This is a genomic window from Devosia sp. YIM 151766, from assembly GCF_030285925.1.
Lineage (GTDB): Bacteria > Pseudomonadota > Alphaproteobacteria > Rhizobiales > Devosiaceae > Devosia.
The window spans coordinates 1,250,368-1,303,009 of sequence record NZ_CP127251.1 but is presented as its reverse complement, the minus strand read 5'-3'; the positions used below and the strand labels follow the sequence as shown (position 1 = coordinate 1,303,009).

Annotated in this window: 69 protein-coding genes and 5 tRNA genes (2 of these 74 running past the window's edge); 46 read left to right on the top strand and 28 right to left on the bottom strand. The window is 61.6% G+C overall.

Annotated features, from left to right (window positions below):
* From O9Z70_RS06330 to O9Z70_RS06300, 8 genes are all read right to left on the bottom strand, one after another.
* On the bottom strand, positions 1-21 hold the start of the coding sequence (locus tag O9Z70_RS06330) for a hypothetical protein (RefSeq protein WP_286021623.1). 153 nt of this gene lie to the left of the window's left edge; the window shows 21 of its 174 coding nt (coding positions 1-21); the start codon lies at positions 19-21; its stop codon lies beyond the left edge, outside the window.
* Positions 18-905: a helix-turn-helix domain-containing protein gene (locus O9Z70_RS06325; protein ID WP_286021622.1), complete on the bottom strand. Its 888-nt coding sequence runs from the start codon at positions 903-905 to the stop codon at positions 18-20. Before O9Z70_RS06325 ends, O9Z70_RS06330 begins: the two co-directional genes overlap by 4 nt.
* Entirely contained in the window at positions 902-1,219 is a 318-nt protein-coding gene (locus O9Z70_RS16270) for an HNH endonuclease (protein ID WP_353057818.1), read from the bottom strand. Before O9Z70_RS16270 ends, O9Z70_RS06325 begins: the two co-directional genes overlap by 4 nt.
* A gap of 148 nt (positions 1,220-1,367) precedes the next feature.
* Positions 1,368-1,910, bottom strand: coding sequence for a helix-turn-helix domain-containing protein (locus O9Z70_RS06320; RefSeq protein WP_286021621.1), 543 nt, complete (start codon positions 1,908-1,910; stop codon positions 1,368-1,370).
* Between the two features lie 41 nt (positions 1,911-1,951).
* Entirely contained in the window at positions 1,952-2,512 is a 561-nt protein-coding gene (locus tag O9Z70_RS06315; protein WP_286021620.1) for a hypothetical protein, read from the bottom strand.
* Positions 2,512-2,676, bottom strand: coding sequence for a hypothetical protein (locus tag O9Z70_RS06310; RefSeq protein ID WP_286021619.1), 165 nt, complete (start codon positions 2,674-2,676; stop codon positions 2,512-2,514). The genes O9Z70_RS06315 and O9Z70_RS06310 overlap by 1 nt, the downstream gene beginning before the upstream one ends.
* A complete protein-coding gene (locus O9Z70_RS06305) occupies positions 2,676-2,966 on the bottom strand; it encodes a hypothetical protein (RefSeq protein WP_286021618.1) in 291 nt (96 codons plus the stop codon). Before O9Z70_RS06305 ends, O9Z70_RS06310 begins: the two co-directional genes overlap by 1 nt.
* 16 nt (positions 2,967-2,982) lie before the next feature.
* Positions 2,983-3,417, bottom strand: coding sequence for a hypothetical protein (locus tag O9Z70_RS06300; protein ID WP_286021617.1), 435 nt, complete (start codon positions 3,415-3,417; stop codon positions 2,983-2,985).
* Positions 3,418-3,455: 38 nt separating this feature from the next.
* On the opposite strand from O9Z70_RS06300, the gene O9Z70_RS06295 reads away from it, so the two are divergent.
* Complete coding sequence (locus O9Z70_RS06295) at positions 3,456-3,698, top strand: hypothetical protein (RefSeq protein ID WP_286021616.1); 243 nt, start codon at positions 3,456-3,458, stop codon at positions 3,696-3,698.
* 244 nt (positions 3,699-3,942) lie between these two features.
* Here the strand turns inward: O9Z70_RS06295 and O9Z70_RS06290 are convergent, their stop codons facing one another.
* From O9Z70_RS06290 to O9Z70_RS16265, 4 genes are read right to left on the bottom strand one after another with little or no spacing between them, the layout of a single operon-like run.
* Positions 3,943-4,779, bottom strand: a complete 837-nt coding sequence (locus tag O9Z70_RS06290; RefSeq protein ID WP_286021615.1) for a DUF2303 family protein — start codon at positions 4,777-4,779, stop codon at positions 3,943-3,945.
* Positions 4,780-4,791: 12 nt separating this feature from the next.
* A complete protein-coding gene (locus tag O9Z70_RS06285) occupies positions 4,792-5,127 on the bottom strand; it encodes a YfdP family phage-associated protein (RefSeq protein ID WP_286021614.1) in 336 nt (111 codons plus the stop codon).
* 33 nt (positions 5,128-5,160) lie between these two features.
* Positions 5,161-5,367 carry a hypothetical protein gene (locus tag O9Z70_RS06280; protein ID WP_286021613.1) on the bottom strand — a complete coding sequence of 69 codons (207 nt, stop codon included), beginning with the start codon at positions 5,365-5,367 and terminating at the stop codon, positions 5,161-5,163.
* Positions 5,364-5,537 (bottom strand): YdaS family helix-turn-helix protein, encoded by a 174-nt coding sequence (locus O9Z70_RS16265; protein ID WP_353057817.1) that lies wholly within the window; start codon positions 5,535-5,537, stop codon positions 5,364-5,366. The genes O9Z70_RS06280 and O9Z70_RS16265 overlap by 4 nt, the downstream gene beginning before the upstream one ends.
* 155 nt (positions 5,538-5,692) lie before the next feature.
* Between O9Z70_RS16265 and O9Z70_RS06270 the strand changes: the two genes are divergently transcribed.
* The 19 genes from O9Z70_RS06270 to O9Z70_RS06180 all read left to right on the top strand — a co-directional run bounded on the left by O9Z70_RS06270 (position 5,693) and on the right by O9Z70_RS06180 (position 16,483).
* Complete coding sequence (locus O9Z70_RS06270; RefSeq protein ID WP_286021611.1) at positions 5,693-6,283, top strand: XRE family transcriptional regulator; 591 nt, start codon at positions 5,693-5,695, stop codon at positions 6,281-6,283.
* A 28-nt stretch (positions 6,284-6,311) separates the two neighbouring features.
* The gene (locus O9Z70_RS06265) at positions 6,312-6,578 is read left to right on the top strand and encodes a hypothetical protein (RefSeq protein ID WP_286021610.1); all 267 of its coding nucleotides are present in this window, start codon (positions 6,312-6,314) and stop codon (positions 6,576-6,578) included.
* 144 nt (positions 6,579-6,722) lie between these two features.
* A complete protein-coding gene (locus O9Z70_RS06260; protein WP_286021609.1) occupies positions 6,723-7,526 on the top strand; it encodes a TIGR04255 family protein in 804 nt (267 codons plus the stop codon).
* Between the two features lie 98 nt (positions 7,527-7,624).
* On the top strand, positions 7,625-7,990 hold the full coding sequence (locus O9Z70_RS06255) for a hypothetical protein (RefSeq protein WP_286021608.1): 366 nt from the start codon (positions 7,625-7,627) through the stop codon (positions 7,988-7,990).
* On the top strand, positions 7,965-8,402 hold the full coding sequence (locus O9Z70_RS06250; protein WP_286021607.1) for a hypothetical protein: 438 nt from the start codon (positions 7,965-7,967) through the stop codon (positions 8,400-8,402). Before O9Z70_RS06255 ends, O9Z70_RS06250 begins: the two co-directional genes overlap by 26 nt.
* 304 nt (positions 8,403-8,706) lie before the next feature.
* Positions 8,707-9,282, top strand: a complete 576-nt coding sequence (locus O9Z70_RS06245; RefSeq protein ID WP_286021606.1) for a hypothetical protein — start codon at positions 8,707-8,709, stop codon at positions 9,280-9,282.
* Positions 9,283-9,543: 261 nt separating this feature from the next.
* Positions 9,544-9,990, top strand: coding sequence for a hypothetical protein (locus tag O9Z70_RS06240; RefSeq protein ID WP_286021605.1), 447 nt, complete (start codon positions 9,544-9,546; stop codon positions 9,988-9,990).
* A gap of 144 nt (positions 9,991-10,134) precedes the next feature.
* On the top strand, positions 10,135-10,422 hold the full coding sequence (locus tag O9Z70_RS06235) for a hypothetical protein (protein WP_286021604.1): 288 nt from the start codon (positions 10,135-10,137) through the stop codon (positions 10,420-10,422).
* Positions 10,419-10,568 carry a hypothetical protein gene (locus tag O9Z70_RS06230; RefSeq protein ID WP_286021603.1) on the top strand — a complete coding sequence of 50 codons (150 nt, stop codon included), beginning with the start codon at positions 10,419-10,421 and terminating at the stop codon, positions 10,566-10,568. The genes O9Z70_RS06235 and O9Z70_RS06230 overlap by 4 nt, the downstream gene beginning before the upstream one ends.
* An 8-nt stretch (positions 10,569-10,576) precedes the next feature.
* Entirely contained in the window at positions 10,577-11,560 is a 984-nt protein-coding gene (locus O9Z70_RS06225; protein WP_286021602.1) for a hypothetical protein, read from the top strand.
* Positions 11,557-12,567, top strand: coding sequence for a recombinase family protein (locus O9Z70_RS06220; RefSeq protein ID WP_286021601.1), 1,011 nt, complete (start codon positions 11,557-11,559; stop codon positions 12,565-12,567). The genes O9Z70_RS06225 and O9Z70_RS06220 overlap by 4 nt, the downstream gene beginning before the upstream one ends.
* A gap of 72 nt (positions 12,568-12,639) precedes the next feature.
* A complete protein-coding gene (locus O9Z70_RS06215) occupies positions 12,640-12,846 on the top strand; it encodes a hypothetical protein (RefSeq protein ID WP_286021600.1) in 207 nt (68 codons plus the stop codon).
* Positions 12,846-13,265 (top strand): recombination protein NinB, encoded by a 420-nt coding sequence (locus tag O9Z70_RS06210; RefSeq protein WP_286021599.1) that lies wholly within the window; start codon positions 12,846-12,848, stop codon positions 13,263-13,265. The genes O9Z70_RS06215 and O9Z70_RS06210 overlap by 1 nt, the downstream gene beginning before the upstream one ends.
* Positions 13,262-13,615: a DUF2493 domain-containing protein gene (locus tag O9Z70_RS06205; protein WP_286021598.1), complete on the top strand. Its 354-nt coding sequence runs from the start codon at positions 13,262-13,264 to the stop codon at positions 13,613-13,615. Before O9Z70_RS06210 ends, O9Z70_RS06205 begins: the two co-directional genes overlap by 4 nt.
* Positions 13,608-13,799 (top strand): hypothetical protein, encoded by a 192-nt coding sequence (locus O9Z70_RS06200; RefSeq protein ID WP_286021597.1) that lies wholly within the window; start codon positions 13,608-13,610, stop codon positions 13,797-13,799. Before O9Z70_RS06205 ends, O9Z70_RS06200 begins: the two co-directional genes overlap by 8 nt.
* Positions 13,753-14,166 carry an HNH endonuclease gene (locus O9Z70_RS06195; RefSeq protein ID WP_286021596.1) on the top strand — a complete coding sequence of 138 codons (414 nt, stop codon included), beginning with the start codon at positions 13,753-13,755 and terminating at the stop codon, positions 14,164-14,166. The genes O9Z70_RS06200 and O9Z70_RS06195 overlap by 47 nt, the downstream gene beginning before the upstream one ends.
* A complete protein-coding gene (locus O9Z70_RS06190) occupies positions 14,159-15,058 on the top strand; it encodes a Lar family restriction alleviation protein (protein ID WP_286021595.1) in 900 nt (299 codons plus the stop codon). The genes O9Z70_RS06195 and O9Z70_RS06190 overlap by 8 nt, the downstream gene beginning before the upstream one ends.
* Positions 15,051-15,869: a hypothetical protein gene (locus tag O9Z70_RS06185; protein WP_286021594.1), complete on the top strand. Its 819-nt coding sequence runs from the start codon at positions 15,051-15,053 to the stop codon at positions 15,867-15,869. The genes O9Z70_RS06190 and O9Z70_RS06185 overlap by 8 nt, the downstream gene beginning before the upstream one ends.
* Complete coding sequence (locus O9Z70_RS06180; protein ID WP_286021593.1) at positions 15,866-16,483, top strand: HNH endonuclease; 618 nt, start codon at positions 15,866-15,868, stop codon at positions 16,481-16,483. The genes O9Z70_RS06185 and O9Z70_RS06180 overlap by 4 nt, the downstream gene beginning before the upstream one ends.
* A gap of 2 nt (positions 16,484-16,485) precedes the next feature.
* Here the strand turns inward: O9Z70_RS06180 and O9Z70_RS06175 are convergent, their stop codons facing one another.
* A complete protein-coding gene (locus tag O9Z70_RS06175; protein ID WP_286021592.1) occupies positions 16,486-16,719 on the bottom strand; it encodes a hypothetical protein in 234 nt (77 codons plus the stop codon).
* Between the two features lie 315 nt (positions 16,720-17,034).
* Here O9Z70_RS06175 and O9Z70_RS06170 point away from each other — a divergent pair, with 315 nt between their 5' ends.
* The 10 genes from O9Z70_RS06170 to O9Z70_RS06125 all read left to right on the top strand — a co-directional run bounded on the left by O9Z70_RS06170 (position 17,035) and on the right by O9Z70_RS06125 (position 25,793).
* Complete coding sequence (locus O9Z70_RS06170; protein WP_286021591.1) at positions 17,035-18,069, top strand: tyrosine-type recombinase/integrase; 1,035 nt, start codon at positions 17,035-17,037, stop codon at positions 18,067-18,069.
* A 207-nt stretch (positions 18,070-18,276) separates the two neighbouring features.
* On the top strand, positions 18,277-18,489 hold the full coding sequence (locus O9Z70_RS06165; protein ID WP_286021590.1) for a hypothetical protein: 213 nt from the start codon (positions 18,277-18,279) through the stop codon (positions 18,487-18,489).
* Positions 18,490-18,640: 151 nt separating this feature from the next.
* Entirely contained in the window at positions 18,641-19,819 is a 1,179-nt protein-coding gene (locus O9Z70_RS06160) for a benzoate/H(+) symporter BenE family transporter (protein ID WP_286021589.1), read from the top strand.
* The gene (gene mobA, locus O9Z70_RS06155; protein WP_286021588.1) at positions 19,816-20,409 is read left to right on the top strand and encodes a molybdenum cofactor guanylyltransferase; all 594 of its coding nucleotides are present in this window, start codon (positions 19,816-19,818) and stop codon (positions 20,407-20,409) included. Before O9Z70_RS06160 ends, mobA begins: the two co-directional genes overlap by 4 nt.
* Before the next feature lie 94 nt (positions 20,410-20,503).
* Positions 20,504-20,579, top strand: a tRNA-Asn gene (locus O9Z70_RS06150).
* A gap of 98 nt (positions 20,580-20,677) precedes the next feature.
* Positions 20,678-21,898 carry an MFS transporter gene (locus tag O9Z70_RS06145; RefSeq protein ID WP_286021587.1) on the top strand — a complete coding sequence of 407 codons (1,221 nt, stop codon included), beginning with the start codon at positions 20,678-20,680 and terminating at the stop codon, positions 21,896-21,898.
* Positions 21,895-22,341, top strand: a complete 447-nt coding sequence (locus O9Z70_RS06140; protein ID WP_286021586.1) for an SRPBCC family protein — start codon at positions 21,895-21,897, stop codon at positions 22,339-22,341. The genes O9Z70_RS06145 and O9Z70_RS06140 overlap by 4 nt, the downstream gene beginning before the upstream one ends.
* 166 nt (positions 22,342-22,507) lie before the next feature.
* Positions 22,508-23,557 carry a cysteine synthase A gene (locus O9Z70_RS06135; RefSeq protein WP_286021585.1) on the top strand — a complete coding sequence of 350 codons (1,050 nt, stop codon included), beginning with the start codon at positions 22,508-22,510 and terminating at the stop codon, positions 23,555-23,557.
* A gap of 62 nt (positions 23,558-23,619) precedes the next feature.
* Positions 23,620-25,071, top strand: a complete 1,452-nt coding sequence (gene cls / locus O9Z70_RS06130; RefSeq protein WP_286021584.1) for a cardiolipin synthase — start codon at positions 23,620-23,622, stop codon at positions 25,069-25,071.
* 8 nt (positions 25,072-25,079) lie between these two features.
* A complete protein-coding gene (locus O9Z70_RS06125) occupies positions 25,080-25,793 on the top strand; it encodes an alanyl-tRNA editing protein (protein ID WP_286021583.1) in 714 nt (237 codons plus the stop codon).
* A gap of 39 nt (positions 25,794-25,832) precedes the next feature.
* On the opposite strand, the gene O9Z70_RS06120 is transcribed toward O9Z70_RS06125, so the two are convergent.
* From O9Z70_RS06120 to O9Z70_RS06110, 3 genes are all read right to left on the bottom strand, one after another.
* On the bottom strand, positions 25,833-26,855 hold the full coding sequence (locus O9Z70_RS06120) for an amino acid ABC transporter substrate-binding protein (protein WP_286021582.1): 1,023 nt from the start codon (positions 26,853-26,855) through the stop codon (positions 25,833-25,835).
* A 128-nt stretch (positions 26,856-26,983) separates the two neighbouring features.
* Positions 26,984-27,763, bottom strand: coding sequence for an amino acid ABC transporter ATP-binding protein (locus tag O9Z70_RS06115; RefSeq protein ID WP_286021968.1), 780 nt, complete (start codon positions 27,761-27,763; stop codon positions 26,984-26,986).
* A gap of 87 nt (positions 27,764-27,850) precedes the next feature.
* On the bottom strand, positions 27,851-28,867 hold the full coding sequence (locus tag O9Z70_RS06110) for an amino acid ABC transporter substrate-binding protein (protein ID WP_286021581.1): 1,017 nt from the start codon (positions 28,865-28,867) through the stop codon (positions 27,851-27,853).
* 216 nt (positions 28,868-29,083) lie between these two features.
* Between O9Z70_RS06110 and metC the strand changes: the two genes are divergently transcribed.
* Positions 29,084-30,271 carry a cystathionine beta-lyase gene (gene metC, locus O9Z70_RS06105; protein WP_286021580.1) on the top strand — a complete coding sequence of 396 codons (1,188 nt, stop codon included), beginning with the start codon at positions 29,084-29,086 and terminating at the stop codon, positions 30,269-30,271.
* Here the strand turns inward: metC and O9Z70_RS06100 are convergent.
* Complete coding sequence (locus tag O9Z70_RS06100) at positions 30,253-30,996, bottom strand: phosphatase PAP2 family protein (protein ID WP_286021579.1); 744 nt, start codon at positions 30,994-30,996, stop codon at positions 30,253-30,255. The two genes, metC and O9Z70_RS06100, sit on opposite strands and share 19 nt — an antisense overlap.
* A 97-nt stretch (positions 30,997-31,093) precedes the next feature.
* On the opposite strand from O9Z70_RS06100, the gene O9Z70_RS06095 reads away from it, so the two are divergent.
* The 3 genes from O9Z70_RS06095 to O9Z70_RS06085 all read left to right on the top strand — a co-directional run bounded on the left by O9Z70_RS06095 (position 31,094) and on the right by O9Z70_RS06085 (position 32,472).
* A tRNA-Pro gene (locus O9Z70_RS06095) sits at positions 31,094-31,170 on the top strand.
* Between the two features lie 24 nt (positions 31,171-31,194).
* Positions 31,195-31,500, top strand: a complete 306-nt coding sequence (locus tag O9Z70_RS06090; RefSeq protein ID WP_286021578.1) for an ETC complex I subunit — start codon at positions 31,195-31,197, stop codon at positions 31,498-31,500.
* Positions 31,501-31,608: 108 nt separating this feature from the next.
* Positions 31,609-32,472 (top strand): TraB/GumN family protein, encoded by an 864-nt coding sequence (locus tag O9Z70_RS06085; protein ID WP_286021577.1) that lies wholly within the window; start codon positions 31,609-31,611, stop codon positions 32,470-32,472.
* 269 nt (positions 32,473-32,741) lie between these two features.
* Here the strand turns inward: O9Z70_RS06085 and O9Z70_RS06080 are convergent, their stop codons facing one another.
* The 8 genes from O9Z70_RS06080 to O9Z70_RS06045 all read right to left on the bottom strand — a co-directional run bounded on the left by O9Z70_RS06080 (position 32,742) and on the right by O9Z70_RS06045 (position 41,604).
* Positions 32,742-33,899 carry a Gfo/Idh/MocA family protein gene (locus tag O9Z70_RS06080; RefSeq protein WP_286021576.1) on the bottom strand — a complete coding sequence of 386 codons (1,158 nt, stop codon included), beginning with the start codon at positions 33,897-33,899 and terminating at the stop codon, positions 32,742-32,744.
* 121 nt (positions 33,900-34,020) lie between these two features.
* Positions 34,021-35,079 (bottom strand): sugar phosphate isomerase/epimerase family protein, encoded by a 1,059-nt coding sequence (locus tag O9Z70_RS06075; protein WP_286021575.1) that lies wholly within the window; start codon positions 35,077-35,079, stop codon positions 34,021-34,023.
* A gap of 163 nt (positions 35,080-35,242) precedes the next feature.
* Positions 35,243-36,385 (bottom strand): Gfo/Idh/MocA family protein, encoded by a 1,143-nt coding sequence (locus tag O9Z70_RS06070; RefSeq protein WP_286021574.1) that lies wholly within the window; start codon positions 36,383-36,385, stop codon positions 35,243-35,245.
* Between the two features lie 5 nt (positions 36,386-36,390).
* Positions 36,391-37,140 carry a sugar phosphate isomerase/epimerase family protein gene (locus O9Z70_RS06065; protein ID WP_286021573.1) on the bottom strand — a complete coding sequence of 250 codons (750 nt, stop codon included), beginning with the start codon at positions 37,138-37,140 and terminating at the stop codon, positions 36,391-36,393.
* A 166-nt stretch (positions 37,141-37,306) separates the two neighbouring features.
* The gene (locus O9Z70_RS06060) at positions 37,307-38,389 is read right to left on the bottom strand and encodes an ABC transporter ATP-binding protein (RefSeq protein WP_286021572.1); all 1,083 of its coding nucleotides are present in this window, start codon (positions 38,387-38,389) and stop codon (positions 37,307-37,309) included.
* A gap of 6 nt (positions 38,390-38,395) precedes the next feature.
* A complete protein-coding gene (locus O9Z70_RS06055; protein WP_286021967.1) occupies positions 38,396-39,313 on the bottom strand; it encodes a carbohydrate ABC transporter permease in 918 nt (305 codons plus the stop codon).
* 14 nt (positions 39,314-39,327) lie between these two features.
* Positions 39,328-40,269, bottom strand: coding sequence for a carbohydrate ABC transporter permease (locus O9Z70_RS06050; protein WP_502870166.1), 942 nt, complete (start codon positions 40,267-40,269; stop codon positions 39,328-39,330).
* 96 nt (positions 40,270-40,365) lie between these two features.
* Positions 40,366-41,604 (bottom strand): ABC transporter substrate-binding protein, encoded by a 1,239-nt coding sequence (locus O9Z70_RS06045; protein ID WP_286021571.1) that lies wholly within the window; start codon positions 41,602-41,604, stop codon positions 40,366-40,368.
* Between the two features lie 224 nt (positions 41,605-41,828).
* On the opposite strand from O9Z70_RS06045, the gene O9Z70_RS06040 reads away from it, so the two are divergent.
* The 3 genes from O9Z70_RS06040 (at position 41,829) to O9Z70_RS06030 (ending at position 43,923) form a co-directional block, all read left to right on the top strand.
* Positions 41,829-42,866 carry a LacI family DNA-binding transcriptional regulator gene (locus tag O9Z70_RS06040; protein WP_286021570.1) on the top strand — a complete coding sequence of 346 codons (1,038 nt, stop codon included), beginning with the start codon at positions 41,829-41,831 and terminating at the stop codon, positions 42,864-42,866.
* 64 nt (positions 42,867-42,930) lie between these two features.
* Positions 42,931-43,007: transfer RNA gene (locus O9Z70_RS06035), tRNA-Arg, on the top strand.
* A 217-nt stretch (positions 43,008-43,224) separates the two neighbouring features.
* The gene (locus O9Z70_RS06030; RefSeq protein WP_286021569.1) at positions 43,225-43,923 is read left to right on the top strand and encodes an HAD-IA family hydrolase; all 699 of its coding nucleotides are present in this window, start codon (positions 43,225-43,227) and stop codon (positions 43,921-43,923) included.
* 26 nt (positions 43,924-43,949) lie between these two features.
* Here O9Z70_RS06030 and O9Z70_RS06025 read toward each other — a convergent pair whose 3' ends face one another.
* Positions 43,950-44,363 (bottom strand): ArsR/SmtB family transcription factor, encoded by a 414-nt coding sequence (locus tag O9Z70_RS06025; RefSeq protein ID WP_286021568.1) that lies wholly within the window; start codon positions 44,361-44,363, stop codon positions 43,950-43,952.
* A gap of 165 nt (positions 44,364-44,528) precedes the next feature.
* Here O9Z70_RS06025 and trhA point away from each other — a divergent pair, with 165 nt between their 5' ends.
* Entirely contained in the window at positions 44,529-45,215 is a 687-nt protein-coding gene (gene trhA / locus O9Z70_RS06020) for a PAQR family membrane homeostasis protein TrhA (RefSeq protein WP_353057816.1), read from the top strand.
* A gap of 1 nt (position 45,216) precedes the next feature.
* On the opposite strand, the gene O9Z70_RS06015 is transcribed toward trhA, so the two are convergent.
* A complete protein-coding gene (locus O9Z70_RS06015) occupies positions 45,217-45,759 on the bottom strand; it encodes a DUF192 domain-containing protein (RefSeq protein ID WP_286021567.1) in 543 nt (180 codons plus the stop codon).
* On the bottom strand, positions 45,740-46,360 hold the full coding sequence (locus O9Z70_RS06010) for a cold-shock protein (protein WP_286021566.1): 621 nt from the start codon (positions 46,358-46,360) through the stop codon (positions 45,740-45,742). Before O9Z70_RS06010 ends, O9Z70_RS06015 begins: the two co-directional genes overlap by 20 nt.
* 184 nt (positions 46,361-46,544) lie before the next feature.
* Here O9Z70_RS06010 and O9Z70_RS06005 point away from each other — a divergent pair, with 184 nt between their 5' ends.
* The 8 genes from O9Z70_RS06005 to O9Z70_RS05965 all read left to right on the top strand — a co-directional run.
* Positions 46,545-46,961, top strand: coding sequence for a VOC family protein (locus tag O9Z70_RS06005; protein ID WP_286021565.1), 417 nt, complete (start codon positions 46,545-46,547; stop codon positions 46,959-46,961).
* Positions 46,962-47,432: 471 nt separating this feature from the next.
* A complete protein-coding gene (locus O9Z70_RS06000; RefSeq protein WP_286021564.1) occupies positions 47,433-47,909 on the top strand; it encodes a YcbK family protein in 477 nt (158 codons plus the stop codon).
* 160 nt (positions 47,910-48,069) lie between these two features.
* A tRNA-Glu gene (locus O9Z70_RS05995) sits at positions 48,070-48,144 on the top strand.
* A 52-nt stretch (positions 48,145-48,196) separates the two neighbouring features.
* A tRNA-Glu gene (locus tag O9Z70_RS05990) sits at positions 48,197-48,271 on the top strand.
* A 648-nt stretch (positions 48,272-48,919) separates the two neighbouring features.
* Positions 48,920-50,092 (top strand): MFS transporter, encoded by a 1,173-nt coding sequence (locus tag O9Z70_RS05980; protein ID WP_286021563.1) that lies wholly within the window; start codon positions 48,920-48,922, stop codon positions 50,090-50,092.
* Positions 50,077-51,237 carry a thiolase family protein gene (locus O9Z70_RS05975; protein WP_286021562.1) on the top strand — a complete coding sequence of 387 codons (1,161 nt, stop codon included), beginning with the start codon at positions 50,077-50,079 and terminating at the stop codon, positions 51,235-51,237. The genes O9Z70_RS05980 and O9Z70_RS05975 overlap by 16 nt, the downstream gene beginning before the upstream one ends.
* Positions 51,234-51,620, top strand: coding sequence for a Zn-ribbon domain-containing OB-fold protein (locus O9Z70_RS05970; RefSeq protein WP_286021561.1), 387 nt, complete (start codon positions 51,234-51,236; stop codon positions 51,618-51,620). Before O9Z70_RS05975 ends, O9Z70_RS05970 begins: the two co-directional genes overlap by 4 nt.
* Positions 51,621-52,642, top strand: the 5' portion of a protein-coding gene (locus tag O9Z70_RS05965; RefSeq protein ID WP_286021560.1) for an AMP-binding protein. 637 nt of this gene lie beyond the right edge of the window; only the first 1,022 of its 1,659 coding nucleotides appear in the window; its start codon is at positions 51,621-51,623; the stop codon falls past the right edge of the window.

Here is a 52,642-nt window from a genome sequence, read left to right as displayed (position 1 = left end):
GAGGCGCTGCTGGACGTTCATGCTGCTGCCCTCGCCTGCTCGATTTCCTCAATACGGAACGTTGCTCGGCCAGACTGGCCAAGCGGAACCTTGCGACCCCGAAGGCGCTCAATGGCGATGAAGTCCGGATGGTCTGGGGTCAGCACCACCAAGCCATCCGTCTGTGGCGGCGCCGGATCCGATTTGAGAGGAACCGTCAGCGCTTCAATCCACGCGCCAGAGCCGATCCACCGGCCCATGCCAGGGCGAAACTCAAGCTGCGCCTTCGGATCGACGCCACGCATCTCGCTGTCCTCGACGTGCCAGCGAGCAAACCGCTTGATCGCGGTCATGCAACGAATGGTTTCCTCATCGCTGAGAGCGGCCCAGGCTTTCTGCGCTGCTGTTCGGTTCGACATCGGACGGTGGGGGAACGCATTCCAAGCCAAATCAAAATCAACCCGCTCGCTCTCGGCGCGCAGCGCATTACCGGTTAGATTACTGGTTCCCTTACTGGTTAGTGTCTCACAGCTCTGAGACACGGAAACCGCCGATTTTGAGACACGGCTTTCGTCATTTTTGAGACACGGATCATCCGAAAAAGCCGTGTCCAATCCAGTTACACCCACATCTACATGTAGTGGCTCAAACCCGTTTTCGAACGCTAGTAGGTAGCGCGTCGGAAGCTGGCGATTTGTCTTAGGGTCGATCTGCTGCTCGCGGCGGATAATGCCGGCATGTTCGAGTTCAGCCAGGATGCGATTGACTGATGCTCGACTGACCTCGGCCGCGCCAGCAAGGTATTCCTGAGTTGGAAAACAGCCCATGGAGGGGTTGTGACAGTCCGCTAGATGCCAGAGGACCACCTTCGCAATCGGCCTTAGCCCACGCTGCTTTACCGCCCAATTGGTTGCGTCGTGACTCATGGATATTCTCCATGAAACGCAGTGGCGCCGAGCCAATCGCGATATTCGGCAACGGTCTTTCGGCCCTTTTGAGAATTGCAGGTGGTGCACGATAGGACCAGGTTTCCAGCGGCACTAGAGCCGCCTCGGCACTTGGGCGTTTGGTGTTCTATCGCGCAGGTCAATTTGCCGTCCGGGAGAACAAAAACCTCTCCAGAAGGAACCCATTCGCGGCTATGCGCCACCTTGCGTCCGCAGTACCAACAGCGGCCGTCCTGCGATTCCCACAACGCATCACGCCGAACGTTAATCCGAAGCGCTGACCATGCGTCCATTACGGGATCGCTCAGGCAATCTGCAGGAAGTGTGCTGTAGCGAGGCCCGCTCACCGCGCGCCCCCCCATTCCAGCATCGTCCTGTTGCCCTTGGAGCTATTACAAGACCGGCAGAGGAATTGGAGGCTGCCGACGCCGACCTGTGGTCTCATAGCCCTGCCGCCTCCATCCGCTCGGCATGCTTGCGGATGCCGTGCATCACCGTTGAATGGTCCCGGCCACCCATCCGCCGGCCAATCTGCGGATAGCTCATCGATGTCTCGTGACGCATCCGGTACATCGCCTCGTGGCGGGCAAGGACATAGGCTCGCGCTCGACGGGTGCTCAACAGGTCCACCATGGCGACCTTGTGCTTTTCGCTCACCTCGCGGAGGATGGCCTTCCCGGATGGCATTGGGATAATCGGCGTCCGGTCATCAGCCTCGTCAATCTGTTCCTGGGTCACCACTATGACGATAGGTGGTTCAAGCTGGGCAGGTGCGACAGCCGCCGCCACAGCTTTTTGCACCGGCGGCGCGGCGCTCTTTACGCTTGCGATATTGTAGTGCGCCTTGATGCCGAGAGCGGCCTTGGCCTTTTTCCCGCGCTCGATAATATCGGCAAGGGTCAGCTTCTCGGGCGCCACTCGCCCGAATACCGGCACACGACGAGCCTGCGCCTTCATCAGATTCATATAAGAGGTTTGGGCCATCTAAAGCGCCTCGCTCTGTCTTGGTGTAAGGCCGAAGGGGGTCATGACTTGCCACCCCAAAGCATATGCGCCTGTGCGTAGGTGCCGGGCCCCCAGACATACCAAGCGTGATCCTCGGTCCCCGTCTCGCCATTCCCAGCCCACGAAATGCGGTCCAGCAACGCAATCTTGGCCATGAAGCGGGAATTGTCCTGGAACAGGTGGCGGCGGGTCTTTCCGAAGTCGAATTTGGCGGTCAGCAGCAGCGCCACCATGCCATCGCAGCGCATAAGCGCCAGTTCGGCAAATCGGACGGCATCGCGATTGCCCTTTCCATACGGCGGGTTGGTGATGACCGCTCCAGGAACAACGCCATTGCCGTTTGTTGAGCCTAGAAAATCCCAGATAAAATCGTGGTCGCGATCATAGGTGACAATATCGCTGGTGAGGACGGTGGCCCCGCTCTCTCGCAGCACATCGGCCATCAAGTGATTGCCGGCTGCCGGTTCCCACACCGAAAGCCCTGCGACTGGGAAATGCCGCAACAGCACCTCCGTCGCCCATGGCTCGGTCTGATAGAGGTCGTTTTCGGCGCGGGCGTAATTGGATGCGGTGACAGTCATCACGCCCCCCGCCCTGACATAACCCGCACACGCATAAGTTCTGCTGTCTTGAACAGAGCATTGCGGGCGTCGGTGATTGTTTCCTTGCCCCAGCGGCGATCACGAAGGTAATCGCGCTTGAATTTGACGCTGGAGGCTTTGACCTTGGGATAGGTGGCGTTCATCACGCCCTCCCCTGCCCGATGCGGTCGAAGGCGTGGATGGTGGTCAGCTGCGCATCAGCAATTGCCTCAAGCTGTTTCGCTTCGGCCAGCAGCGCCGCCTTATGATCCTGCAAATCAGCAATCTGCTGATCGTCCTTGAGGATGCCGGTGCGGACTACGGCGAGCCGGTCCAGAACAGAGCTGCGGTGAGCTTCATGTTCTGCCCGCATATCCGCGGTGCTGATGGGTATCGGCTGGCCGCGTTCGGCCATGGCGTCATCGAGGCGACGAATGTTATCCGTGCTGGTCACTCAGTCCTCCTTAGGTTCAATCTGTTGAGCGTCGGCCCGTAGAAGGTCCGCGCCGGTCAAAAGCAGTTCGGCCTGGTACGCGAGGCGCCAAGCGCGATCCCGCCACCTCATCGCCAACCAGAGCCTCAACGAGCCGGGCAACCTGTGCCTCAAGCTCAGCAATACGTGTCGATAGGGCCGCATCCTCGACATCTCCTTGGTGGACCAGGGCCGAAATCCGCTCGGCCTCGTCCGCACGGATGCGGGCAGCGGGATCGGCCTCGTAAATGGATCTGATGCGGCGCTCGCTCATGCGGAGCATCGAGGCGAGTTTCGCCTTGCGCCACTTGTGGTTCATCGTCGGCCACTTCTGGCCGGCAAATTCGCGCAGGTCGTTTGACAGGACCACCGTCATATCGCGCGGCTCCGTTTTGTCCTGAATTCCCAATTTTTTGTCCTCGCTTGCTGGCATTGTCTGAACCAGCGCGTGAGGAACGAAAGGCGATTTGCATGGACTACGAGGTCAGCGACACATTGCGAGCGAAGCTGATCCGCGAGGGACTGCGCGCGGCCCGACTGCAATCGGATCGCGTGAATGGGGTGGCCGGTGCGGAGGGAGGAGGAGGGGCGCACCGGCCTTTGCCGGGCATAGCCCAACCCGGCAAACTGAAAACGAGCATGAGGAAGGCGACGGGGCGCATGACCAGAAACCGCGCCGCCTTTCTGATGCTCGTCGTTGACAATGATCGATGACGCAGTGGCGCCCAGGCTGGCCCTGGCCAAAGGCCCTGCCCCGTCGCGTCCAATGGTGGAGACCGCGCCCATCACAGCGCCCCCACGATCATCAGGACGTGTGCAGCGATCAGGACAAGAGCCAGCCCATAGACCAGAGGCCAAAGAACGCGGGACGCATCGAGTGAGCCGGGGCGACGGGTCATATCAACCTCACATCAGCGAGGCCGGGACGATAATCGCCCCGGCTATTCGCGGGACGATTTCAGGCGGTGTAGAAGACGGGCGTGTCGGTATCCGCTCGGACCTTTTCGCCAATGCGGCGAAACTGGTCGCGCTCAATCTTGTCGAGGCCCGGAACCACAAGGATGAAGGCCACTGCGCCCTTTTCCATCCGGTAGCGGAGCTTGGCGATCAACTCGACCAGTTCACCGCCCTGGAACACCGAAAGGACGATTTTCACTTCCTGCGGCAACGTCACCCGCCCGCCGGTCGAAGTGCCTTCGGCGTCGATTTCTTCATAGGTGATCTGGACGGTGCCGTTGCGGTCATTACGGCCCGACTTGAACCGGACTTCCCGGTCAATCTTGAGGTCGTTGATGGCCTCCATCAGATCGGCAACGGCGGGCTCGGAAATGGTGTGGACCATATCTTCGAGCAGTTCGGCAAAATCGGTCTGGTTGAGGCCCTTGCCGAAAACAGAGCGCCATTTGGCGTAGTCCAGATCGAACGGGCATTTCAGCGTCACAGTATGGGTGAGCGGCTGAGGAACCGCGCCATCCTCGGATTCACGTGCGCGGCCGTGATAGTCCAGCACGGCAGTGATGTTGTTACCGCTCAGCGAAGCGCGGCAGATCGCGGTCGGGGATTTGAACTGGATGATGTAGTCGATGAAAGACGCGGGCTCGACCACGGTTTCTGCCTGGCTCACACGTGCCGGCAGGACAGGGTTCAGCGGCTGGATCACTTCGGTGCGCAGCCCCTTGCCGACAAACAGCACTTGGCCGCCGTTAGGTGTGGGAAATGCGCCGGACACATGGGCTTCGGCGAGAGCGTCGATTGCGACTTCCACGTCGCCGCGGACATGCGTAGTTTCGTTCATGTCAGGATTTCCTTAGCTTGCGGATTTTTCGGTGCGGCGGCGGTTCAACTCGTCCGCGTCCGCGACGGATGGCATGACGGGCTGACGCGGATCACGGCGGGACAATTCACCGTTGTCCGTGAGGAACATCAGCGTGGTGACGCGCTCGGGCTTGCTCAGCTTGTGGGTCAACTCGGGCAGGATTTGCACGGCGCCGTTCTTGGTCTTGAACTTGACCTTGATGGTGATTTCGCCGGATCGCTCGTAGTCGTCAGCAAGAGCAGTGAGGATTTCTTCGATGGCGTAATCAGCATCGGTGAGCAGTTGCCCACGGTCCGCTTCCGCGATGATGTTCTGCATCGAACTCATCAGATGGTCCTTTCGGTTGGTGGGGACAGGCGGTCAGTCGACCGGCGAGAGCACGCAGCCCTTCGCCGTTGGAAATTTGACAATGCAGTTGAGGCCCTGGCGCTCGGTGCCCGACCACGCTTGGTCTCGGACGATGGTGAGCGACTTCGCGGACCAGTGGAGATACTGGCCGTCCCGGCGCAGATAGAAGCGGCTGGGCTGACTTGGGTTGTGAATGTAGCGCAGGGATGGCTTGCTCATGCGCTTGCCCTCTGGGGAGAGGGGGAGGGACTGGGCGATGGGAAAATATCGGGCCGAAGCTGATGGCGAGACACCGCCCCATCCGTCGCCGTATCCACCGCGATGGCCATTTCGGCGGTGATGTTGCTCGCCTTGAGCAGATACGCGATCTGCTGCTGGGAGCAGCCCATCTTGGCCGCCAGCTTGGCTTGGGAACCGTGGTGCCGAACGGCACGCTCAATGAGTGATCTTAGCTTTGGCATACAAGCAAACTAGTAGATCAGCGCCGCGCCGTCAACTAGAAAACTTGTGTAGATCGTCACAAGCGCACTGGTAGAATGCCCGCATGAGTTCAATAGGCATAAATCTCAAGCGGTTAAGGGCGGCGGCGAAGATGTCCCAGGCGGCGCTCGCCAAGGCGGCCGGGGTGAGTCAGCAATTGATCTCGCAGATCGAGAATGGCGTGAATGAAAGCACGACCGAACTCCCAGCCTTGGCCCGGGCGCTCAAGGTGGGCGTTGACGAGATTGATCCGGATTATGTGCTTTCCGCCGATGACGATGCTCGCGTCCCGCTCAAGGGAAATATTGGTGCTGGCGCCGAGGTTCTGGCAATTGAAGGGGATGGTGACGACACTGCGCCGGCTCCGGCAGACGCTGGGCCGAATACCGTTGCCGTGAGGGTCAAGGGGGACTCTATGTTCCCAGCATACGAACCGGGCACCTTGCTCTACTATTCTCGACTGATGCCGCCGGGCGACATGTTGAACAAACGGGCTGTTGTGCAACTGGCCGATGGCAGAATTTTCGTAAAGATCGTCCAACAAGGATCGACGTCGAACCTGTGGTCCCTTGCCAGCCTCAACCCGTACTTCCCGTTGATGGAGGATCAGGTTGTGGAGTGGGCTGCGCCCATCGACTGGATAAAGCCCAAATGACCAACAAGTCCAAGGCTGCCAGAGAGCCATGAGCGACGATTACAGCAGCGAGCCCGATCCACTGCCCATGGTGGCCGCTGTCACCCTGTCGAGCTCGGCCATTCTGGCCGCCCTGGTGCAATCCCTCCATGACAAGGGCGTCCTTTCCGGGGAGGAAACCGTCGAGATATACGAGACCGCCCTCTTCCTCCTCGAGCAGCAACAAGCGGCCGCAGACGAGATTCCTGTATACGGGCACGTCATGGACATGGCGCGGGAACTGATCGAGCAGCATCTGAGGCCCAGGGATGCTTGAGGCTATAGGGTGGGTGGAGCCAGCAAGCCCGGGGAAAGTGCACTTTCTTGTACGGGGTTAAGACTTCCTGAGATGATGCGGCATCAAGGTGAGTTGACTAGCGCTATAAGACGTGACCTTTACCGCTAGCATCAGGAGTAAGCGGTGAGCCGACCAGCTAGTTTGCCAGATTTTGCAGCGCCCCCTTTGAACGAGATAGTTTTGGGCGTCCAGTTTGATCAGATTCCGGATTACGGCTTGATCAATGCCGGAGAAGTCTGGGAATTATACAAAGATCAATACCCCAAGGCCATCACCCAGCCGCCGTCACCGCCCCAGTTTGAAACGTTCGGCTCACGGCCGGCGCCAAATTTTCAAGTTCAGTTTGGTGATATAACACAGCATCCGAGATTTTGGTTTCTACAGTCGGATGAACATGAATTATTGCAGTTTGAGCCAACGCGCATGTTCCACAACTGGCGTCAGTTGGATGGTGTAGGAGGGGTCTACCCCCGATATGAGTACCTAGCCGAGCGTTTTCATCGCGAGCTTTCGTTGCTCAATCAGTTTGCCCTAGATTTTGGCAAATCGCCTCTGTTGATCACTCAAGCCGAGATCACCTACATCAACCGGCTTTATCTGGGCGACGACGATCGTGATTGGCCATTCTCTGACCTGAACTTTGTCTCGCTGCCCGCTAGCGAGGTAGAGGCTGGAGGCGGAGCCTTTCAAAAAGTGCTCACAGACCAAGATGGGCCAGTAGCCAGGATTTATGTCGAGTTTGGGACAAATTGGGACACAACAGGTCAACCATTTATTGTGTTCTCGCATACAGTGCGTGGGGCCCCACGCAAGCCTGGAATTATTGGTGCCCTTGAATTTCTCGCTTCGGGACGTCAAGTTATAGTGGAATCATTTGCCAACCTAACGACAGAAAAAGCTCATAAAAAATGGCAACGAACCCAATGAATGTGGTCTCTTCGTCGGGTGACACAAATGTCGTGCGGTTTCGCGCGCATTCGGGGAAGACAATTGTCCAACACCCCGACAACTCGTGGACCAAGACCGTGTCAAATCGTATTGATGAGCTGATGCGCCTGTCAAAGGGTTGGGATGGCTATCAGGGCACTCCCGTTCGCTTTGAAACGGGTTTTTTTACCCTCAACATGCTTAGATCCATTTGTCCTGGTGACATGGACGCCCCTCAGATCGTTCCCGGCCCGTCTGGTGATCTTCAGGTAGAATGGCACTATTTGCATACCTCTATTGAATTGCACGTCCGAGGACCGAATCGCGTTGATGCTTGGCGCAGATCTCCAAGCACCGGGCCGGACGGCGAGGAACTAGCGTTGACCAACGACTTTACCCAAGTGGTCGAGTGGATTTCTCAGTTGCATCAGGTGCCGCTTGCCGCTCACGCCGCCGCCGGTTGATGACAATGGCAACGTGGTGCCACACGACCACGATGGCATTGTTGATCAAGACCGATTGATCAGACGCGTTTCACCACAGCATGTGGTCTCCACCGCCTCAGGAAGGCGTTTGTCGACCATGGCATTTCAAGCCGCCTCGCAAAATGGCGGCCTGTCGGTTGATTTGGAGACGCAATTACTTGAGGACGGGGAAGACCCCGTAACATACGTGGCGAAGCCGCCCTTTATCGGCTCGGTAGTGTTCCCTGCTGGAGACGTCAGAGCGCTTGGTTTTAAGGTTGGCTTTAATCCGCTGCCCCCAGACTTGCCACATCACGGAGAAATCTGGGGCGTACAGACCAAAAGCCAAAAGCGAGCGCTACAGCAGCGCGCAACGTGGCACAGGCCATTGGCGGATGTATCGTTGACCTAGCTGCATCATAAACAAGCCCCGGCCATCACCGGGGCTTTTTCTTTGTCCCGATACAAGTCTTGTAGCCCCGCCCTAGCCTGCGGGCTTTTTGCTGTCCCCTACTCCATCTCCGGAACATCACCTTCATAGCCCCGGCCATCACCGGGGCTTTTTCGACCACCAGCAATGCAGGCCAATATGGCTTTGGCCCGAGGGGCGAGAGCCATATCATCCCTACCTTAGCCCCGCTATAGAGCGGGGTTTTTCTTTGACTATGGACTCTCCTTCTCGCCCCAGTAATGTGGATCGAGGGATGGGGGCGGATATGGATTGGGTTGCTGTTGGGTCGTTTGCTGCGGTAGCCAGCGTGCTTATCGCCTTGGCAGGCGTTTACTATTCTCGCGGGGCAACAATTGCCCAGACGAAACCTTCCTATCCTGCCATCGAGACTTTTCCGATCACGCCCATGGCCGGGATTGCGAACTGGTATGGAACCTCATTCATCGTCAGAAATGTCGAGCCGGTCACCTGGCACATAGACCATGCCCGCGTCACAATGCCGGTCGGCACGAAACTGGCAATCTATGGCGACCTGCCAAAAATGCCGAGAGAGAATAACTGGGATGAGCAGCACATCGACGCGACTGGGCTTGGAAGAGTAACTCTGACCAATTCACGCAAGCTGGGCATCGTTTTAGCGCCGGCGGGCCACCACAAGGGCACGGCGATAATGGGTGAGAATGACCGGGTCTCTCAGAGTTTATACCTGTTCATTCCGCCTCGGAGCGAAGCAAGCTCGATCTCCATTGATCTTACCCTGCGCTCAAGCGCCATTCCGGATCGCACGTTTAGCAGGACCGTGACGCACAAAATAATCACCGCCAGCGGCAGCGCGACATAGAATATCTCAACCGAGGTCGGCATCAGCTTTCCCTACCTCCATTATCCTTAGACGACCCGGCCCAGCGCCGGGTTTTTCTTTGCCCGCACCCCGCCCCAGCCCTCCGGGCTGACACCCTCTTATAGCAGGGTGATTCTGGGCGGGCAATTTTCTACTAGTTTTCTTGTTGACAAGCATACTAGTTTGCTAGTAGCTTACCTCCATCACCCCAGGCCAATCGCTCTCCGAGCCGATCTCCTGGGAACACAGATGGAGGATGGAATGGCGAAGCAATTCTGGACCCAAGAGCGCAAGCAGATTGTCGACCTGATCGACGTCACCCGCACGTATGGACTGGATGACGACGCCGTTGCCAATCTTGAGGCGGGCCGCCCTGCTTTCTGGTCCACCTGCGGCAATTCCAACGACTTCGACGGCCTGCTGTTCGCTGCGATCAACCGCTACGCCTCCATTGAAGCAGGCCAGGAAGAATATGCCGGCATTTTTGCCCGTCGCGGCATGGACCCGGCCGACGAAATCCACCTCGACTATCTGATCCCGCTCAACACCGCTGCCGTCACCATGCTGATGCTGGCTTACCAGTCGGTCGGAACATCGCGGACGCCGGAAGAACTGGCGAAGCGCGCCACGTCTCGCGGCTGGCCGTCATTCCCGGCTCGCGGTCGGTTGGCTCCTGTTGAGGCTCCTGCCCTTGTGGCGGCGGAGTAACGGCCATGACCTCCACCCTCATATCCGAACTCACCCTGCTCCGAGAGGCAGCCCGACGTGGCGCTGACAACGGCTCGGAGCAGGAAGTCGTCATCGCGGAAATATCCCGTCTATCCCGAACACCCATAACCAAAGAGGCCAAGAATGGCTGAGGCAGTGAGGCATACCACCGCCGAAGAGCAGCAGATTGTCGACGCGCTCATGCTGCACGATCAGCGCAAGGCCCGTCCAGCGGACTTCCCGTTTGATGATCTGAATTTCACGCTCGGCCAAGCGGCGGCAACCATCGGCCAAATGGCAAACGATCGGGCATCCGAGCGCGACGAAGTGGCCAAGCTAAGCCGAGCGCTGCGCCAGAAGGATGAGGCCATGGGCGTGCTGTTTCAGCGGATGCGCGATGCGGGCGTGGATTATTCGGACTTGATCCCATGAGCTGCAAACCCCTCTCCCACCAGATCACCTCTGCCACCGGCCTATTGTCGATCCGCGAACAACTGCGCGAAGCCGCGATCCATTTGGCCGTGATGGTTCTCATCTTCCCCTTCATTTTCACCGCCGCCGACTGGCTGCGCGGATAGGAGCCGATATGTCTGCAGCCGTCCATCCCGACTATGTTTATTGGATCAACGCGTTGGCCGGCACACTTGGCCCGGTCCATGACGGCGATCCGCAGTGCGGTTTCTATCGCCGCCGGCTGTTCAAGGACGGACCTTTCGTGCCTGTGGCCATTTGGAAGCAGGAGGGCGAATTCATCGCCGTGGTGGATGGGAAGGCCGCTGACGCCGCCGGTATCTGGACCTGGGTTTGCGACAAGCCCATTACCGAGGCCGAATATCACAAGGTGATGGCCGGCAAAGGCTGGTCCGACGAGCCGCGTACGGCCACCGTGCCGAGCAATATGCCGACCGATCCGTTCGAAGCGCTCAAGATCGAGTTTGCCGCCGAACAGGAAGTCGCGGCCGAACTGCTGGCAAAGCCGGTCACGGAGCAGAGCCACGCCGATCAGATCGCGGTGCTGACTAAGCGCCTCTCGGGCATCAAGTCCAAGGCCACGAACCTGCACAAGACCGAAAAGCAGCCGCATTGGGACATGTGCAAGGTCGTGGACGACAAGTGGCGTGACCTCAAGGACGAGCCGGACACTCTCACCAAGAAGCTCAAGCGCCATCTGGACGCCTACCTGAACGAGTTGGTCCGACAGGAAAAAGAGCGTCAGCGGATCGCGCGTGAGGAAGCCGACCGCATCCGCCGCGAGGCTGAGGCAAAGGCTGCGGAAGCGGCGAAGGCCGATGATGATACCGCCGCAGCCGAGGCCGAACGGCTCCAACAGGAGGCTGACGAGAAGGCAAAGGAAGCCGAGGCGCGCAATGCCAGCGCAGGCCGCACCGGCGCCAAGGTTTCGCTGCGCACGTTCGTCTACGGCCAGATCACCGATTTCGACACGCTGCTGATGGCGCTCAAGGACCGCCCCGAAATTCAGGAACTGGTCCAGACGCTGGCTAACCGCGCTGCGAAATCCGGCGTCGAGCTTCCGGGCATGGCCATTTCCACCGAGCAGAGGGCCGCATGATGTCGAATGTCACAACACTTCCCCGCCCGCTCACCGGTGGCGGACATGTCATGGCCATCGTGCCGCAGACCTTCGAGGAAACATACCGGGTCGCCAAGGCGGTCTATATGGGCGGGCTCGCGCCGGCGGCGCTGATCGGCAAGCTCGAAGGTGACGCGGCAATCAGCGCCGTGACTGTTGCCATCATGTCCGGCGCCGAGCTTGGCTTACAGCCCATGGTCGCCCTCCGCAGCTTCACCGTCATCAACGGCAAGCCCGCGCTTTATGGCGATGGCCTTATAAATGTCGTGCGCATGTCCGGACGCGTTGCGTATCTGCGCACCGGCTGCGACGAGCGCGACGGGCAGATGATCGGCTGGTGCGAAGCCAAGCGCAATGACACCGGCGAGGATAAGCGCGTCGAGTTCAGCCAGGAAGACGCCGTTCGCGCCGGCCTTTGGCAGACCGAAGCCATCGTCACCAAGTGGAACAAGTGGGACAAGAAGAACGAGCAGAAGCCTAACGATAGCCCGTGGTTCCGCTTCCCCAAGCGGATGCTGGCATGGCGCGCTGCTGGTTACTGCCTCCGCGAATTGTTCGGTGACGTACTTGGCGGCATCCGTGACGAGTTCGAGGCCCGTGAAATCGCAGAAGTCGAGGACATGCGCGACGTGACGCCGGCCGCCCTCACGCCGCCGTCGCCTCCTTCTCCGCCCAGCCCCCCCGTAGCGCCGGCGGCCGAGCCCGACGAGCCAATCATTGACGAGCAGCCCGAAGCCGTGACCGGAGAGCAGGATTTCGACGCCGCCGCATTCTTCGAGGATTTGGAAATCGCCATGGCCGCCGCCAAGGACGCCGATGGCATCGAGGCCGCATGGTCCGAACTCGACGTGGAAGCCACGCTGACCAGCGACGAAACCAATCTCGAAATCGCCAACAAGATCAAAGCGCGGGCGATGAAGCGTGTTTCGACGCCGCAGCCGCCCTCGCCGCCGCAGGACGACATGTTCCCCGGCGACCGCCCGTAATTCCACCGAAAGGGACCAGGTGCCCCATCCGCCGGGGCTAAGCAGCCGAACAAGCGGCCTGGAGGATTTCAAATGATCGCCACCCTCTCTGATGTTCAATACGTCGAAGAAGCGATTGCCGCTCTGGACGGCTGCAAGAACGACGCTCACCTGTCCAACTGGAGCGACAGGTTCTGCAATAACGAGCGGTATATTTCGCTGTCCGAGAAACTAGTGCGCCGCCTTGAGGATGCCTTTGACAAGCGTGTCCGGTGGGTGTGCGGGGTGGGAGGCGGCTGATGGCACGGTATTTCACCATCCGCGATGAACGCATCCTGGCCAACTGCATTGAGGCGATCCGCGAGGCCGGCCCAAACGCTCGCATCACAATCGCACCGCCCCAGCGCTCGAATGACCAGAATGCCAAAATGTGGGCGATGCTGGCAGACGTCGCGCGCGCAAAGCCCGAGGGCCGCAACTGGGTGCCCGAGACCTGGAAAGCCGCGTTTATGCACGCGCTTGGTCATCAGGTGATGTTTGCCGAGGGTTTGGACGGCTCCGGCCCCTTCCCGGTCGGGTTTCGGACCTCGCGCCTCACGGTCGCGCAAATGTCGGACCTGATCACCGTCATCTACCAGTACGGCGATGAGCATGGCGTTGAGTGGCGTGAGACCCGCCGCGGCGGCTTCCTCGAATTGCAGGAAAGGACCGCAGCATGAGAGTTCTCGTCACCGGCGGCCGTAACTACAACGACAGCCGTCGCGTCTATGCCGTTCTCGACAAACTCCACGCCGAGGCTGGGATAGATTGCATTATCGAAGGCGGGGCGCGGGGCGCCGATGATCTTGCCCGTCGCTGGGCCGAGAATGTCGGCGGCGTCCCGGTCGAAACCTATGAGGCCGATTGGGAGAACCAAGGCACGTTCGCAGGCCCAGCACGCAATGCGCGGATGCTAGCAGAGGGCCGGCCCGATTGGGTCATAGCCTTCCCGGGCGGTCGCTGCACTGCCGACATGGTTCGGAAAGCGCGACGCGCAGGCATCAAGGTCGTGGAGATTCCCCATGACTGACAAATGCACCTGCCTCGAAGTCCACGGCGAAGACCCGGATTGCCTGCTGCATGGCGTCCGGGCGGTCATTGAGCGCCTTCGCAATGGCGACCGGGACGCAGCTTATGAAGCCGCCGATCTGCTCGAATGGTTTGCCGATGACCGGGATCATCGCCTTGGCCGGCAAGAGGTGGGCCATGGCTAGGCGCGAGTTTTCCCGCAAGGTGAAGGCGCAGGCATGGGCCAGGTGCGGCGGCAAGTGCGAAAAATGCACCGCCAAGCTGTTCCCCGGCAAATACGCCTACGACCACGACCTGCCCGACCAGATGGGCGGCGAGCCGACGCTGGAAAACTGCCGCGTCCTTTGTGACGCCTGCCACGACGAAAAGACCTTCACCGTGGATATCCCGACGATCCGCAAAAGCGACCGGCAGCGAGATCGGCACATCGGCGCGCTGACGACGCCCAAGGCTCGCCGCCTCGGTGCCGGCAACCATCAACGCACAGCGACCAGGCGCCTCACCAAGGGCGTCGGCCTCGCTTATTTCCAGGAGCCAGAACATCATGACTGACCCCATCAGCAATGAGAGGCTGCTGCCCTGCCCGTTTTGCGGCGGCGATGGGCTGGTCCACAATGTCAGAGGAACGACTATGTGGTCTGTATCCTGTAAAAATTGCGATGCAGGAGGTAACGGGAAATGGACGGCTGATTTAGCCATCGCCGCCTGGAACCGCCGACAATCCCCGGCAGGGGTGGAGGTGAGCGAGCAAATGCTGATCGACGCGTTCTTGCGTGGTGAAAGCTGGCGCAAGCGAAACGATGTTGATCGCTACGTCGCGGTGCCAGAAATGGTGAATAAGGCCGCGCGCGACTATGCTGACGCGACCTTGGCCTGTCTTGTCCCTCACGAACCGGCCTCTGGTGATACACAAGATGATTTGCCTTTAGCGGATGAGACGCAAGGGCCGGCAGGGGTAGAGCCGGTGGTCTGGCTGTCCTACGTGGCCTTCCCTCCAGATGGCGGCGATGCTCGATACGAGATCGCATCGCCGGATGAAGATGACGCCTTTCCTGTTTACCTGTCTCCCCCGTCAAAGGCCGTGATGATCACGGATGAGGTGACGTGGTTCTCTCCTGAAATCCCACCCTCCATTCCGAATGGCTCCGATCGTTATTTCATCGTGGCCGTGCGACGAGCCCAATCCGGAAATGTGTGGACCTTTCCCGCCATCTATCTCAACGCATATCCACTCGAATTTGAAGTTTGCGAGTGCGAAACCGAGCATGACGAAGGGTGCCCGACAACTGGCTGGTACACCGCTTCTAGCGAAGGTGAATATGACGAGAACTATTCCGCGCTTTTGAGCCCCGGCGATGAACTGGTCGCCTGGTCCGAAATCCAACTGCATCCGCTTGACGCGCGCCGAGCCGCCGCTCTTTCCAGCGAGGCCCACAATGGTTGAGTTGAATGAGAAGGCCCTTGAGGCGGCGGCGGATAAGCTGGCCGGCATGTACCATGGCGACAGCTCGGACGAACCTTTTCACGCCATGACGAGAATGGTGGTTGCCGCCTATCTCTCCGCTCCCCCCGCCCCTGATGATGGGCTGGTGGAGGGTGGGGAAATGTCTCCCGAGGAAATTCGCCTCGAAAACCTCAAGCAGATGGCGGCCTACGATGAGCCTGTTGTGTCATTCGAGGTCCAGGAGCCTTATTATCTCGCGTCATGCGATCGATGTGGGTGGGTCGGGTCTTCCGAGCGCTGCGGCACCGACAGCTTTGGCGATGACAGCGATGTTTACTGCCCAAGGTGCTTTGCCAGCGGGGTTGATTGCGGAAAGGTAGCTGAACGTCTTTCCGCCCTCCAATCCAAAGACGAACAGATCGAGCGGCTGACTCACAGAGAGGCAGAGGCGTTCCAGAAATACGTCGATGCCAATGAGGCACGGCTGGACGCTGAACAGCAGGTGCAGAAGCTCACTGCCGAGAACGAGAGGCTTGGGGCGAATATCGTTCGCCTTACCGGCAATCCCGTCGATTACCGGTATTGGGAAGGCCGGTATCGGGATGAGGCGACCGAGAACGAGAGGCTGAGGGAGGCGCTGACGCCGTTCGCCGATTTTGGCGAATATATGGAGGTCGAAACCGAGGGCTTCTCTGACACTGACCGCCTGGAACTGGTGCCGGAGGAAAGTGACGTTCGCATCGGAGATCTGTTCGTGCAAGCGTTCCGCCGCGCCCGTTCCGTTCTCGAAACACAGGAGGGCGGGGAATGAAGCTGACGAAGGCGGAAACACGCATCATCGCAAAAGACCCGGACGCTGCCAGACTGACCGCAAAGGTGGTCTTTAGAGGAGATGGATGCTGGGAGTGGACGGGCGCAAAGAACGCCCAAGGGTATGGGTACCTGGCATTCCGTGGAAAAACATGGAAAGCACATAGGGTATCGTACACCATCTTTTGCGGAGAAATCCCCGATGGGCTGATGGTTTGCCATCACTGCGACAATCCATGCTGTGTCAATCCTAGGCATCTTTTTCTAGGGCACGCGACGGTCAACATGAAGGACATGGTGCGCAAAGGGCGCGGCAAGTCATCGATAACCAGCGAGCAGTCTCACTTCAAAGCCGGGCGCCCACCTCGCGGAGAAGAAGCCGGTGGCCACAAACTAACAGAGGCGTTGGCATCCGAAATCTTGCATGCGGCCTCCGCAGGAGTTTTGACCTCCGATCTTGCTGCGAAGTACAGCCTCGATCGCTCCACAATTCAGCGCCTTTTGCGTGGAGAAACCTGGCGTCACCTTAAGCGGCCCAGCGGGCTTCCGCGCCCTCATGGGGTGTACAATCGTTCTGCCGGCCGCTCCGCTCTCACCCAGGAAGGAGAGAGGTGATGCTAGTTCAACTTCGCCCTGATCTGCGCCATCATCGCCAGCCATTCCTCGCCCAAGGCCCTGATCTTTTCGACCTTGCTAGGGTGTTTTTCCGCAATACGCTCCAGCAGGTCGAGCTCGTCATTCATCAGGCCCATGTCCATAACCGGAAGCTCGCCGGCCGCGACCATCGCACTGTAGCGGCGGAGGGTATGGCGGCTCAGGATAATGCGCTGATCGGCTTCGTCGGAGGTCATGGAGCAATGATGCCATGAGCAAGGGCCTTGCACCATCACAATTGCCGGGCTGGCCCGCGGCCATGAACCAGCAAATGGCGGCAGCGTACTGCGGCTTGTCCGTTGACACCTTTACGGCCACCTGCCCGGTTATCCCCGTAGTTATCACCAGCTCGAAGCATGGCCGGCGCTACCTACGCACCCGGCTAGACGAGTGGCTGATGTCCTTAGACAATCCCGGCCTGCCGAAACGGCAGGGCATGGGAGCAATGTGGCGTGCCTCGCGTGAAGCTCAGAGGGCTTAATATCCGCCGGAACAAGACGGGGAAGTGGTATGTGTCGCTGCGCGCGACCGGCAAGCTGCTCCTATCCGCATCTGGAACGCGAGCAGAGCTTGACCGCCTCATGGAGGGCGCGGATTTCCTCCATGCCTATTCCACGGCGGAACGGAAGCGCCAGCGCCAATATGCTGCCGGCACCTTCGGAGCTTTGGCCGAGCGCTATCGCACCAGCAAGGGATTCCTGTCGCTAGCTGAGCGTACCCGCGACGATTATGCCAAGGTGCTGCTCTTCCTCGACCGCTGCGCCGACTATAGCGTTGAGATGATCGAGACAGCCGATGTCGTGGAGATGCGGGACATCGCCGCCGCGGAGAAGGGCGAGAAGTTCTCCGATTTTGTGATTGCGGTCATGTCCAACGTTTTCCGCGATGCCATGGAGGCGGGACTGATGAAGTCTAATCCCGCAAAGGGCGTCAGGAGGCTCTACAAGGCCAGTGACGATGCCAACCGCCGCTGGTCCGAGAAAGAGTACCAAACCGCCTACAGCCTCGCCCCTACCCATCTACGGCCGGTTCTAGCCATAGCCAAACATTGCGGTTTGCGGGGGCAGGACATTGCGGCACTGACCTGGGAGAATTACCGCACAGACCCCGACATGGGGAAGGTGCTGGCCTTTATCCCGAAGAAAAACGGCAAGAAGGTGGGACAGATTACCATCGGGGTGCCGGCGGCACTGCGGAGCCTGCTCGACGCAATGAAGGTGGGCGACGGCACGGTGCAGCCGGCAACGAATGCGCCCATCTGCCGGAACAGCCTCGGGAAGGCGTATCCTTCGGAAAATGCCATGCGCCAGGTGTGGCAGCAAATGAAGCTATCGGAAGAATTCAAGGATGCGCTTCCCGACAGTGCCGACCTAACCTTGCACGGACTGCGCGTCACGTTCGGCAGCGAGCTGCGCGAATCGGGATTCTCCGACCGCGAGGTGGCTGACATGCTGGGCGATATGTCGGAGGGGATGGGGAGACGCTACAGCCGGGGCGCCGAAATGCGCAAGACTAGCGTTCGAGTCTTCAAAAAACTGGCAAAATAGCGTGTGCAAACCGGCCCGAAATGAGCCGTTTTGGTGCGGTTATGAATGCTGGTGTGTGCAGGAAATCCAAGGGGTGTCGGGCATATCAGCAGATTTGCAATCCGCTGCGTAACCACTCCGCCACGCGGCCCTCGGCCAGTACCTATTGGACGAAAAACGCTTATGCAATAGGCTCTTTGCCAAGAGGTGAATATTCGCGGGACGCCGATGCAGTTCAAGGTGACCTCGTCCTATTACGACGCGGCCAGCAAATATCTGGTCTATACCGCCAGCGGCGAGCGGGACGGCGCGCGCTATACCGTGTCTTCGCGGGTCAAATGCCTCAAGGCGCCGACCACGCCGGAGCGGCTGCACATGGTGGTGCTGCTGGCGCTGACGGATCAATTCAAACGCGCCAGCCCATCGGGCCGACACCAATAGCCTTGCCGTCCGCAAACGCCTAGAGCGGCGTGCGTTCTATCGAACGCAAAGTACCGCTCCATCTTCTTGTCGCCGCATCGTTTTTGCGGAAACTGGACTCCACTTTTCTGCACGATGCTCTAGCTTCCGGCACCGTATTCCGGGAATCGTCATGCAAGCCTCCATCAACAACAGCGATTTGGCGCAGCCGATCCTTGCCGGCGTGCTCGCCGCCATTGTCGGCTATGCCAGCACCTTCACGCTGGTCCTGGCGGCGCTGACGGCGGCGGGCGCCTCGCCGCAACAGGCCGGCTCGGGGCTGTTTTCTGTGTGCATCGCCATCGGCATCCTCAATATCGTCGTGGCCTGGCGGGTGCGGCGGCCCGTCAGCTTTGCCTGGACCACGCCCGGGGCGGCTTTCCTGCTGACGGTCGGCGAGCCGGTGGGTGGATTTCCGGCGGTGGCGGGGGCGTTTCTCGTCTGTGCGGCGCTGATAGCGCTGACCGGCTTCGTCGGGCCACTGGCGCGGCTGGTGGCCGCCCTGCCGGCAGCGCTGGCCAATGCCATGCTGGCCGGCATGTTGCTGGTTCTGTGCCTGGCGCCGATCAATGCGGTGGCGGAACTGCCTTTCCTGGCGCTGCCGATTCTGGCGGCCTGGGCGCTGGGGCTGCGCTTTGCGCGGCGCTATGCCGTGCCCATCGCCGTTGCCGTGACCGGTGTGGTGCTGGCCACCACTACCCATCTGCCGGCCGGGACCTTCGACGGCGCCTGGCCGAGCCTCGTTCCGGTCATGCCTCAATTCACGTTCGACGCCCTGATCCGCATTACGCTGCCGCTTTATGTGGTGACCATGGCCTCGCAGAACCTGCCGGGCGTGGCGGTGATGAAAGCCAATGGCTATGCGCTGGAGCCGGCGCCGATCTTCGTGCTGACCGGCTTTTCCAGCGCCGCCACGGCGCTGTTCGGGGGCATTGCCAGCAATCTGGCGGCGATTACCGCGGCGATCTGCGCCGGGCCGGAAGCGCATCCCGATCCGGCGCGGCGCTGGCCGGCGCCGGTTGCCGCCGGCTTCACCTATCTGGCGCTGGGCCTGCTGGCCAGCCTCGCCGCCGCCTTCATCGCCGCATCGCCGCCGCTGCTGATCCAGGCGGTGGCCGGCCTGGCGCTGTTTTCCAGCCTGGCCTCGGCGCTGGCCGGCGCGCTGGCCGATGAGGATGTGCGGCTGCCGGCGATTCTCACCTTCGTGGCGACCGCCTCGGGAATCACCATTCTGGGGATAGGCGCACCCTTTTGGGGCCTGGTCGGCGGCATCGTCTTGCTGGTGCTGCTGCGCCAGGGCCAGCGGAAATGACGGTCCAGGCGCTCATTCTGGCCGGCGGGCGCGGCAGCCGATTGGGCGATGTGCGCAAGGGCGAGCTTCGGATCGGCGGCCGGACGCTGCTCGAACGCGTCACCGAACGACTGGGAGACCTGCCGGCGATAGTCTCCACCGGGCCGGGTCCGACCGGCATCGGCGCGGATAACACTATCGCCGACGGCACCTTGTCGTTCGGCGGCCCCATGGCCGGGATCGCGGCCGCTCTCCGGCATCTTCATGGGGCGGCCGAACCAGGCGATCTCCTGCTGACCATGGCCGTCGACACGCCTTTCCTGCCACGGGATTTCGCGGCGCGGATGATCGCGGCGCTCGATGGCGGCGCCCAGGCCGCCTATGCCGCCTGGGGGCAGCAAATCTATCCGACCAATGCGATCTATCGCCTGTCCGGGCTCTATCCGCTTCTTTCAGGGACAATGCCCGACAGTCCCAAACGGCTGCTGCAAAGCCTGGGCGCCGGCCCGGTCGACTGGACCAGCCGGGCGGCGGCGGATCCTTTCGTCAATCTCAACACGCTCGCCGACCTCATCGCCCTTGGCCGGCGCGCCCGGGCCGGGGACGAATGACAACTTATTCACATCGGCCTGCATTGGGGGCTTGGCAAACCGGATCAGTTTGGTTACACGGACCTCGCTCTCGCCAAGAGGGCGTGTGAAGTGTTCCGCGATAGCTCAGTTGGTAGAGCGTTCGACTGTTAATCGAATGGTCGCTGGTTCGAGTCCAGCTCGCGGAGCCATTTCCCCCCTTCCCCCCAATGCCCGATATTGCGCGGTGACGATTGCGCTTCCGTCCTCTGCGGGATAGGACGGCGCAAACCGTTCCAAAGAATTTTCCATGACCAGTATTTCTTCGACCTCTGCGCCCGATGCGCAGCGTACAGCCTTGACCATCATCCTGGCGGTCAGCGGGGCGCATCTGCTCAACGATCTGCTGCAATTCCTGCTGCCGGCGCTTTATCCGATGCTCAAGGAGAATTACGGCCTGTCCTATCTGCAGATCGGCCTGCTCACGCTGGGCCAGCAGATCACCGCCTGCCTGTTGCAGCCGCTTTTCGGCCTTTCCGGCGACCTGAAACCGAAACCCTATTGGCTGGCGCTGTCGATGACCATCATCGCCGTCGGCGTCGTCCTTCTGGCGGCCGCCAATGGCTTCTGGCTGTTGTTCATCGCCGCCGTGGTCCTGGGCACCGGCTCGGCGCTGTTCCACCCTGAGGCCTCGCGCGTCGCCCGCATGGCGTCGGGCGGACGGCTGGGCTTTGCGCAATCGCTGTTCCAGGTCGGCGGCAATGCCGGCACGGCGCTGGGTCCCCTGGCCGCGGCGCTGATCCTGCTGCCGCTGGGGCAAGCCAGCATCTTTTATTTCCTGATCGTAGCGGCGCTCGGGCTGGCCCTGCTCACCTATGTGGGCCGCTGGTTCGTCGAGCATCAGCGCCAGGCCGCCGGCCGGCCCCAGGCGGTGATTCAGAAGCCGGCTTTGTCGCGCGGGCGGCTCATCATCGCCTTTGCGGTGATCGGCGCGCTTCTGTTGAGCAAGTTCATCTATATCGAGGGATTGAAGAGCTATTACGCCTTCTTCCTCATCGAGAAATTCGCGCTGACGGCGCAGGAGGCGCAGTTCTATCTGTTCGCCTTCCTCGGGGCCGTTGCCGCCGGCACCTTTATCGGCGGACCGGTAGGCGACCGCTATGGGCGGCTGGCCGTCATCTGGGTGTCGATCCTGGGGGCGCTGCCCTTCACGCTCGCCCTGCCCTATCTGGACCTGTTCTGGACGGCAGTGATGAGCGTCATGGTCGGGCTCGTCCTGTCCTCGGCCTTTTCGGCCATGGTGGTCTATGCGCAGGAACTGGTGCCCGGTAAGGTCGGGATGATCGCCGGGTTCATCTTCGGCTTCGCCTTCGGCATCGGCGCGCTGGGGGCGGCGGTGATGGGCGCCTTTGCCGACTGGATCGGCATGATTGCCGTGTTCCAGATCTGCGCCTTCCTCCCGGCCTTGGGGATACTCACCGTCTTCCTACCGAAGACGGCCGAATTGCGGGCGGAAAGGAGTGCAGCGTGAACAATGGCACCGAGATCGACGGCGAAAGCCAGATCACGCTGACGCGCATTATCGCGGCCAATGTCAGCGATGTGTTCGCCGCCTGGACCGACCCGGCCCTGATCGAGCAATGGCAGGTCGACGAGGCCGAATTCGACGCCTTCGAAGGCGGGCAATATCATTTCGTCACCTATGCCGATGAAGACGACGAAGCCGATTCCGAGGTGTCCGGCGAAATTCTGCAATTCGTCGAGGACCAAAGATTGGTACTGTCCTGGGTGTACAAGGACGAGGAAGACGAACTGATCTTCGTGCTCGACATCACCTTCAAGGCCATCGGCGAAGATGCGACCAGCATCACGCTGACCGAGCGCGGCCTGCCGCATGCCGATGCGCAGACCCGCATTTTCTCCATGGAGGCATGGAGCGCCGTGCTGGAGCAATTGGCCGAGTTGATGGAGTAGCGGCGAGCCGTATCGCTGGAATAATATTCCCGCGCCCGCCGCATCCACGCCCAGGTTTTGCCGCGCCCGTCTCAAGAGGGAAAACGCCTGCCCCGCAAGCGCTTATGCCTTGCGGCAGGGCCAGCCGACACCTACGATAAGTGTCTGATCCTCCAGCAGAAGACACATGGCCAAGCACGAAGACCTCATTTCCGCCATCGGCAATACGCCGTTGATCCGTCTCAATCGCGTCTCTACCCTCACGGGCTGCGACATCTGGGGCAAGGCGGAATTCCTCAATCCGGGCCAGTCGGTCAAGGACCGCGCCGCGCTGTTCATCATCCATGACGCGGTGAAGTCCGGAAAGCTGAAGCCGGGCGGCACCATTGTGGAGGGCACGGCGGGCAATACCGGCATCGGGCTGACGCTGGTGGCCAATTCGCTCGGCTTCAAATCGGTGATCGTCATCCCCGAAACGCAGAGCCAGGAAAAGAAGGACGCGCTGCGCCTCTATGGTGCGGAGTTGATCGAGGTTCCGGCCAAGCCCTACAGGAACCCCAATAATTACATCAAGGTTTCGGGCCGTCTGGCTGAAAAGCTCGATGCCGAATTGCCGAATGGCGCGGTGTGGGCCAACCAGTTCGACAATGTTTCGAACCGCCGCGCCCATGTGGAAACCACCGGCCCGGAAATCTGGCAGCAGACCGGCGGCCGTATCGACGGCTTCATCTGCGCCGTTGGATCGGGCGGAACGCTGGCCGGTGTGGCCGAGGCCTTGCGGGCACGCAATCCGGACATCAAGATCGGGCTGGCCGATCCCGAAGGCGCGGCGCTTTATGAATATTACGCCCATGGCGAGCTGAAATCCTCGGGCAATTCCATCACTGAAGGCATTGGCCAGGGCCGCATCACCGCCAATCTGGAAGGGCTCAAGGTCGACATGCCCTACCAGATCTCCGATGCGGAAGCCCTGCCCTATATCTACGACCTGCTGGAGCATGAGGGGCTGTGCCTGGGTGGCTCGAGCGCCATCAATATTGCCGGGGCCGTGCGCATGGCGCGCGATCTGGGGCCGGGCAAGACCATCGTCACGGTGCTGTGCGATTACGGCAATCGCTATGCCAGCAAGATTTTCAATCCGGAATTCCTGCGCGGCAAGAGCCTGCCGGTGCCGGCCTGGATGGAGGGCCGTGCGCCGATCGACATTTCCAGCGTCATGGAGCCGGAGACGGTCTAGTTCCGGGATTGCAGCCCCCGCCGCGAATGCTAGAGTGCCTGCACATTCGCTGAAGGGGCAAAGTGTTCGGCATAAACGACATATTGCGCGCCATTGTCGCGGACCTGCATCTGGTGGCGGTCATCATGGCCGCCATTTATCTGCTCGCCCTTGTCTGCGCCATCCGGGAAATCCTCAATTCCCGCACGTCGCAGGGGTCGATCGCCTGGCTCCTGTCCTTGATATTGCTGCCTATTCCATCGGTGCTGCTCTATCTCATCTTCGGCTGGAAGCTGTTCGACGACTACGCCACCGACCGCATGAAGAACGGGCGCGCCGACCGTCCCTTGCGCGCCAAGGACCTGGCTTTGGTCGACCGGGAGACCGATGCGCTCTGGCCGGTGCAGGTGCATGTCTCGGAGCTGCCTTTCCTCAAGGGCAACGAGGTCGAATTGCTGATCGATGGCAAGGCGACGTTCGATTCGATCTTCGCCGGCATCGAGGCGGCGGAGGAATATCTGCTGGTGCAATTCTATATCGTGCGCGACGACCGGCTGGGGCAGGAACTGGCGGAACGGCTGATCGCCAAGGCCAAGGCCGGTGTCGCGGTGTTCCTGCTCTATGACGATATCGGCAGTTCGGGCATGCCACGGCGCTACCGCCGGGAATTGCGCGAGGCGGGGGTGAAGGTGGCCGGGTTCAATCACCGGCACAAATTGCTGCGCCTTTATGGACCGACGCGGATCAATTACCGCAATCACCGCAAGATCGTGGTGGCCGATGGCAAGCATGCCTGGGTGGGCGGGCACAATGTCGGCGTCGAATATCTGGGCGAAGACCCGCGTTTCGGGCATTGGCGCGATACGCATGTGCGGGTTTCCGGCCCCGCCGCGCTGGGCTGTGCCTTGCTGTTCCGCGAGGATTGGGAATGGGCCACCGGCGAATTGCTGCCCAACCGTCCGCCGAAGGAGCTGGAAACCTTCGGCGAGGAATCGGTGCTGGTCATGGGCAGCGGACCGGCCGACAAGCTGGAAGAATGCGCTATCGCCTTCACCGACCTGATCGGACGGGCCCGCGAGCGGCTATGGATCGTCAGCCCCTATTTCGTGCCCGATACCGATATCCGCACGGCGCTGTTTGCGGCGCGGCTGCGGGGCGTCGATGTGCGGATCATGCTGCCGGCCAATCCCGACCACAAGTTGGTCTGGCTGGCGAGCATTTCGCATGCTGATGCCATGGTGCAGCACGATATCGACGTTTACCGCTATACCGATGGTTTCCTTCATCAAAAGGTCGTTCTGATGGATGACCAGATCGCGACGGTCGGCAGCGTGAATTTCGATAATCGCTCGTTTGCGATCAATTTCGAGATCACCTTGTGGTTCACCGATCCGCAGACGATTTCGGCGGTGGAGACCATGCTGCTCAAGGATTTCGAATCCTGCCGGCAAGTGGGGCTGTCCGAGGTCAAAAGCCGGCCCTGGCCGCTTTATGTATTGACGCAAGCCGCCCGCCTACTCTCCCCTGTTCTCTAGGTTTTTCGATGACCGAGTTTCTGTTTCGCGACGATGCCTACCGCAAATCGACGGAGGCGGAGGTGGTGGCGATTACGCCGGAAGGCGGGATCGTGCTGGACCGGACGGTGTTCTATGCCACCTCCGGCGGACAGCCGGGCGATAGTGGCATATTGGTCCGATCGGGTAACGCATTGCTGACCTTGAGCACCGCAATTCATCCCGATGGCGACAAAGCCCGGATCGTGCATGTGCCGGCAGCGGAACAGACGCTGCCCGCGATCGGGGAAAGGGTTCGCGTCGAGCTGGATTGGGAACGGCGCTACCGATTGATGCGGATGCACACGGCGCTGCATCTGCTCTCGGTGGTCTTCCCCTTCCCGGTCACCGGCGGGCAGGTCGGCGAGGACAAGGGGCGGCTGGATTTCGACATGCCCGAGGTGCCGGACGATCTGCCGGCGCTGCAAGCCCGGCTCAACGAGATGGTCGCGGCGGATCATCCGGCATCCGTGGAATGGATCACCGATGCGGAAATGGACGCCCAGGCCGAGCTGATCAAGACCATGAAGGTCAAGCCGCCCAAGGGCCAGGGGCGCGTACGGCTGGTGCGGATCGGGGATGTGGATCTGCAACCATGCGGCGGAACGCATGTGGCGCGCACAGGCGAGATCGGGCCGCTAGCCCTGGGCAAGATCGAGAAAAAGGGCAAGCAGAACCGGCGGGTGAGCCTGCTGTTTGCCTGACCCGGCGCCTCTTCGTTCTTCGACGAGCCGGCCGCTCCGCTACAGGATCGGGGGCGCGTAGAGCAGGCCGCCATTGCGCCAGAGGGCATTTTGGCCGCGCAGCATGGCAGCGCCGGTTTGCGAGCCGAAATGACGGTCATAGAGCTCGGCATAGCTGCCCACGGCGCGGATGGCGTCGGTCATGAAGGTGGCGCGCAAACCGAGGGGGCTGCCGTAATCGCCCTCCAGCCCGAGAATGCGGCGAACCGCGGGGGTGCGCGCGGCGGCGAGGGAATCGATATTGAGACTGGTGACGCCGACTTCCTCGGCGGTGATCAGCGCAAAAACGGTCCAGCGGACGATTTCAAACCAGCGGTCGTCGTCCTCGCGCACCACCGGCCCCAAGACTTCCTTGGAAATCCGTTCGGGCAGGATGCGATGCAGCGCCGGGTCGGACAATTCGCGGCGAATGGCCTGCAATTGACGACCCGAAGCGGAAATCACCTGGCACAGGCCGGCGCGATAGGCGGTCAGCAGGTCGGCTGTTTCCTCATAGACGACTTCCTTGAAGGTCGTCTGGTTGGAAAAGAAGAAATCGTCCAGGGCCTGCAATTCGCCAAAGCCATCGACGACGCAGATGCTGACATCGTCCAGTTCATAGGCCGACACGACGCCGAGCGATTGGGGCACCAGAAATGCCTGGCCATCGAAGAAGGTGGGCGTGACATAGCTGGCGCCGAACCGGGTGTCGCGCCCGGCCGTCCAGGCGCCATTGCGCATCAGCACATCGACGCTGCCGGTCTGCAGCGGCGCAAACCGGGCCTCGCCGCGATAGGAGCGGAATTCGATCAGGTCCGGATTGCCGAAAATCGCGGCGGCCAAGGCGCGGCAGAGATCGACATCGAAGCCGGACCAGCGGCCATCGGCGTCCAATTGCGAAAAGCCGGACAGGGGATTGCTCGCTCCGCAGACGAGAAAACCGCGCTCGCGCACCGCTTCCAGCGTCTGTGCCGCAACCGGCGGCGCCGCCAGGCCGAAATATATGGCGGCCAGAAAGAGAGCTGGCTTGAAGATGTTGAGCAAAATCGAGGCTTTCTTTTCTCGCCCCATATTGGCAGGCGGAGAAAGAGGGTCAAGCCGAGGACCGGCTGCACCCCCTGATTATTTATGCGCCCAGCTCTGCCGGGACGGTTTGCCCGCGGGGATGGCAGTCAGTGCAGAATCTGGCTGAGAAACAGCTTGGTGCGTTCGTGCTGCGGGCTGGAGAAGAACAGGTCGGGCTGGTTCTGCTCGATGATCTGGCCCTGATCCATGAAGATGACGCGATTGGCGACCTGGCGGGCGAAGCCCATTTCGTGGGTCACGCAGATCATGGTCATGCCCTCTTCGGCGAGGCCGATCATGACGTCCAGCACTTCCTTGACCATTTCCGGGTCGAGGGCCGAGGTCGGCTCGTCGAACAGCATGATTTTCGGCTGCATGCAGAGCGAGCGGGCGATGGCCACGCGCTGCTGCTGGCCGCCGGAAAGCTGGCCCGGATATTTTCTGGCCTGCTCCGGAATTTTCACCCGCTCAAGATAGTGCATGGCGGTTTCTTCGGCCTCGGCCCTGGCAAGGCCGCGCACCCAGATGGGCGCGAGGGTGAGGTTTTCGAGGATCGTCAGATGCGGAAACAGATTGAAGTGCTGGAACACCATGCCCACTTCGCGGCGCACTTCATCGATGCGCTTGAGGTCGGCCGTCAGCTCGGTGCCGTTGACGACGATCTGGCCCTGCTGGTGTTCTTCCAGCCGATTGATGCAGCGGATCAGCGTGGATTTGCCGGAGCCCGAGGGGCCGGCGACGACGATGCGCTCGCCCTGCATCACCCGGAGGTCGATGTCGCGCAAGGCATGGAAATCGCCATACCATTTATGCATGCCGATGACGTCGATCGCCACCTCGGTGGCGGAGACCTTGGCCTGACCGATATCGATCTTGTGCTCGATCATGATGTCGGAAACCTCAGACATGGGCGCTCCCTCTCAGCCAGCGTCGCAACGGCGCTCCAGGCGGCGCGCCGGCTCACTTGGTTCGGCTCAGCGGATCGGCGGGGCGTATTGGATGCCGCCGTCACGCCACAGGGCATTCACGCCACGCTCAAGGCCGACCGGAGTATCGGGACCGATATTGCGCTCGAAGATCTCGGCGTAATTGCCTACCAGCTTGACGATCTGGTAGGCCCAGGCATTGTCGATGCCGAGGGGCGTTCCGAATTCCCCCTCAACGCCGAGCAGGCGCTTGATGGCCGGATTGTCCGAGCCAAGCTGTTCATCGACATTGGCGGAGCTCACGCCCAGCTCCTCGGCTTCGAGCAGGGCGAAATAGGTCCAGCGGGCAATGTTGAACCATTGGCTATCGCCGGCGCGCACCGCCGGGCCGAGGGGCTCCTTGGCGATGATTTCGGGCAGAATGACATGATTGTCAGGATTGGGGAATTTGGACCGTTCCGATGCCAGCGCCGACGCATCGGCGGTGTAGACGACGCAGCGACCATCCTCGTAGGCTTTCGCCACTTCGTCATGGTCGACGAACACGACATCGTTGAAGTCCATGCCATTGGCGAGGAAGTATTCGGAAGCGTTCACCTCGGTGGTGGTGTCCGCTTCGATGCAGACGGGAACGCCGCCCAGGTCGAGGGCGGATTCGATGCCGGCGTCCCTACGCACCATGAAACCCTGGCTGTCATAAAACAGGGTGCCGACAAAGCTGATGCCCAATTGGGTATCCCGGCTCATGGTCCAGGTGGTAGTGCGCGACAACACGTCGATTTCATCGGCCGACAGGGCGGCGAAACGCTCCTGGCTGGTCAGCGAGGTAAAGCGCACGGCGTCGGCATTGTTGAAGATGGCGGCTGCGAGCGCGCGGCAATAATCGACTTCGATGCCGGCCCAGCCAGACGTGGAATCGAGGGCGGAAAAACCGGCGACGCCGCTGGTAACGCCGCATTGAATATAACCCTTGGCCCTGACGTCATCGAGAATGGCCGCTTGCGCGGCCGCCGCGCCGAGGCCCATCGAAACCGCGATTGCCATGGATACCAGCGCTTTGCGCATCTATTCGCCTTTTCGTTCTCGACCCTGTTTTTCAGAACCCGTCAGATTTGCCAAGGCTCCGTTCGCACACGGCTTTGTCACGCAGGCCAGATGCTGTAAGCATGCAACCTCTAACCGCCGGTAAGGTCAAGAGTTTCCGGGCCGCCAGGACAGCAAACCCGTTCATTAGCCGGCCATAACCCTGCAATTGATTTTCTTGTGAGCACCGAGCCCAGGATGAGCGATCACAAATTCAGCCCGCCCGCAGCAGCGTCCGTCGAGACGGTTCTGACCCATGGCGGCAGGGTGCCGGACGAGCAGTTCGGCTTCGTCAACACGCCGGTTTATCGTGGCTCGACGGTGCTGTTCAAGACGCTGGCCGACCTGGACGCGCAAAGCCAGCGCTATCTCTATGGCCGCGGCGGCAATCCGACGACGGAAGCCGTGGAAGCGGTCGTCACCGAACTGGAAGGCGCCTATCGGACCAAGCTGGTGCCATCGGGACTGGCCGCCATCACCATTGCATTGCTGGCCTGCGTGAAGGCCGGCGACGACGTGCTGATCACCGATTGCGCCTATGAGCCGGGCCGGACATTCGCCGATGGCTATCTGACGCGGATGGGGGTCAGCGTTCGCTATTTCGATCCGCGCATCGGAGCGGGGCTGGCCGAACTCATGCAGCCCAATACGCGCGCCATCCTGGCGGAAAGTCCGGGATCGCTGACCTTCGAGGTGCAGGATATCGCCGTATTGGCCAAGGTGGCGCGGGCCGGCGGGGCGCGGTTGATCGTGGACAATAGCTGGGCCACCCCGCTTTATCACCGGCCGCTGGCCTTGGGCGCCGACATCGTCGTGCATGCGGCGACGAAAATGTTCGTCGGGCATTCCGACGTGATGGCCGGCACCATTTCGACGAATGAGGAATGCTGGGCCGATGTGGAGCGCATTCGCACCCTGCTCGGATTTTTCAGCTCCGGCGACGACGCATTCCTAGTGGCGCGGGGATTGCGCACGCTGGCGGTGCGGATGAAGGAGCATCAGGCGCGGGCGCTGGATATCGCCCTCTGGCTGGAACGGCAGGACGAGGTATCGCGGGTGCTGCACCCGGCTTTGCCCAGCCATCCCGATCACGCCATCTGGAAAAAGAACTTTACCGGCGCGGGCAGCCTGTTCGGCTTCGTGCTGAAACCGGCGCGGCGCGAGGCCATGGCGGCCTTTGTCGATCATATGCGCATATTCGGCATGGGCTTTTCCTGGGGCGGCTATGAAAGCCTGTGCCTGCCGGTGAAAATGGGCAAGGCCCGCAGCGTCAAGCCTTGGCCGCAGGACGGCAATCTGTTCCGGGTGCATATCGGCTTCGAGGACCTCGATGACCTCAAGGCGGATCTGGCGGCGGCGCTGGCGCGCTATTCGGCGGCGCGGTGAACGAGCTGGCGCAGGCCGGGGAACGGCTTGCGCCTGATGCGGCCATCGGCGTCGGTCTCGAACAGCCAGCCTTTCCGGGCAAAGACGTTGCGCACCAGATAGGCGCCGAGCATGCCGACGACGATGCCGGCGAAGACGTCGGTGGGATAATGGGCGCCGACCGGTACGCGGGAAATGGCGACGATTATGCCGATGACCAGCAATAGCGGGAACAGACGCGGCCAGAGAAAGCCCACGGCGAAAGCCGTGGCGATGGCCGTGGCCGAATGGCCGCTGGGAAAGCTCTGATAGGTCCAGTCGTTGAACAGATTCTGGAACGAAAACGCGCCGGACGCCTCGAATTCGACCGGCCGGCCCCGGCCGACCAGGCGCTTGAGCAGATTGGTGAACAGGCCGGGCACGCCGACGCCGAGGAAAATGAAGGCCGCGACCATCGCCAATTCGCCGCTGGCCTGCCGCCAGACGCCGCGTAGCGGGAACATGGCGAGGCGCAGCAGGATCATCAGCGCCAGGCTGGGAATCAGCACCCAATCCGACAGCCCGTAATCGGTGATGAAAAAGAAGGGCGCGCGCCAGTGATCGGGCCAGGCGGTCGAGCCGCGCGAGGCCAGCACGTCGATGGTGGCGAGCAGGCCCAGCACGGCGAGCGTGCCGATGAGAAAGAACGGCCAGGATGAGCGGTTGAGGCCGAGCGGCCAGGGCTTTTGCAGATCGAACATGGGCATGCTTGTCCCTTGCTCCCAAGGCCTCGTCAAGAGCGCGGCGGCGCCACGAGCGGCCTTGCCCTTTGATGCCGAACGCGGTAACGGAAAGGCGCGATGTCGGAGTGTAGCTCAGCCTGGTAGAGCACCGGTTTTGGGAACCGGGGGTCCAAAGTTCGAATCTTTGTACTCCGACCATTCGCATCGTGTTGAGGACTTTGCATGAACGCTCGCATCTACCGCCCTGCCCCCAACGCCATGCAGTCCGGCAGGGGCAAGTCCAAAAGCTGGCTCTTGGTCTATGAGCCGGCCATTCCACGCAGCATCGATCCGCTGATGGGCTATACGAGCAGTTCGGACATGGCGCAGCAGATCAAGCTGTCGTTCGAGAGCCAGGAAGAAGCCGAGGCCTATGCGCAGCGCAATGGCATCCCCTATTCGGTGCAGCCGGCGCACGATCCCACGCCCAAGCGCGTCAGCTATCCCGACAATTTCCGCTCCGACCGCAAGACGCCCTGGACGCATTGACGCTCGGGCGGTTGAGAATTTGAGTCCATCTGGCGCGGCAAGAGATTGCGGCGCCTGGCTTTTTGGCGATAGGCTTGCCGGGTGAAATGGAAGCTGGAGCCAGACAAGATGATCCGTCGCCTGATTGCGCCGCTGGCGGGATTATTGCTCGGCGCCAGTTCGGCCCTGGCGGGCCCGGCGCTGTGGAAGGTCAGCGACGGCGATAGTTCGGTCTGGCTGTTCGGCTCGGTGCATCTGCTGCCGCCGGGGATCGACTGGCGCAGTTCCGCCTTCGACAAAATTCTCACCAAGGCGGACCGGGTCTATTTCGAAACCGATATCGGAATCGCGGCGCAGATGGAGATCGCGCCGCTGAGCTTCGAACTGGGTTTCATTCGCGACGGCAAGCTGCTGAGCGAACGCATCGGACCGGACATGACCGCGCAGCTCCGCCAGGTGGCCGCCGATTATGACGTGCCCATGCCGATGCTGCTGACCATGCAGCCCTGGATGGCCGCGACCACCTTGTCGCTCGGGGTGCTGGCGGAAATCGGCTACGATCCGACGCTCGGGGTCGACCCGCTGCTCAGCAATGAATTGCCGATGGAGCGCAAGGGCTTTCTGGAAACGCCGCAGGAACAGATCGCCGTTCTGGCCAGCGGCGACGAGGGCGAACAGATCGCCATGCTGCAAGCGACGCTCGATACGATCCACAATATGCAGGACGATATCGACGCGATGGTGAAGGCCTGGATGGAGGGCGAGCCGGAGGCGCTGGGTCATATCGCCATGGCGCAGATGGGCGGCTATGACGAAAGCATGATCGAGCGGCTGATCGATATACGCAACCACAATTGGGCCGAGCAGATCGAGGCCATGCTGGCGCGCAATGAACAGGCGCTGCTGATCGTGGGCGCGGCCCATCTCGTGGGCGATATCAGCGTGGTGCGCCTGCTGGAACAGCGTGGATTCACCAGCGAGCGGGTGCAGTAGAACAGCCCGTATTTTCGCCAGGCGCGACCGGTCCAGGATCGGCGGTTCCTGCGCCTCCCTCCCCCTTGAGGGGAGGGATTGAGGGTGGGGGTGGCGGAGCGAGGGCGAGACCGCCGGATGTGCAGAAACCGCAGCACCCCCTCCCCGGCCCTCCCCTCAAGGGGAGGGGGCGATGGGCCTCGCGTCCCGAGACAACTTGGCTCGAAGTGTCCGATGTAAACACTCCCCTCAAGCGGAGGGAGCGATAGCGGTCGTTTTCGTCGGTATAATTAAACGTCGCTGAGCCTGGTCCATTGGCTGTCGTTCCGGCTCGATTGCACCGAGGCCACGATGAATTGCATGCCTTCGACGCCATCGGCGAGAGAGGGCAGCAGGGCTTCGTAATCGGCGCCTTCGCCGCGGATAATAGCGGCGAACTGGCTGTAAAGCGTGGCGAAGGCTTCGAGATAGCCTTCCGGGTGGCCCGAAGGAATGCGGACATTCATCGCGGCGGCGGGCGGGACAGCGATGGAGCCGCCGCGGGTCAGCAATTGACGCGGCTTGCCGAACTCGGTGAACCACATGTAGTTCGGATTATCCTGGCGCCATTCGAGCCCGCCCTTGTCGCCATAGACGCGCAATTGCAGGCCGTTTTCGTTGCCGACGGCGACCTGGCTGGCCCAGAGCATGCCCTTGGCTCCGCCTTCGAAGCGCAGCATGATATGGACGTTGTCGTCGAGCTGGCGGCCCGGCACGAAGCTGGTGAGATCGGCAGAAACCGCCTCGGTCTTGAGGCCGGTGACGAAGCGCAAGAGATTATAGGCATGGGTGCCGATATCGCCGATGGCGCCGCCGGCGCCGGAGCGGGCCGGATCGGTGCGCCATTCGGCGCCCGGAGCATTGCCAGATTGCTCGACCGGCTCGGTGAGCCATTCCTGCGGATATTCGGCCTGTATCACCCTGATCTTGCCCAGCGCTCCGGATTCCACCATTTCGCGCGCCTGGCGCACCAGCGGATAGCCGGTGTAATTATGCGTCAGCAGGAATTTCGCGCCATTCCTGGGCTGGATTTCGGCCAGCTTGCGGGCGTCGTCCAGCGTCGAGGTGATCGGCTTGTCGCAGATGACGTGGATGCCGGCTTCCAGGAAGGCCCTGGCCGGCCCGAAATGCATGTGATTGGGCGTGACGATCGACACCGCCTCGATGCCGTCCGAGCGCGCCGCCTCGGCGCGGGCCATGTCCTCATAGGAGGTATAGATACGGTCTTCGGCCAGACCGAGATTGCGGCCGGATTCCCGAGCCACTTCCGGGCGCGAGGACAATGCGCCCGCCACCAGTTCGTAATCGCCGTCGATGCGGGACGCCACGCGATGCACATAGCCGATAAAGGCTCCCGTGCCGCCGCCGACCATGCCCAGGCGAATACGCCTTGCGCCGTTTTCAGCCATTTTGGTTCCTCTTTTCGTTCTTCAGCAATGCCTCAGGGGTCATTCCCGCGAAGGCGGGAATCCTGGTTGGCCGAAACGGAGATTCCCGCCTTCGCGGGAATGACTCCGTGGGTTTTTCGGTTCAGCTCAAACCCAGCATCTTGCGGTTGGCGGCGTGGTCAGTGCCGCCGCTGGCGAAATCGTCGAAGGCCTTTTCGGTGACGCGGATGATGTAGCTCTGGATCAGCTCGGCCCCTTCGCGCGCGCCGTCTTCCGGATGCTTGAGGGCGCATTCCCATTCGAGAACGGCCCAGCCCTTGAAGTCGTTGGCGGCCATCTTGGCGAAAATGGAGGGGAAATCGACCTGGCCATCGCCGATGGAGCGGAAGCGCCCTGCCCGGTTCACCCAGGACTGGAAGCCGCCATAGATGCCCTGCCGGCCGGTGGGATTGAACTCGGCATCCTTGACGTGGAAGGCCTTGATGCGGTCCTTGTAGATGTCGATGTAGTCGAGATAATCGAGCTGCTGCAGCACGAAATGGCTCGGATCGTAGAGCAGGTTGGCGCGCGGATGATTGTTCACGCGTTCGAGGAACATCTCGTAGGAAATGCCATCATGCAGGTCTTCGCCGGGGTGGATTTCGTAGCAGATATCGACGCCGGCTTCATCGAAAGCATCGAGGATCGGGGTCCAGCGGCGGGCCAATTCGTCGAAAGCCTCTTCGACCAGGCCGGCGGGGCGCTGCGGCCAGGGATAGATATAGGGCCAGGCAAGCGAACCGGAAAAGGTCGCATGGCCGGTAAGGCCCAGATTCCGCGAGGCCTTGGCGGCGTTCAGCATGGTCTGGACGGCCCATTCCTGCCGGGCCTTGGGATTGTTGTGGACGCTGGCCGGAGCGAAGCCGTCAAAGGCGGTGTCATAGGCGGGATGCACGGCGATCAACTGGCCCTGGAGATGCGTTGAAAGCTCGGTGATCTCCAGACCGTGACTGTTGACAATTCCCTTGATCTCGTCGGCATAAGTCTTGGAATTGGCAGCTTTTTCCAGATCGATAAAGCTGGATACCCAGGTGGGAATCTGCACGCCCTTGTAACCGAGGCCGGCGGCCCAGCGGCAGATATTGTCCAGATTGTCGAACGGCGCTGCATCGCCGGCGAATTGCGCCAGGAAAATAGCGGGGCCTTTTAGCGTGGTGGCCATAGAAACACTCCCTCTTATGGCCCCGTGCACCGCATTTGCCGGGGCTGTTTTCAGGCTGCGGACTTATCGACCGCATGAATGACGGGCGGCGATTTCTCGCCGCCCTAATATGTTACGCAGTAGTCTTGACCGGCGCAAAGCGCCTGTCAACGAGGTACGTTCATCAAGCCCGCAGCAGCGCCCGGGCATCCTCGATGTCGAGAGCGCGGGGACGTTCGCAGGTGGTCTGCAAGGTCAGCACTTCACCGGTCTCGCCGGCGCGGAGCAGGCCGGTCATCACCTCGACCACATGCAGGGCAACGTCGAGACCGCACCGCGCTGGCTGGCCGGTTTCGTGCGACAGCATCATGTCGGCAAGGCCGGCGCAGCGATAATTGGCCCGGGGATGGGTGGAGTCGAGCTCCTGGTTCGGCTTGCCGAAGGGATGGTCCCATGGATCGACCGGGCTGCGGGCGCCATCGATGCCGGCAATCGTCAGATCGCCGCCGAAAAAATTCGGATCCGGCACGAAGATCGAGCCATCGGTACCGTAGAGCTCGATATTGTGGTGACCATGCGCCGCCACGTCCCAACTGGCGCCAATGGTGACAATGGCGCCATTGTGGAATTCCAGCAGGCCGTGAATGGTGGTGGGGGTGCCCACCTTGATGACGCTGCCCTGATAGGGGCCTTCCGCGGTGACGATGCGCTCGGCGCGGGCCATATTGGTGAAGGCCGAGAGGCGCTTGACCGGGCCGAGCAGATGCACCAGATCGGTGATGTAATAGGGACCGAGATCGAGGATCGGGCCGCCGCCGGGCTGGAAGAAGAAGTCTGGATTAGGATGCCAGTGCTCCATGCCGCGGCTCATCACATGGGTGGTGCCGCTCATGATCTTGCCCAATTGGCCGCTGTCGATGATCTCGCGGGCTTGCTGATGCGCCCCGCCGAGGAAGGTATCGGGGGCGGAGCCGACCGAGAGGCCGCGTTCGATGGCGGCCTTGCGGAGCGCCAATCCCTCCTCCACGCTCAGCACGAAAGGCTTTTCCGAATAGGAATGCTTGCCGGCCGAGATGATGTCCATCGACACCTGGTAATGGGTCGAGGGAATGGTGAGGTTGACGATGACGTCCAGCTCGCTGTTCTTGAGCAGCTCGTCCGGGGTCTGGGCCGCAATTCCGTATTCGTCGGCGCGCTTCCTGGCCGCCTCGGGCAGAATGTCGGCCACGGCGCGGACCTCAAGCCCCCGGAATAGGGGCGCGAGGCGCAGATAGGCCGCTGAGATATTGCCGGCACCCATGATGCCGACGCCATAGGTTTTTGCCATTTGGCTTATTTCCACTTGCTGGCGGTTGCGATCGAGCGCGTGGCGAAGCGCACGGCGTCGGTCGGATTGTCGTGTTCGGCGACGAAATACTGGGTCTTGGTCCTGGCCTTTACCGTCTTGATCAGTTCGTCCCAGCCGACGACGCCATGGCCGATATCGGCCCAGCCGCTTTCCTCGGGATTCTCGCCCTCGGCGGCGAGGTCCTTGACGTGAACGGCGGTGATGCGGTCGCCATATCGGTCGAACCAGGCGGCAGGATCGGCCCGGCCGCGAATCACCCAGGCGACGTCGCATTCCCATTCGATGGCGGGCGCGGTTTCGAGGATGATTTCCATAGGGGTGCGACCCGACGTGGTGGGCACAAATTCGAAATCGTGGTTATGCCAGCCGAAGCCGTAGCCTTCCCCGGTGAAGACCTCGCCGAGCGCGGCGAGGGTTTCGGCCAGTTCGAGCCATTTGGATTCGTCCTCGCTGCGCTGGTCGGGCATGATGAAGGGGCAATAGATCCGCTTCATGCCGATGGTTTCGGCAATTTTGAGCGCGCCGGATGTGTCCTGAAGCTGGTCGAGGCCGAAATGGCCGGTCGGCATGGCCAGGCCATGGGTCTTGAGGTCCGCCGCCAGGCCGGCGGCATCGGCGTAAAGCCCGCCAAAACCTTCGACCTGCTTGTAGCCGAGGGCGGAGAGCTGGCCGAAGAACTCGGACATGGAGGGAACGTTGCGGGCGCTATAAAGCTGGAATGACAACTCGGTCATTGAGATGGCCTCTCGTACTGGCGATTGGATGCGGTGTCGCGTCGGACCGGAGGGATAGCCATCTTTGAGGCTGGCGTCGCCGCGCCCGGACAGATCGAGTGCCGCAAAAGTAATGTGCGTCGCTTATCGGAGCGACGTCCCAGGGGACGCCGCTCGATTTGTCGCCTTACAGGCGGCTTTCGGTTTCCGCGCTGAAAAGCGAACCGCGGGCGATGTCGAAGCCCACCTGAATCTTGTCGCCGGCCGCAAGCGGGATGTCGCTGCTGCAACGGAAGGTGACCGACACGCCGGCAACCTTGGTCCAGGCCAGGGTTTCCGACCCCATCGGCTCGACGATTTCCACTTCCGCCTCGGCCTTGAACGGCATGGCCTCGGCAGCCTCGCCGATAAAGATATGCTCGGGACGAACGCCCAATACCGCCTTGGACGAACCGGCCTGCGCAGCCTCGAACTGGTAGGCGCCGACCGGAATGAAGGTGCCGTCGTCGGCGGTGAAGCTCTGGCCTTCCAGCGTTCCCTTGATGAAATTCATCGAGGGCGAGCCGATGAAGCCGGCCACGTAGAGATTGGTCGGCTTGTTGTAGATGGTGTGTGGATCGGCCAATTGCTGGATCACGCCATTCTTCATGATGGCGATGCGGTCGGCCAGCGTCAGGGCCTCGATCTGGTCGTGGGTCACGTAGATCATGGTGTTCTTGAGACGAGCATGCAGGCGCTTGATCTCGACGCGCAGGTCCGAGCGGAGCTTGGCGTCGAGATTAGACAGCGGCTCGTCAAACAGGAACACGTCCACATCCCGCACCAAAGCGCGGCCGATGGCGACGCGCTGGCGCTGGCCGCCGGACAGATTGGCCGGCTTGCGCTGCAAGAGCGGCTCGATCTGCAGGATTTCGGCGGCGCGCTTCACGCGGCTCTCGATCTCGGGCCGGGGCATGCCGGAAACGCGCAGGCCGAAGGAAAGATTCTTTTCCACCGACATCTGCGGATAGAGCGCATAGGACTGGAACACCATGCCGATGCCCCGATCCTTGGGCTCTTCCCAGGTGACGTTCTTGCCGTTGATGAAAATCTGCCCGTCCGACACGTCCAGCAGGCCGGCAATGCAATTGAGCAGGGTGGACTTGCCGCAGCCCGAGGGACCGAGCAGCACGATGAACTCGCCCTGGGCAATGTCGAGGTCGAGATGTTCGAGCACTTTGACACTGCCGAAGCTGAGCGACAGGTCCTTGATGGAAACGCTGGGTTGCATAATCGTTTATCCCTTCACGGCGCCGGCGGCGACGCCGCGTACGAACAGCTTGCCGGACACAAAGTAGATGATCAGGGGCACCATGCCGGTCAGCACGGTCGCAGCCATGTTGACGTTGTATTCGGGCGTACCCTGAGCCGAGTTGACGATGTTGTTGAGCTGGACGGTCATCGGATAGTTCTGCGTACCCGCGAAAATCACGCCGAACAGGAAGTCGTTCCAGATGCCGGTGACCTGCAGGATGATCGCCACCACGAAGATCGGCAGCGACATGGGCAGCATGATCTCGAAGAAAATGCGCCAGAATCCCGCTCCGTCGACGCGCGCCGCCTTGAACAATTCCTGCGGCAGGGCCGAGAAGTAATTGCGGAACAGCAAGGTCAGGATCGGCATGCCGAAAATGGTGTGGATGAGGATGACGGCTTGCAGGGAACCGAAAATTCCAAGCTCACGGGTGATGATGACCAGCGGATAGATCATCACCTGATAGGGGATGAACGAGCCGAAGATCAGCACGGAGAAGAAGAAGTCCGCGCCCTTGAAGCGCCAATTGACCAGGGCATAGCCATTCACCGCCGCGATGAAGATGGAGACGATGGTGCTCGGAATGGTGATCTTGACCGAGTTCCAGAAACCCGGCGACAGGCCCTGACAGGTCAAACCCGTGCAAGCGCTGGTCCAGGCCCGCGCCCAGGCATCGAAATTGATCTGGCCCGGCAGAGCGAAAATGTTGCCGAAACGGATTTCGGGCATGGTCTTGAGCGAGGTCACGACCATGATGTAGAGCGGAAACAGGAAGTAGAGCGAGAAGAAGATCAGGGTCGAATAGATCATGATCTTCTTGGGCGTGAAGAACGGCTTGGGACGCGGGCCGCGCGGCTCCACGGCATCGGCCGAATTCCGGGACTGTTCCGAACCGGTCATAATTGCTGTCTGGCTCATGTGCGGCGCCCCTTTCCGCCAAATTCAAGGTAAGCCCAGGGAATGACGATGATCAGCACCGTGAGCAGCATCATGGTCGCCGCCGCCAGGCCCTGGCCGATATTGCCGCCGCCGAACATGTAGTTGATGACGTATTTGGCGGGCACTTCCGAGGAGATGCCGGGACCGCCATTGGTGAGCGCCACCACGAGATCGTAGAGCCGGACAATGCCGGAGCCGATCAGCACCACGGCGGTGACCAGCACGCCGCGCATCATCGGCAGAACGATGGAAATATAAGTGCGCCATGTCGGGATGCCGTCGACCCGCGCGGCCTTCCAGATTTCCTCGTCGACGCCGCGCAGGCCGGCCAGCATGAGAATCATGCAGAAGCCCACGCCCTGCCAGAGGCCGGCGATCAACAGGGCGAACAGGACCATGCGGGGATTGGCGATCCAATCGAAGGTGAAGCTCTCCCAGCCCAGCCGGCGCATCGTGCCCTGGAGCCCAAGCGTGGGATTCATGATCCACTGCCAGACCAGGCCCGTGACGATGAAGGACAGGGCGAAGGGATAGAGCATGATGGTGCGGAAGGCGCTTTCAAAGCGGATCTTCTGATCCATCAGCACGGCGAGCAGGAAGCCCAGGCTCAGCGTCAGAACCAGCGACATCGAACCATAGGTGAGCAGGTTGGTGACCGAGATATTCCAGCGCGACGTAGCGAAAAGCCGCTCATACTGATCAAAGCCGACAAATTTGCCGGTCGGCAGCAGCCGCGAATTGGTGAAGGAATAATAGACGGTCCAGATCGTACAGCCGATGAAGACGATCAGGACGGTGGCGATCATCGGAATCGCCGCAATCTTGGCGGGCAAATTGTGAAGGAAGGTCTTTTTCAGGAGCCCGGGCCGGCCAACTCGCCCGGCACCCTCCCCCGTTTGAACGGCTAGGTCCGCCATTGCATCTCTCCATAAGAAAGTGGTCGACCTTGTCGATCAAGGCCGACCACCGCTTTTCAGTGATGGGAAATCAATCCCATCAAAGGGTCCTGACGATCAGTCAGCCTGCTCGATGATCGAGGCGTAGCGCTCGATATAGTCGTCGACGGTGATGCTGTCGTCGGCGATGAACTCCTTGGTGAGGTCGTTCAGCTGCTGCTGCGTATCGCTGGACAGAGAGAAGTCACCCGAGGGGAGCAGGCCGTTGCCCAGCAGGCCCAGAGCCTTGGTCATGCACGCATTGGCGCCCGACAGGTCGATATCGGTGCGGATCGGCATGGAGCCCTTGACCAGGTTGAACTTGAGCTGCGCTTCGGGCGAGATCAGGATGCGGGCCAGTTGGGCCTGCGCTTCGATGACGTCCGGATCGGTGCCCTCGGGCAGAAGCGGGAAGTAGAAGGAATCGCCGCCGCCGCTGAGCATGTCGTTCAGGCCGAGACCCGGCAGACATTCGTAGTCTTCACCGGCAACGCCGCCAGCAACCTGAAGGTCGCCCGCCAGCCAGTCGCCATGGATGTTGCCGGCCGCTTCGCCCGCCAGCAATTGATTGCCGACGTCACCAAAGGACGGCACCATCATTTCGGGCGAGATGACCGAACGCAGATCGTCCAGGGCTTCCGCCACTTCGCGGAAATCGGCGCCGCGAACGGCATCGGCATCCTTGTCGCGGTTGATGGCCAGGACCAGGTCCGTGCCGCCAACGCCGGCGGTCAGCACACCCGGGATGCCATCGATCGGCCAGCCCGCGGCCAGGCCGAAGGGCAGGATGCCGGCTTCCTCAAGAGCAGGCCAGGAATCGACATATTCGTCCCAATTGGTCGGGACCGGCTGACCGATCTTCTCGTAAGCGGCGGTGGAGAGCCACAGCCAGTCCCACGAGTGGATGTTGATCGGCAGACAATAGAGGCCACCTTCGTAGCGGCAGGGCTCGAGCAGCGACTGATCGACATAGAAGGAGTCGATGTCCAGATCGGCGACAACGTCGGTCAGGTCGCGCATCAGGCCGGCCTGGATGAGCTCTTCGGCGTCGCGGCCGGTATTCATCTGCGTGGCGCCCATCGGGTCACCGCCGATGATGCGGCTGATGATGACGGGGTTGGCGCCAGTGCCTGAACCTGCCAGGGCGCTGTCCACCCAGGTATTGCCGGTCTCTTCTTCGAAGATCTTGGCGAATTCGGCGATCGCCGCCGCTTCACCAGCCGACGTCCACCAATGCGTGACTTCCAGCTCGGCAGCAAAGGCCGTGGAGCCGAGGAAAGCGGTTGCCATAGCGGCAACCACTGCAAATTTCTTCATAGGTTGTCCTCCCAACGAACACGAGGAGCTCTCGCCCCAGCGATGCACCGGCTGCATGGCTGCCTCTACCTCAGAGCAACCCGAAACCGCGTGTAATCGATTGCACTACACATTTCAAAGTGGTTGTGCAATCGATTTCAGGAGTTTCTTACAAGCCTTGCAGGCGTGTCAAGATCGATTTAGATCGAATAGGTAATTGACAACGGGAAGGATCGTTGCCGGCGATGAATCAGAAAAGAAAAACGCCGACGATTCAAGATGTTGCGCGCTCCGCGAAGGTTTCCACCGCCACGGTGAGCCGCGCCCTGTCGAGCCCCGAAAAGGTGAGCGAGGCCACTCGGGCGCGAATTTCGGCAGCCATTCATGCAACGGGTTACACGCTCAACCAGGCCGCCCGTTCATTGCGGCAGCGAAACGCCAGAACCATCCTGGTGGCGCTGCCCGATATCCGCAATCCGTTCTTTTCGTCAATTCTGGATGCCATCGAACGGGAGGCCACGAGCCGCGGCTATGGGGTGCTGGTGGCCAATCTCTATCTGGGGCAGGAAACGGCGCGGCGCCTGCAGGATTACATGCTCTCGAACCGGGCCGATGGTCTGTTGCTGCTCGATGGCTCGCTCAGCCCGGAGACGCTCAGGGCTATCGCCTCGCCACCCAATTCGGTTCCCCTGGTGCTGGCCTGCGAGGATATTCCGCAGACCGATTTCCACACGGTGCTGACCGACAATGCCGAAGCGGCGGCGCGGGCCACGCGGCACCTGATCGATCTGGGCCACCGCAAGATCGGACATATATTGGGGCCTGAGCACAATGTGGTGGCCCGCGACCGGCTGGCCGGGTTCAAGCAGGCATTGGAGGGCGCCGGGCAGGTGGTCCAGCCCGAATGGCTGCTACGCGGCAATTTCGAAATCACCAGCGGCTTCGCCGCGGCGGCCCGGTTCATGGCACTGAGCGACCGGCCCACGGCGATGTTCGCCGCCAATGACGAATCGGCCATCGGCTTCCTTTCCGGCCTGCGCCGGCATGGGCTGGAATGCCCGCGCGACATTTCGGTGATCGGCTTCGACGATCTCGGCGTGGCGGCGCATTATACGCCGCCATTGACCACGATGCGCCAGCCGCGCGAAACGCTGGGTCGTATGGCGGCGGAGACGCTGATCGACATTCTGGAAAAAACCGAGCCGGCCGGGGGTCCGTTGCGCATCCTGCTGACCTCGGACCTGATCGTCCGGGAAAGCACGGCAATCGCGCCAAGGCCCTGAGCGAAAATGGCATGTGGCAGGTGTCGCTTTCACAGAAAAATGCTGTAAAGGAGAGCGTGATTGCGGTCCCGTAGCTCAGCTGGATAGAGCAGCAGCCTTCTAAGCTGTTGGTCGCAGGTTCGAATCCTGCCGGGATCGCCAAGCCTTTCCGAGAATCGATTATGGCTGTGGACGGATTCGCCGCCGGTTCCGATTCGTCGGTGGCGCGGCGGCCCGAAAGCCCTGACGGGCGGGGCTTTTGCCCCAATGCACGGCTTTCATTAACCTTAAAGACTTGCCCGCACCGGCGAATTAGGCCATTTTGCCGCCACAAACGGGGATTGATCCACTGGCTGAAAACGCGACCCGACCCACCATCGTGCTCTTCGATCTCGATGGGACATTGGTGCACCACGTCAATCCGCGCGTGCTGCAAATGCTGGAATTCCTGGACGATTGTTCGCACCGGGGTGGAAGGCTGGCGGCGCGGTTTCGGCTGATGCGGCGCAGCCGCGCCGTGGAGCGTGCGCCGAAATTGCTGGTGCACAAGGCGATCCATAAGGTCCGCCGCAAATCCATCGAGGATATGCTGGAGCCCTGCGAAACGATGCGCGGCGTGCTGGAACGGCTGCGCGGCGAGGGCGTGGCGCTCGGCGTGGTCAGCAACGGGCTGGGTCGCGGCTATGGCCACGACGTGCTCGAAGCCTTCGATCTCAAGAAATATTTCAGCGCGGCAATCTTTCGCGAGGACGTCTCGCGCGGCAAGCCATGGCCCGATTCCATCCTCGCCGCGCTGCAGGGCCTGGGCCGCGAGCTACGCGGCACCGATGTGATCTGGTATATCGGCGACCAGCGCAAGGATATCGCGGCGGCGCAGGCGGCATCGGTGCAGATCGGCCGGGCCATTCGGCCCTTCGCATTGGGGGCGCGGGCGGCCCTCGGCGCGGTGGAAGCGCGCGTCTCTCCGGCGCAGATCATGTGGAACGCCGTCGATTTCGAGCGGGCCGTGTGCACAAGCCTCGACATGGATGACAGGGGATTGTCGCTGATAGACCCCCTGCCCGCGCCGCTGCTCTAAGCGGCGCGCGTTCTGAACGCGCTGCTCTAGAAATCGAACCCCATCTGCGTGACCGATTCGGCTTTTATGGGCCGGTGAGGCCGTGGCGACTTGCCGGTGGCGGCGGGCTCGATAGCGGGGAGAGCCAGGACAATCGGCGCCGCCGCGATATCCGGCTTGGGCTCGGACACGGAAACGTTCTCGATCCAGCGAACGGCGTTGACGAGTTTCCGCGGCCGGAAAGCATAGAGATTTTCCCGGCCTTGCTTGACCTCCGCCACCAGGCCCGCCTGCTTGAGAACCCGCAGATGACGGGAAATGGCCGGGCGGCTGATCGAGAACGCCTCCGCCAGACGATGGACCGGCATGGGGCCGCCGACCAGAATCTCCATGATGCGACAACGCGTTGCGTCCGCCAGGGCGGAATAGAGCGCGACAGGGGGCTTGGGCTTGCGGTTCATGACGACGGTTAAAGTAACGGCGGCGTTACAGGTCAAGGCCGCCGGCGACGCGGCAAGCACTTGTTCACCACCAATATTGGCCCGGGCTTTGCGATGCGCGGCGAATGTCACGTTCCGGCAAGGTTCCCGTCACATCCAGGCCACAGGATGGTGGCATGGAGAGCCATGATGTCCAACGAAACCATTGTCAAATATCCGCGTCTCGATGAGCGCCGGGCCTATTCGCTTGCCGAGAAGATCGCCGATACGGCGGTGCATATTCTCGGCCTGGTCGTGGCCATTGCCGCCGGGTCGATCCTGCTGGTCCTGGCGCTGCTGCATACGGCGCCCGAGGCCTTCCCCGCGCTTTTGATCTATGTTTCGACGCTGGTGGTGGTTCTCGGCGTGTCGCTGGCCTACAACATATCGCCGGCCACACCCATTAAACGCTTCCTGGCGCGGCTGGATCAAGCGGCGATTTTCCTTTTCATTGCAGGATCTTACACGCCTTTCCTCGCAGTGCTGGGCGGCACGCCGGCCGGGGTGATCATGATGAGTCTGGTCTGGGGCGCGTCCCTGGTGGGCGTGGCGCTCAAGCTGATCGTGCCGGAGCGTTTCGGGCGCATCGCCATCCTGCTCTATCTGGCCATCGGCTGGAGCGGCGTGCTGGTTTTTCAATCACTTGGCCAGGCCTTGCCGGCTTCGACATTGTGGCTGCTGCTGGCCGGCGGCATCACCTATTCGGCCGGGATCATCTTCCATCTGTGGGAAAAATTGCGCTTCCAGAACGCGTTATGGCACGTTTTCGTGGTGGCCGGAGCCAGCCTGCATCTGTGGGCGGTGATCGATTGCATGGTCGTCGCCCGGCTTTAAGCTATTGATTTGCCTTGATTCTTGCGTGTTCGACGATGTCGCCAGCCGACAGGTTGAGCTCGACGGAACGCCCGCCGGGGATTTCCAGCACATATTGCACCGGACCCTCGGAGGGGATGGAGGTGGTGTCGTGCGGGCGGGCATTGACGTGGATGTTCCTCACCGTGCCATCGGCGGCGATAAAGATCATGTCGAGCGGGATGAAGGTGTTGCGCATCCAGAAGGAAACCCGCTGCTCCCCCTTGAAATCAAACAACATTCCAGCGTCCGGCGCCAATTCCTGAACATACATCAGGCCCCGGGCGCGGCTCTCCGGCGTATCGACGACCTCGACATTGAAGACATGCTCGCCGCCGCCGCCATGGATGATCAGGCGGGTTTCGTCACTGCATCCGGCCAGGGTCGCGGCGGCACCGACAATGGCCAGGGACAGAGCCGAAGCACGCGCAAAATTGCGCAGATGCAGCGCATTGGTTAGCGGATCGTTAGCGTTGAGCACGGCCCAATGGCCTTTCTTGCCAAAATCAGTGCGAGGACGGGGCATCGCCCCAATTCTCCGGACGAATTTCGGCGACCATGAGACCCTTCGGACCATTTCCATAGCGCACCAGCACGAATTGGCCGGGGCGCAATTCGGTGATGCCGAAGCGGCGCAGCGTTTCCATGTGAACGAAAATGTCGGGCGTACCGTCGCCGGCGGAGAGGAAACCGAAGCCGCGGATGCGGTTGAACCACTTCACTTCGAGCCGGACCATGCCCGAGGTCGGCTCGACCACCACATGGGTGCGGGGCGCCGGCATCTGCGCGGGATGGCGCGCCGTGGTTTCGTCCATGGAGACGATGCGGAAAGCCTGGAGACCGCCGGGGCGATTCAGCGCCTCGACCACGATGCGCGCGCCTTCATAAGCGGTCTGGTAACCGTCGCGCCGCAGGCAGGTGACGTGCAGCAGCACATCGGCCATGCCATTGTCCGGCACGATGAAGCCGAAGCCCTTGCCGGCATCGAACCATTTGATGGCGCCGGCAATTTCGATGACGTCCGCTGACGGCTGCTGGCCAACCGACGCGCCGCTATCGCGCCTGCCCTCGCCTGTCTCGGACAGGTCGACGGAGTTTCCGTCCTCGCCGTTGACCTTGGCCCCCATATCCCCAATGCCTTTTTTTACACGCCCGCCGCAACGGGTACTCCACACAAGACCAAATCACTCTGGCCGATTCAATGCCAAAAGTTAAGAAGGTCTTGCGATTTTGTCGACAGGCCGATGCGGCCATTGCGACAATGCGCCAGTATTGTTAGGCCAGAGCCGATTTCACCCAAGGAGGATTGCCATGAAATACCTGCACACCATGGTGCGCGTGACCAATGTCGAGGAGAGCCTCCGATTCTATTGCGAGGGGCTGGGCCTGGAAGAGGTGCGTCGCACCGAGAACGAGAAGGGGCGCTTCACGCTGATCTTCCTGCGCGCGCCGGGCGATGAGGGCGGCGAGGTCGAGCTGACCTTTAATTGGGACCCCGAAACCTATACGGGCGGCCGTAATTTCGGCCATCTGGCCTATCGGGTGCAAGATATCTACGCGCTTTGCCAGCACTTGCAGGATATGGGCGTGGTCATCAACCGCCCACCGCGCGATGGCCACATGGCTTTCGTGCGCTCGCCGGACGGGATTTCGGTGGAACTGATCCAGGACGGCCACCTCGCCCCGCAGGAACCCTGGGCGTCGATGCCGAATACGGGAAGCTGGTAGGGGGTCTGGGGGCTCGTAGTGAGGGGGTCGGTGTTTGGCCGACCTCGTCCTTCGACAAGCTCAGGATGAGGTCTGCGAGAGGTTGGGAGGCTCGGCCCTGCGCGTCCCTCCCTCTTGGGAGCAAGAATGAGGGTGGGGGTAGCGGAGCGAGGGCGGGCTCCGGACGTGTAGGAACCGCAGCACCCCCTCCCCGGCCCTCCCCTCAAGGGGGAGGGGGCGAAGGAGCCGCTAGAATCCCTTCGCCGTCCGCCACTGGGACGTCGGGAACTCTCATAGACCTCATGGTGAGCTTGTCGAACCATGGGGGCGCGGCCGTGGTGTTACCGATCTCATCACTCGTCACCCGCTCGGTTAACCTGCCGCTAACCGTGCTGCTTAGCGGCGGGTTAGCGAAAAGGCTCTAATTTTAGCGACCGAACCCAATGCCCATTGTCTGTTGCGTTTTCGTGACAGCGGCCTCGGGAAGGTCCTATGCCTCGTCTGCTTCGCTCCATCGCCGCCATTGCGCTGACCGCCATCGTGCTGGCGGGATGCCTGCCCATGGCCATGTTCGCCAGCGGCAGTGGACCGGGCTATGCGGGGATGCGGCAGGACTGGGGCACCTATGTCAGCTCCAGCAATGTCAACGCGCTGTGCATCTCACCCAAGCTGCGCTTCGTCATCTGGGAATTCGAAGGGCATTTCGGCAAGCGCATCGTGATGAATTCGGGCTATCGCAACGCCTTCCACAATTCGGCGGCAGGCGGCGCGGACAATTCCTATCATACCAAGTGCATGGCGGCCGATTTCTACATTCCCGGCGTGTCCAAGCAGGAACTGATCGCCTTCGCCATGCGCACCGACAGCGTCGGCGGACTGGGCTGCTATCCGGGGCGCAATTTCATCCATGTGGATGTGCGCGACCGGCCGCGCGGCCGGAAAACCCCGGTGACCTTCGAGGGCTGCTAAAACGGCGATGCACCAGGCGCCGGAGCCGCCCGGCCGTTCACGCGGAAAACCGGGCCCAGCCGCTGCATGCTGTTCCAGGCGCACAAATTTCCCCACAGGATCAATGCAGAGGGGTTGCACAATCGGGCACACCCCACTATACGACCCTTATCGCGCTGATGCGCCCTTCGTCTATCGGTTAGGACGGCACCCTTTCACGGTGCAGAGAGGGGTTCGATTCCCCTAGGGCGTACCACCCTCCCCCTGCTTCTGAAGTAGGCGGTCGGTAGTGTTTCAGTGTGGTATGTGCGCCCATCGTCTAGCGGTCAGGACACCGCCCTCTCACGGCGGGAACAGGGGTTCGATTCCCCTTGGGCGTACCAGCAAAAACAAGGACTTAGCTCAAGTCCCCTCCTGCCGATCAAATATCAGTGTAATATCCTGTGATGAACAGTCGCGAGCAACAGCGTCTGTTGGCGATTATCTAGAGGCCCCTCGACTGATTCCGGTGCCAAGCAGCCAATGGAATGTCCGCTCACAGGAGCAACGCTGCAGGCGCCTGCTGGCGAAAGCACCCTCTGGCCTCTCGCCGCATCAGCGCCTGTCCAGGGCGGCGCTCAAGGCCCAGCAACAGCTCTGGCGGCTCAATGCCAACCGCAACACCGGGTTCTGCGGCAGCTATTTCGGCTACGGCTTCCACGGGATGCCTGCAATCGGGTCTCGCCGTTGCAGAGGCGCGGGGCGGGGTGGCGCGGCCGTGGTCCGTCCCCCGGCAGTCAGATCGCATCGCCAGCCGGCCCGCCATGGAGACGGCGTTCTGATGCCCGGTCGGGCCTCTATCGCGGCCACGTCATCCACGCCCGCTTGCGTCCCCGGCGGCATAATTTGCGCTACCGATGCCGCGCTTCCCGAATGAGGGGACGCCAGTTATTCAGTTCGGAGATGCAACGGCCCGAAGGTCAGGTGATTTGGGCTTGACTCCCATATTTGTTACAATCAATAAGTAGGCATCATTTTTAGGATGCCTGGCGATGGGATGGCGACTGGAGAGCGATGCGGTAGCCCGCCATGGCGTTGCTCAACTGCTATTTTGGTCCGCCTTCTATTATCTGCTCCCGGCCCTGCTCCCGCATCTGGTTGAGGGTGGCGCCGATATTGGTTTGTTGTCCCCCGCCATTACCATCGCGGTGCTCGTCTGGGCCGGGCTGACCCCGCTTGCAGGGCGTCTGGTTGATCGCGGCCACGGTGTGGCGCTGATGCGTTGGGGTGGCGTCGTGGGTGCGCTGCTGCTGGTCGCCATGCAGATTGTGCCACTGGCCCTGCTCCCCATTGTGATCGCCGCGATGGGCATGGCGATGGCGGCTACTCTTTATGATCCCTGTTTTGCGATCCTGCTGCGCACGCCCCAGATCGCCGCCAGCCCCGCCATCACCAAAGTCACGCTGATCGCGGGGCTGGCCACATTGTTGACCTTTCCAATGGTCATGCTGCTCTCTGCAGTTTGGCCCTGGCAGGCGGTGGCTCTCAGCTTCGCGGCGATTGCGCTGCTAGGGGTGGTTGCCAATCCTGATCTGGGCATGGGGCGGTCGACAACAGCCCCCTCCCCACGCAGTGGCGTATCGGTGCCCGGGGTGATCGAAACGGCGCTGGTGGCTCTTCCGTTCGGACTGACCATGTTCAGCCACGCCGCCTTGCTGTTCTTGCTGCCGCTGGCATTGCTGCGGCTCGATAGCGGCAATGGCTGGGCGCTCTATCTGCCCACAGTGCTGGGGCCTGCCCAGATTGCGGGGCGTTTGCTGTGGCGGCGCTATGCGCCGGTCGATAACACCAAGGCCGCCGCCAGCGTGCTGTTCGTGCTGTTTCTATTGCCGCCGCTCTTGCTGCTTGCGCTGCAGGCCCATTGGGCCGGCGTGCTGCTCGCCTTGCTTCTGCAAGGGGGACTGTATGGGGTCCATACCGTGCTGCGTCCGCTGGTGGCGGCCACGGTGTGGCCGAGCGACACTCTGGGCCAGGCCATTGGTACCATCGCCATGATTGGTTTGCTGATGATGGCCGCAGGACCGGCGCTGGGTGGGTGGCTGTGGCAGGGCACGGGTTATGACGGGCTCATCATTACGCTGCTGGCGGTGAACGCCGCGGCCTTTGGTGGGGCACTGATTTTGCAGTTTACACCTCGGGGGGGCGCCTTATGGACCCGATCATAGTGGCTGGCGGCGCGATGACGCCGTTCAATCGGCGCAAGGATGGCTCGTCATGGCGCGACTGGGCCAGGGATGCCTTTTCTGGTGCGCTCGCCGATGCCAATTTGCAGCATCAGGACATCGATGCGCTGGTTGTTGCCACCGAAAGCGACTTCTTCGGCCTGCAACTCAACCCTGCCAGCGTGCTGGCCGATGAACTGGCCTTGTTCGGCAAGCACGCAATGCGCGTGGAGGGCGGCGGCGCTTCAGGCCAACTGGCGGTGCAGGCTGGGGCAATGCAGGTCCTTTCCGGTGCGGCTCGGCGTGTTGCCGTTCTAGGCGTCGAGACGCTGGCCTCCACTCTGCCGACGCGCGACGTTTCCATGCTGTACGGGCTTTCCTTCGATGCCTGGACCGATGGCATGACCGGCATTGAACCCACCGCGCTCTATGCGCTCTCTATCCTGGCATTCAATGCGCGCACCGGTGCAACCAGCCGCGATCTTGCAACAATCGCGGTACGCAATCGTGACAACGCCCGGCATAATGCCCTGGCCCATCTGCCGCTGGACATCACCATCGATGATGTCCTGTCCTCGCCGATGATTGCCGCACCTTACCACCGGCTCGATTGCTCCCCCCTCAGCGACGGCGCCGCCTGCATCATTCTGGCAAGAGGCGGGGACCTGCCGACGGGCGGGCGGGAGCGCGCCAGAATACTCGGCATGGGCGCGGCCAACGACCGGGTGCGGCTGGGCGAGCGCATCGATGCCGGCCATTTCGGCGCCAAGCCGTTGGCCGCATCTCGTGCCAGCGCCCAGGCCGGCGTTGCGCTCGAAAATATCGACATTGCCGAGGTCTATGACAGCTATTCCGGCGCGCAGTTGCAGGCATTGCAGGCGCTTGGTCTCAGCCAGGACGTCGTGCGCGATGAGCGCGATGGGCGCTTCCGTGTTGATGGCGGCCTGCCGGTCAATCTGTCGGGCGGGCTGCTGGGGCAAGGCGCCCCGGTCGGGGCCACCGGCGTGGCCCAAATTCTAAGCACCGCGCGCCAGCTCGAAGGGCGCTATTGGGGGCGGCAGCCATCGCGCACGCCGCGTCATGGCCTGGTCGATACCCATGGCGGCATCGCCACACTTTGCGCCGTAACCATTCTGGGGGCCCCATGAAACGCGCGCTGACGCTGCAATACACGATCCAATTTGGTGAGTTAGCGCCCTACGCGGCGGCGGTGGCGGAGGGGCGCGCCCTTGCGAGCGCCTGCCGGCATTGCGGGTTTACGGCGTTTCCGCCCCGGGTCATCTGCCCGACCTGCCAGCGCCCCGACTTTGCCTGGCAGCAACTGTCGGGCGAAGCCCGCATCCTCCACCGCACTGCCGGGAGCGAGCGGGCATTTGGACTGGCTCAGTTTACTGGAGCCGGCACGCAAACAGTAGTGCGGCTGCATGCCATTCCAGGCGGCGCGCCGACCGGGCGGCTGATCGCGCCGCGTGACGAACTCATTGGCTTGTGGCTCGGCGCGGATACGCCTGATGCCGGGAAAGGACATTGAATGCTGGACCATATGAACGCAGACGAACTGGCGAAAATCGGCCTGGAGCGTAACGCTTCGGGTCTGACCATCACCATCCCCGACGATGCCAACATCTATGCCATGACCGTGGGGGCGCAGATTGCCGCCGGCAATGGGCCGCGCATCGCCATGATATTCGAGCAGGACGATGGCGTCGCCCGCTGGACTTTTGACCAGATCGACCAATATTCCACCGCACTGGCCGCGTATTTGCGGGGGCTGGGTCTGGGGCGCGGCAGCCTGGTTGGCCTGCATACTGGAAACCGCCCCGAGACCGCCATCGCGCATATGGCCATCTGCAAGATCGGCGGCACCGCCGTGACGCTGTCGCAGCTCTATGGACCGGATGCATTGGCCCACGCCCTCAATCACAGCGAAGCCTCTTGCCTGTTGACCATCGAACAGGCCTGGGCGCCTCTTCGCCATGAGGCGACGCAGCGCTTCCCCCATCTCAGGCAGGTGCTGGTGGCCGGCTCGACGGGGCCGGAAGCCGATCTCGCGGACATTCTCGCGGCCGCGCCACCGAGCGATTTTGTTCCCGAACTGACCGGCGCCGACGACCCTGCCCTGCTGATGTACACCTCGGGCTCTACCGGCATGCCCAAAGGCATCCTGCATGGCCATCGCGTGCTGGCAGCCTATCGTCCCTCGATCAACCTCTTCTTCAACCTCACGCTCGATGACGGGGATGCGGTGTTCTATTCGCCCTCCGACTGGGCCTGGGTGGGCGGGCTGCTGGATATGTTGTTCCCGGCCTGGCTGGCGGGGCGCCCGGTGGTGACATCGGAAGCGCGCTTCAAGGCCGAGTGGGCCTATGGATTTATGGCGCGCCACAAGGTCACCCACACTTTCCTGCCGCCGACCGCCATCAAGCGGCTGGCCGACGTGGACAATCCGCGCGGGCAATATGATCTGTCCCTGCGGGTGATTTGCACCGGTGGCGAGGCTCTCGCTGCTGAAACGCTGACCTGGGTCGAGCGCGAACTGGGCGCGGTCTGCAA

Bases quoted from the DNA above. Each gene is read 5' to 3' on its own strand.
- O9Z70_RS06075 (WP_286021575.1), bottom strand. From the start codon at position 35,079: ATGGCCACCACGCTAAAAGGCCCCGCTATTTTCCTGGCGCAATTCGCC.
- O9Z70_RS06315 (WP_286021620.1), bottom strand. From the start codon at position 2,512: ATGACTGTCACCGCATCCAATTACGCCCGCGCCGAAAACGACCTCTAT.
- O9Z70_RS06000 (WP_286021564.1), top strand. From the start codon at position 47,433: ATGCCTCGTCTGCTTCGCTCCATCGCCGCCATTGCGCTGACCGCCATC.
- O9Z70_RS06195 (WP_286021596.1), top strand. From the start codon at position 13,753: ATGACCGGGATCATCGCCTTGGCCGGCAAGAGGTGGGCCATGGCTAGG.
- O9Z70_RS06285 (WP_286021614.1), bottom strand. From the start codon at position 5,127: ATGAGTTCGATGCAGAACATCATCGCGGAAGCGGACCGTGGGCAACTG.
- O9Z70_RS06280 (WP_286021613.1), bottom strand. From the start codon at position 5,367: ATGAGCAAGCCATCCCTGCGCTACATTCACAACCCAAGTCAGCCCAGC.
- O9Z70_RS06225 (WP_286021602.1), top strand. From the start codon at position 10,577: ATGTCTGCAGCCGTCCATCCCGACTATGTTTATTGGATCAACGCGTTG.
- O9Z70_RS06055 (WP_286021967.1), bottom strand. From the start codon at position 39,313: ATGACCGGTTCGGAACAGTCCCGGAATTCGGCCGATGCCGTGGAGCCG.
- O9Z70_RS06165 (WP_286021590.1), top strand. From the start codon at position 18,277: ATGCAGTTCAAGGTGACCTCGTCCTATTACGACGCGGCCAGCAAATAT.
- O9Z70_RS16270 (WP_353057818.1), bottom strand. From the start codon at position 1,219: ATGGACGCATGGTCAGCGCTTCGGATTAACGTTCGGCGTGATGCGTTG.
- O9Z70_RS06210 (WP_286021599.1), top strand. From the start codon at position 12,846: ATGGCACGGTATTTCACCATCCGCGATGAACGCATCCTGGCCAACTGC.
- O9Z70_RS06290 (WP_286021615.1), bottom strand. From the start codon at position 4,779: ATGAACGAAACTACGCATGTCCGCGGCGACGTGGAAGTCGCAATCGAC.
- O9Z70_RS06175 (WP_286021592.1), bottom strand. From the start codon at position 16,719: ATGACCTCCGACGAAGCCGATCAGCGCATTATCCTGAGCCGCCATACC.
- O9Z70_RS06270 (WP_286021611.1), top strand. From the start codon at position 5,693: ATGAGTTCAATAGGCATAAATCTCAAGCGGTTAAGGGCGGCGGCGAAG.
- O9Z70_RS06070 (WP_286021574.1), bottom strand. From the start codon at position 36,385: ATGGCAAAAACCTATGGCGTCGGCATCATGGGTGCCGGCAATATCTCA.
- O9Z70_RS06205 (WP_286021598.1), top strand. From the start codon at position 13,262: ATGAGAGTTCTCGTCACCGGCGGCCGTAACTACAACGACAGCCGTCGC.
- O9Z70_RS06200 (WP_286021597.1), top strand. From the start codon at position 13,608: ATGACTGACAAATGCACCTGCCTCGAAGTCCACGGCGAAGACCCGGAT.
- O9Z70_RS06235 (WP_286021604.1), top strand. From the start codon at position 10,135: ATGGCTGAGGCAGTGAGGCATACCACCGCCGAAGAGCAGCAGATTGTC.
- O9Z70_RS06220 (WP_286021601.1), top strand. From the start codon at position 11,557: ATGATGTCGAATGTCACAACACTTCCCCGCCCGCTCACCGGTGGCGGA.
- trhA (WP_353057816.1), top strand. From the start codon at position 44,529: ATGATGTCCAACGAAACCATTGTCAAATATCCGCGTCTCGATGAGCGC.
- O9Z70_RS06160 (WP_286021589.1), top strand. From the start codon at position 18,641: ATGCAAGCCTCCATCAACAACAGCGATTTGGCGCAGCCGATCCTTGCC.
- O9Z70_RS06190 (WP_286021595.1), top strand. From the start codon at position 14,159: ATGACTGACCCCATCAGCAATGAGAGGCTGCTGCCCTGCCCGTTTTGC.
- O9Z70_RS06065 (WP_286021573.1), bottom strand. From the start codon at position 37,140: ATGACCGAGTTGTCATTCCAGCTTTATAGCGCCCGCAACGTTCCCTCC.
- O9Z70_RS16265 (WP_353057817.1), bottom strand. From the start codon at position 5,537: ATGGGCTGCTCCCAGCAGCAGATCGCGTATCTGCTCAAGGCGAGCAAC.
- O9Z70_RS06045 (WP_286021571.1), bottom strand. From the start codon at position 41,604: ATGAAGAAATTTGCAGTGGTTGCCGCTATGGCAACCGCTTTCCTCGGC.
- O9Z70_RS06240 (WP_286021605.1), top strand. From the start codon at position 9,544: ATGGCGAAGCAATTCTGGACCCAAGAGCGCAAGCAGATTGTCGACCTG.
- O9Z70_RS06115 (WP_286021968.1), bottom strand. From the start codon at position 27,763: ATGATCGAGCACAAGATCGATATCGGTCAGGCCAAGGTCTCCGCCACC.
- O9Z70_RS06325 (WP_286021622.1), bottom strand. From the start codon at position 905: ATGAGTCACGACGCAACCAATTGGGCGGTAAAGCAGCGTGGGCTAAGG.
- O9Z70_RS06265 (WP_286021610.1), top strand. From the start codon at position 6,312: ATGAGCGACGATTACAGCAGCGAGCCCGATCCACTGCCCATGGTGGCC.
- O9Z70_RS06320 (WP_286021621.1), bottom strand. From the start codon at position 1,910: ATGGCCCAAACCTCTTATATGAATCTGATGAAGGCGCAGGCTCGTCGT.
- O9Z70_RS06295 (WP_286021616.1), top strand. From the start codon at position 3,456: ATGGACTACGAGGTCAGCGACACATTGCGAGCGAAGCTGATCCGCGAG.
- O9Z70_RS06310 (WP_286021619.1), bottom strand. From the start codon at position 2,676: ATGAACGCCACCTATCCCAAGGTCAAAGCCTCCAGCGTCAAATTCAAG.
- O9Z70_RS06100 (WP_286021579.1), bottom strand. From the start codon at position 30,996: ATGCCCATGTTCGATCTGCAAAAGCCCTGGCCGCTCGGCCTCAACCGC.
- O9Z70_RS06040 (WP_286021570.1), top strand. From the start codon at position 41,829: ATGAATCAGAAAAGAAAAACGCCGACGATTCAAGATGTTGCGCGCTCC.
- O9Z70_RS06125 (WP_286021583.1), top strand. From the start codon at position 25,080: ATGACCGAGTTTCTGTTTCGCGACGATGCCTACCGCAAATCGACGGAG.
- O9Z70_RS06300 (WP_286021617.1), bottom strand. From the start codon at position 3,417: ATGCCAGCAAGCGAGGACAAAAAATTGGGAATTCAGGACAAAACGGAG.
- O9Z70_RS06090 (WP_286021578.1), top strand. From the start codon at position 31,195: ATGAACGCTCGCATCTACCGCCCTGCCCCCAACGCCATGCAGTCCGGC.
- O9Z70_RS06005 (WP_286021565.1), top strand. From the start codon at position 46,545: ATGAAATACCTGCACACCATGGTGCGCGTGACCAATGTCGAGGAGAGC.
- O9Z70_RS06080 (WP_286021576.1), bottom strand. From the start codon at position 33,899: ATGGCTGAAAACGGCGCAAGGCGTATTCGCCTGGGCATGGTCGGCGGC.
- O9Z70_RS06145 (WP_286021587.1), top strand. From the start codon at position 20,678: ATGACCAGTATTTCTTCGACCTCTGCGCCCGATGCGCAGCGTACAGCC.
- O9Z70_RS06185 (WP_286021594.1), top strand. From the start codon at position 15,051: ATGGTTGAGTTGAATGAGAAGGCCCTTGAGGCGGCGGCGGATAAGCTG.
- O9Z70_RS06135 (WP_286021585.1), top strand. From the start codon at position 22,508: ATGGCCAAGCACGAAGACCTCATTTCCGCCATCGGCAATACGCCGTTG.
- O9Z70_RS05970 (WP_286021561.1), top strand. From the start codon at position 51,234: ATGAAACGCGCGCTGACGCTGCAATACACGATCCAATTTGGTGAGTTA.
- O9Z70_RS06010 (WP_286021566.1), bottom strand. From the start codon at position 46,360: ATGGGGGCCAAGGTCAACGGCGAGGACGGAAACTCCGTCGACCTGTCC.
- O9Z70_RS05980 (WP_286021563.1), top strand. From the start codon at position 48,920: ATGGGATGGCGACTGGAGAGCGATGCGGTAGCCCGCCATGGCGTTGCT.
- O9Z70_RS05975 (WP_286021562.1), top strand. From the start codon at position 50,077: ATGGACCCGATCATAGTGGCTGGCGGCGCGATGACGCCGTTCAATCGG.
- mobA (WP_286021588.1), top strand. From the start codon at position 19,816: ATGACGGTCCAGGCGCTCATTCTGGCCGGCGGGCGCGGCAGCCGATTG.
- O9Z70_RS06015 (WP_286021567.1), bottom strand. From the start codon at position 45,759: ATGCCCCGTCCTCGCACTGATTTTGGCAAGAAAGGCCATTGGGCCGTG.
- O9Z70_RS06215 (WP_286021600.1), top strand. From the start codon at position 12,640: ATGATCGCCACCCTCTCTGATGTTCAATACGTCGAAGAAGCGATTGCC.
- O9Z70_RS06085 (WP_286021577.1), top strand. From the start codon at position 31,609: ATGATCCGTCGCCTGATTGCGCCGCTGGCGGGATTATTGCTCGGCGCC.
- O9Z70_RS06245 (WP_286021606.1), top strand. From the start codon at position 8,707: ATGGATTGGGTTGCTGTTGGGTCGTTTGCTGCGGTAGCCAGCGTGCTT.
- O9Z70_RS06025 (WP_286021568.1), bottom strand. From the start codon at position 44,363: ATGAACCGCAAGCCCAAGCCCCCTGTCGCGCTCTATTCCGCCCTGGCG.
- O9Z70_RS06050 (WP_502870166.1), bottom strand. From the start codon at position 40,269: ATGGCGGACCTAGCCGTTCAAACGGGGGAGGGTGCCGGGCGAGTTGGC.
- O9Z70_RS06230 (WP_286021603.1), top strand. From the start codon at position 10,419: ATGAGCTGCAAACCCCTCTCCCACCAGATCACCTCTGCCACCGGCCTA.
- metC (WP_286021580.1), top strand. From the start codon at position 29,084: ATGAGCGATCACAAATTCAGCCCGCCCGCAGCAGCGTCCGTCGAGACG.
- O9Z70_RS06180 (WP_286021593.1), top strand. From the start codon at position 15,866: ATGAAGCTGACGAAGGCGGAAACACGCATCATCGCAAAAGACCCGGAC.
- O9Z70_RS06110 (WP_286021581.1), bottom strand. From the start codon at position 28,867: ATGCGCAAAGCGCTGGTATCCATGGCAATCGCGGTTTCGATGGGCCTC.
- O9Z70_RS06060 (WP_286021572.1), bottom strand. From the start codon at position 38,389: ATGCAACCCAGCGTTTCCATCAAGGACCTGTCGCTCAGCTTCGGCAGT.